The sequence below is a fragment of the Methylobacterium sp. 285MFTsu5.1 genome, from assembly GCF_000383455.1.
Lineage (GTDB): Bacteria > Pseudomonadota > Alphaproteobacteria > Rhizobiales > Beijerinckiaceae > Methylobacterium.
In genome coordinates, this window is record NZ_KB911304.1 from 1 (window position 1) to 40,421 (window position 40,421).

Below are 40,421 nucleotides of genomic sequence, written 5' to 3' on the forward strand. Positions count from 1 at the left end.
CCCTCCGCCGACATGCCCAGGCCCAGCACCCGCGCGCCGCGCGCCACGATCTGCTCCAGCTCGTCGATCTCGTAGAACTCCAGGCGGATCGGGATGCCGAACCGGTCGCGCAGCGGCGTCGTCAGCAGCCCCGCCCGCGTCGTGGCGCCGACCAGCGTGAACTTCGGCAGCTCGATCTTGACCGAGCGCGCCGCCGGGCCCTCGCCGATGATCAGGTCGAGCTGGTAATCCTCCATGGCCGGGTAGAGGATCTCCTCGACCGCCGGGTTGAGCCGGTGGATCTCGTCGATGAACAGGACGTCGCGCTCCTCCAGGTTGGTGAGCTGGGCGGCCAGATCCCCGGCCTTGGCGATCACCGGCCCGGAGGTCGAGCGGAAGTTCACGCCGAGCTCGCGCGCCACGATCTGAGCCAGCGTGGTCTTGCCCAGGCCCGGCGGCCCGACGAACAGCACGTGGTCGAGCGCCTGCCCGGTCTTCCTCGCCGCCTCGATGAACACCTGCATGTTCGCCCGCGCCGCGCGCTGACCGATGAACTCGGACAGGCTCAGGGGGCGGATCGTCTGATCCGGCTCCGCGGCCGCCGCACCGGACCCCTGCGCGACCGTCCTGATCGGCGTCGCCATTCAGGCCGCCCTGGCGCGACCCGACGCCTTCTCGAAGGGCTGCACGAAGGGCTGCACCAGAACCCGCCGGCCCGAGAGGTCGTGCACGCTCACCCGCCACTCGGCCCAGTCGGTGCGGTTGGCCAGCGAGCGCCGCACGTCGGAGGCGACCTTGCGGGCGCGGTCGACGAGGCGCGCCGTCGCGCGGACCTCGGTGCCGCGGGCGTCGAACACGCATTCGAGGCCGTTGGTGCAGTGGAACCGGTACTTGGCCATCCCTCGCTCCTCCTCGGCCGCCCCGCGCGGCGCTCACCCTGTGTTCACTATATGTTCTGTTCTCGGCCGGATCCAGCCCCGGCGAAGCGTCGCAGGCGTCCCCGGAACGGACCCGCGCCAGACCCGCGCCGGACTCACGACTGCGGCCGATGGGACCGGACCGGAACACCGCGCGCCCCGCGGGCTTACCGGGCGAGACGCCTCACCGCCGGACCGGGAACCCACCATGCGCGCCACGCTCCTCGCCCTCCTGCTGGCCGCCGGCCTCGGCGCGCCCGGCCGCGCCGCCGAGGCGCCGGCCGGGTCCGACGCCCTGAAGCCGATGGTGGAGTCGAACGACCTCGTCTTCAACGGCATCACCCGGTCCGCGGACGGCCGGCTGTTCTCGCCGTTCCAGCGGCAGAGCCAGGACAAGGGGATCGAGCTCGGCGAGTGGCGGGACGGCAAGGCGGTCCCGTACCCCGACGCGGCCTGGAACGCCTGGAAGACGGGTGACGACCCGGCCAAGGCCTTCGTGGCGGTCAACGCCATCCGGATCGGGCCGGACGGGGATCTCTGGGTGGTCGACAAGGGCGCGCCCGGCATGGGCGCTGCGCCGCTGCCGGGCGGCCCGAAGCTCGTGCAGATCGACCTCGCCACGAACGCCGTGCGCAGGGTCTACCCGCTGCAGGCGGCGACCACCGAGAAGAGCTTCATCGACGATTTCCGGTTCAACGGCGGCCACATCTACCTGACGGATGCCGGCCAGCCCGGTCTGATCGTCCTCGACCGCGAGACCGGCGGCCTCCGGCGGGTGCTCGACGGACACTGGTCGACGATCGCGCAGCGCCCGCTGACCGGCCAGGGCCGCGTGCTCCGGGACGACAAGGACAAGCTGCTCTTCATCCACGCCGACCAGCTGGAAGTCTCGCCGGACGGCAAGACCTTCTACTACCAAGCGTGCACCGGGCCGCTCTACAGCATCGAGACCCGGTACCTCGACGACGCGGCCGTGAGCGACGACGAGCGCGCCCGGCACGTGAAGCTCCACGCCGCCACGGTGGCGACGGGCGGCACCGCCATCGACGCGGGCGGCACCATCTACGCGAGCGACACGGACGGCCTGCGGATCCTCAAGATCGCGCCGGACGGGACGATGAGCACGCTGGTGCAGGACCCGCGGCTCGTCTGGGTCGACGCGATGTGGATCGACGAGCAGGGCGGCCTGTGGATCCCGGCGGCGCAGATGAACCGCACACCGGCGATGAGCGGCGGCGCGGCCTCGACGGTCAAGTTCCCGACGACGATCTACCGGATGCAGATCGACGCCGAGCCGCTGCGCAACTGAGGATGGATCGGCCCGGTCCCAGGGGCGGCCTCGCGTCGGGCGGGCGGCGGCTGACGCCGAACCCGGAACCCGGGTTACAAGTTGGATCGAGGCGGGTGCCGGGCCCGGGACCCTGTACCGGGATCCGGCACCGAGGCCCGGCACGAGGAGAGGATGGACCGACCATGCGCAGGATGCAGTCGTCGCGGTGGGCCGGCGCCTTCCTGGCTGCCGGCCTGGTCGTCGCGTTCGCCCCGCCGGCGCGGGCCGACGCCGCCCTGGTCCTGCGGGAGACCCGGCTGCACACGCCGCCGGACTCGCACGAGCCGCAGCGGGCGATGGTCAACCTGCGCAACACCGGCCCGGACCTCGCGACGAACGTGACCGTGCTGTGCACCTTCACGGGGGCCGGCGGGACGGTGCTCGACACGCAGCAGGCCTCGGTGCCGGAGGTCGTGAGCCTCGCCGACGTGCAGGCCGAGACGATCTACTACGGCTGGCCCCGCGCGAGCAGCGCCACCTGCCGCCTCGCCGAGCCGTAGCCGGCGGCCCCCGTCGCCCGCCGGGCCGGCCGACGCAGCCTTAGCGGTTTCCGCGCGTTATGGTCCGGTCCCGTGGCGTCCCAGGTCCGTTTCCGGCAGAAGGCGCCCACGCCCCGCCCCTCTGTCGCAGCGCCAGCCCCGTGCCCGTATCCCCCGCCCTCCCGATTTTGGCGATCCGCCCCGACCGCCCCGCGCGGCTGGCGGGGGAGTCCATCGCGACGCACGGGCGCTGAGCGTGGACGAGACGGGGACCGAGGCGCTCCTGCGGCGCGCCCGCGCGCTGGAGGCGGAGGCCGCCGGACTCCGGGCGCGGGCGGCCGCCACCGGCGCTGAGGCGGACGCCCCGACGCTCCCGCAGCCCCCCGCCGACCTGTCCGGGGCCGGCCTCGCCCTCCGGGAGGCCGAGGCGCGCCTGCTGCGGGCGCAGGAGGCGGGCGGGATCGGCCTGTTCACCGTGGGGGTCGCGGACGGGCTCCTGCACCCGACCCCGCAATTCTGCCGGCTCTACGGCCTGCCGGAGCGCGACACCTACCCGGCCGAGCTGGTCGAGGCGCTGATCCTGCCGGAGGACCGGGCCCTCGTCTCGACGGCGGCGAGCCGGCGCCGCGGCGACCCCCCGCGGGACGTCGCCTACCGGATCCGGCGGCCGGATACCGGCGAGATTCGCTGGATCGCCCGGCAGGGGGAGATCGAGCGCGACGCCGCGGGGCGGCCGGTGCGGTTCTCCGGGGTGGCGCGCGACATCACCGAGCAGCGCGAGGCCCGCGACGCCCTGCGCGCCGGCGAGGAGCGCTACCGGACGCTGTTCGAGGCCATCGACGACGGCTTCTGCATCATCGAGTTCTTCGACGGCTCGCACGGCCCGCTGAGCGACTACGTCCACGTCGAGGCCAATCCCGGCTACGAGCGCCACACCGGCATCGCCGGCATCGTCGGGCGGACGCTGCGCGACCTCGTGTCGGCCGAGGACGCGGAGGCCTGGCTCGAGCTCTACGGCGGCGTGCTCCGCACCGGTGTCCCGATCCGGTTCGAGCGCTTCTTCGCCCAGGCCGACCGCTTCATCGACGTCTCGGCCGCCCGGATCGGGCCGGCGAGCCGGCGCCAGGTCTCGGTGCTGTTCCGGGACATCACCGCGCGCCGGCAGGCGGAGGACGCCCTGCGCGCCAGCGAGGCGCTCGCCCGGACCAACATCGAGCGCGTGCAGCTCGCCCTCGCGGCCGGCGCCATCATCGGCACGTGGCACTGGGACCTGCCGAGCGACCGGTTCACGGTCGACGAGGGCTTCGCCCGCAGCTTCGGCCTCGACCCGGCGCTGGGCCGGGACGGCATCCCGCTCGCCCGGATCGTCGCGACCGTGCATCCGGACGACCAGCCCGGGCTGGCCGCGGCCATCAACGCGGCCGTCGCCCGGGGCGGCGCCTACGCGCACCAGTACCGGGTCCGCCGGGCGGACGGGCGCTACTACTGGCTGGAGGCCAACGGCCGCGTCGACCACGCGCCCGACGGCACGCCCCTGAGCTTCCCCGGGGTCCTGATCGACGTGGACGAGCGCCGCGCCGTCGAGGCCGAGCGGGACCGCGTCGCCGCGGCGCTGCGCAGCCTCAACGAGACCCTGGAGCAGCGGGTCGCCGAGCGGACGGCCGAGCTGATGCGCGCCGAGGAGGCCCTCCGCCAGTCGCAGAAGATGGAGGCGGTCGGCCAGCTCACCGGCGGGCTCGCCCACGACTTCAACAACATGCTGGCCGGCATCGTCGGCTCGCTGGAATTGATGCAGACCCGGATGCTGCAGGGCCGGGTCGGCGACCTCGACCGCTACATCGGCGCGGCGCAGGGCGCGGCCAAGCGCGCCGCCGCCCTGACCCACCGCCTGCTGGCCTTCTCCCGCCGCCAGACCCTCGACCCGAAGCCGACGGACGCGAACCGCCTGGTCGAGGGCATGATGGAGCTCGTGCGCCGCACGGTCGGCCCCGCGGTGGCGATCGAGTCGGTCGGGGCCGGCGGCCTGTGGCCGACGCTGGTCGATCCGAGCCAGCTCGAGAACGCGCTGCTCAACCTGTGCATCAACGCCCGGGACGCGATGCCGGCGGGCGGGCGCATCGTCATCGAGACCGCCAACCGCTGGCTCGACCACCGGGCCGCCCAGGAGCGCGAGCTGGAGCCGGGGCAGTACGTGACGCTCTGCGTCTCGGACAACGGCACCGGCATGACCCCCGACGTGGTCGCCAAGGCCTTCGACCCGTTCTTCACCACCAAGCCGATCGGCGAGGGCACCGGCCTCGGCCTGTCGATGATCTACGGCTTCGCCAAGCAGTCCGGCGGGCAGGTCCGGATCTACTCGGAGGTCGGCCAGGGCACGATGGTCTGCCTCTACCTGCCCCGCCATCTCGGCGAGGCGGAGGCCGAGGTGATCCTGCCCGACCTCGCCCACGCGCCCCGCGCCGAGCAGGGCGAGACGGTCCTGGTTGTGGACGACGAGCCGACCGTGCGGATGCTGGTCACCGAGGTGCTGGAGGATCTCGGCTACGCGGCGATCGAGGCGGCGGACGGCGCCTCGGGGCTGAAGGTCCTCCAGTCGGACGTGCGCGTCGACATGCTCATCACCGATGTCGGCCTGCCCGGCGGCATGAACGGCCGCCAGATGGCCGATGCCGGCCGCCAGCACCGGCCCGACCTGAAGGTCCTGTTCATCACCGGCTACGCCGAGAACGCCGCCCTCAACCACGGCCATCTCGGCCCCGGCATGCAGGTGATGACGAAGCCCTTCGCCCTGGAGGCGCTCGCGACCCGCATCCGCGGCATCATCGGCGGCGAGGGCTGAGATCCGGACGGCCCCGGGCGGGCGGTGCCCCCGGGGCACACGGCGTCGCAGGGACGTGCGGAACGGGTTCGCCGGCCCGGGCGTCATTGCCATACCGCGGCGGCGCGCCCATGAGGGCGTCCTCGCGGGCACCATCGCGGGCGTCCTCGGCACGGGGCCCGGCGGGCGGGCGGGCCCGGGAGCGGACCGGCAGGGCCGCGCCGAACGGAGGCGACAGGGAAGCTACCGTGGACACGCAGACCATCCCGGCCGAACTCACGACCTTCTTCGAGAAATCCCACATCGCCCTGGCGCTGGCCGCGGCGGGCGACGACAACGTCCTGCTCCTGGTGAACGAGCGGTTCCACCAGCTCACCGGCTACACGGGCGCGGAGGTCGTCGGGCGCAATTGCCGCCTCCTCCAGCGCGACGCCGACAACCGGGAGGCGCGGGCCAAGATCCACGCCTTCCTGGAGAACGACCGTCAGGACACGGTGCGCACGCCGATCGTGAATTTCCGCAAGGACGGGAAGCCCTTCGTCAACCTGCTGTACATGTCCAAACTGAAGGCGCTCTCGGGCGAGGTGCGCTACCTTTTCGCATCCCAATTCGACGTCAGCCGCTCGCAACCCGAGTTGCTTTCCGCCTACGATGCAGAACTGGGCCGGACCCTGTCCCGGCTGACCCCGACGCTTGCGGAGAGTGGGCTCGTCATCGAGGGCTCGCTGATGACGATCGCCAACACGGTCGCCACGGTCGCGCAGGCCAAGCTCACGCTCGCGGATCTCGATGCACCAGGATTTCCTTAACGCCCCCGGAGGCGAGGCCTCGGAGGTCCTGGACGGCGCCGGCACGGTGACGGCGCCGCCCTTCGCCGGGCCGGTCGTGGGCATCGGCGCCTCGGCGGGCGGGCTCGAGGCCCTGCGGGAGATGCTGGCGCGCGCCCGGCCGCCGACCGGCATGGCCTTCGTCATCGTCCAGCACCTCGACCCCAACCACGAGAGCATGCTGGCGCAGCTCCTCGACCGGCAGACGGAGCTGGAGGTGCTCCAGTGCGAGGGCGGGGAGCGGATCGCGGGCGACAAGGTCTACATCATCCCGCCCGGCCGGGGCCTCGTCATCCAGAACTGCGTCCTCGAACTCACCCACTTCGTCCAGCCGCGGGGCCTGCGCCGGCCGATCGACGACTTCTTCCTGTCGCTCGCGGTCGACCAGCAGGCCAACGCCGCCTGCGTGATCCTGTCGGGCACGGGGGCCGACGGCACGACCGGCCTGCGGGCGATCAAGGAGCACGGCGGCGTCTGCGTGGTGCAGCAGCCCGACACCGCCCGCTACGACGGCATGCCGCTCTCGGCGGTCGGGACCAGCCTCGTCGACTTCGTGCGGCCGCCGGGCGAGATCGTCGACTGCCTCACCACCTTCTTCCGCCGCCGCGGCACCGACGCCGTCGACGCCGAGTCCCGCCTCGTCGCCGACCACATCGACGACCTCTGCCGGGTCATCCGCGCGGCGGTGGGCCACGACTTCGCCGGCTACAAGCGGACCACCCTGGTCCGGCGGGTCGAGCGGCGCATGCACGTCCTCGGGCTCGAGTCCGGCCGGGCCTATCTCGGCCGCGTCCGGGCCGACAAGACCGAGTGCGAGGCGCTGTTCCGCGACCTCCTGATCAACGTCACCCGCTTCTTCCGCGACGCCGAGATGTTCGAGCTCCTCCGGGAGCGCGTGGTGGAGCCCCTGCTGCGCACCCGCGATCCCGAGGAGGACATCCGGGTCTGGATCCCGGGCTGCTCCAGCGGCGAGGAGGCCTACAGCATCGCCATGCTGTTCGCCGACGCCGCCCGCCGCCTCGGCCTGCCGCCGGCGGTCCAGATCTTCGCCACCGACATCGACGAGCGCATGCTCCAGATCGCCCGGGAGGCGACCTACCCGGCCGCCGCGCTCGCCGACATCCCGGCCCATCTGCGGGAGCGCTACGTCGTCCTCCACGCCGAGCGCTTCACCGTCGCGGCCGAGATCCGCGACCTGATCCGCTTCTCCAGCCACAGCCTGGTCAAGGACCCGCCCTTCTCGCGGGTCGACCTCCTGTCCTGCCGCAACCTGCTGATCTACTTCGACGAGCGCCTCCAGCAATCGGTGGTGCCGCTGTTCCACTACGCGGTCCGGCCGGGGGGCTACCTGTTCCTCGGCCCCTCGGAGAGCGTCAGCCGCTTCGAGCACCTGTTCCCGGTCATCGACCAGCACGCCCGCCTGTTCGAGCGGCCGCCGGGCGCGCCGCAATACCCGATCGACCTGCCGGGGAGCGCCCGCCGGGGCGAGGCCCGGCGCGGCGGGCGCGAGGAGCGGCGCGGCGAGCCCTCGATCGCCGACGAGACCGTGGCGGTGCGCCGCGTCATGGAGCGCTACGCCCCGCCCAGCATGGTGCTCAACGAGGACGGCGGCATCATCGCCGCCTACGGGCGCCTGAGCCGCTACTTCGACTTCCCGGTGACCCGGACCGGCGGCACCAGCGCCATCACCCTGGCGCGCCCGGGCCTGCGCGACGTCATCGGCCCGCTGCTCCGCCAGACCCGCGACGCGCGCAAGCGCGTGGTCGTCCGCGACGTGGAGATCCGCTCGGAATACGGCGTCCAGCCGGTGGAGCTGATCTGCGATCCCCTGCCCGACGGCTCGATGCTCCTGGTCCTGCGCGACACCGGCGCCTTCCGGGCGGCGGACAACCTCGACCTGATCGAGATGGATGCCGGCGGCGACCACGTCGAGGCGCTGGAAGAGGAGCTGCTGCGCACCCGCTACAAGCTGCGCTCGGCGGTCGAGGAGCTGGAGACGACGAACGAGGAGCTGAAGAGCTCCAACGAAGAAATGATGTCGATGAACGAGGAGCTCCAGTCGACGAACGAGGAGCTGTCCACGGTCAACGACGAGCTGAAGACCAAGGTCGAGCAGCTCACCATCGCCAATGCCGACCTGCGCAATTTCTTCGAATCCACCGACCTCGCCGTCGTGGTGCTCGACCGCGAGCTGAAGGTGCGCAGCTTCACCACGTCGGCCACCACGATCTTCCCGCTGCAGCCGGGCGATCGCGGCCGCCCCCTCGCCGACGTGTCGAGCCGGCTCGCCGGGCACGAGTACCTGCACGACGCCCAGGAGGTCTGCGCCGGCGGCTCGGTGATCCAGCGGCGCGTCGCCACCCGGGACGGGGAGCGCACGCTCTCGCTGCGGGTGCTGCCCTACCGCCTGCAGAACGGCAGCGTCGACGGCGCCACCCTGGTGCTCACCGACATCACCGAGGCGCTGTCGCTGGAGCGCCAGCTCGCCGCGGAGCGCGAGCGGCTGGAACTGGCCGTGAAGGCCGGGGGCATCGGCGTCTGGGAATACAGCCCGGATGCCGGGACCGTCGTGGTCGACAGCATCGCCGGCACGATGTTCGGCCTCGCTCCCGACACCCCGCACCCCACCGCGTCCCTGGCGGCCAGCGTGCTGCCCGAGGACCGTCCCGGCTTCGAGGCGGCGCTGTCCGAGGCGGCGCACGGGCTAAACGAGTTCGAGGCGCGCATCCGCGTGCGCGCCGCCGACCACGCGCCGCGGCACATCCGCAGTTACGGGCGCCTGACCCGGAGCGGCGACCGGAAGCGGATCGTCGGCGTCTGCATCGACGTGTCGCCCGAATACGCGCTCGCCGAGACCCGCGACCTGATGCTGCGGGAGATGAACCACCGGGTGAAGAACCTGTTCGCGATCATCGGCGGCATGATCTCGGCGGGCGCCCGCACGCACCGGGAGATCGGCGTCTTCGCCACCGACATGCGCGACCGCATCTCGGCCCTCGGGCGGGCGCATTCCCTGGCCGACCCGTCCGACGGCCAGGGCATGAGCGATCTCGCGGGCCTGATCGGCGCGACCCTGCGCCCGTACCGCGACCACGTCCCCACGGTGATCGAGGGCCCCCTCGTGGCGATCAACTGGCGGCACGTGTCGTCGCTGGCGATGATCCTGCACGAGTGGGCGACGAACTCGGTGAAGTACGGCGCGCTCGGGGCCGACGACGGCGCGCTGTCGGTCACCTGGGACCGGCAGGAGGCGGGACTCGTCCTGGACTGGTGCGAGCGGATGGCCCGTGTCCCGGAGCCGAGGCCCGGACGAGGTTTCGGGACGATGCTGGTGGAGATGTCCCTGCGCCAGCTCGAAGCGACCGTGACGCGCAGCCACGACGCCGCCGAGTACCGGATCACGCTGCATCTGCCCGAGGCGGCACTCCTGCGGGGCTGACGCGCGCTCAGGGATATCCGTGCGTCGGCCGTCCTTGCGAGCGCAGCGAAGCAATCAAGTCGGCGCCACGCTTGCCGATGCTGCGCGACCCTGGATTGCTTCGCTGCGCTCGCAAAGACGGCGAGGTCTCCCGATCCTTCACCGCGGGTTCGGGAGGAGTCACGATGCCGGAGGGCGCCGGACGAACCGGCGCCCCGCCCCCCTCAGTCGATGACTTCGACGATGCGGTGGCCGCGATCGACCAGGACGGGCTGGTCGTTCACGATGGTGTAGCGGTAGCCCGGACGCACCCGGTACTCGGTGGGCACGTCGTAGTAGGTGACGCTGTCCTCCGGCAGCACGGTGCCGACCCGGACCGGGCCGCCCCAGCTGTAGGAGCGCGCGCCGCGCTCGCGGACGTAGCTGCGGAACCGCGGGCGGTCGTCGACGCCCAGGATGCCGCCGACCGTGCCGGTCGCCGCGCCGACCGCGCCGCCGACGATGCCGCCGACCGGACCGGCCGCGTCGGCGCCGACCGCCGCACCCTCGGCCGCGCCCCGCAGGGTGCCCTGCGCCTGGGCGGCCGCCGGGAGGGCGAGGAGGCCGGCCGTCGCCAGCGACAGAAGAAGCTTGTTGGTCATGCTGAGATCTCCAGGGTCGTCAGGGCGCGGCTGTCCGCCGAGGATCAGTTGCAGCCTTCCTTGTGGACGGTCTTGGAGTTGCCCATGCCGTCCTCCTTGTGGACGGTCTTCGAACCGCAATCGACGCTGCCGGTGGTGACCTCGCGCTTCTCGACGACGGTGTCGCGGTGGTCGACGACGGCGGGCCCGTCGCGGCGGATGACGGTGGTCTCCTCGGCGCTCGCCGCGCCGCACAGGGCCGCGAACAGGGCGCCCGAGAGAATGATGGTCCGCATGGTTGGCCTCCTGACTTCAATCGAAGCCAGCAACGGCAGCGGCGGAGAAAGGGTTCCACGCGCATTGATCGGTAGATCACGCGGATATTCGCGATGCGGCACGGTATTGGTTGTGTACAATCGACCGCCCCGGTCCCGCTTAGCTGTTCGGGACGGGAGCGACGCCTCAGCCGGCCAGGGGCGGCACCCGGGAGCACCACGCGTGCGCCCGCTCGTACTGGTGGGCGACGCGCAGGATCTCGGCCTCGGCGAAGGGCCGGGCGGCGATCTGGAGGCTGATCGGCAGGCCGCGCCGGTCGAAGCCGCAGGGCAGCGCGATGGCGGGCAGGCCCGCGAGGTTGAACGGGTAGGTCAGGCGCCAGGAGGCCGCCAGCACGCTCTCCGCGCGCCCGCCGAGCGTCACCGCCGACTCGTCCGTCCGCCACGCGGTCAGCGGCGAGGCCGGGCCGACGATCACGTCGGCCTCGGCCAGGACGGCGGCCATCTCGTCCATGATCAGGGCCCGCACCTGCTCGGCCCGCAGGTAGTCCGGCCCGGTCACGAGCCGGCCCATCTCCACGAGGTCGCGGACGTCGGCGGCGAAGCCCGCCACGTGGCCCCGGGCGAGGCTGCGGTCGTGGTAGGCGGTCGAGGAGGCGAGCTCGATGGCGTAGATGGCGCCGAGGCCGTGGCGCAGGGACGGCACCGCGACGTCGCGCACCGCGCAGCCCCGGTCTTCGAGGAAGCGGAGCGCCGCCTCGACGGCGGCGGCGACGTCGTCGTCGATTGCGTCGAAGAAGTGGTTGCGGATCACCGCGACCCGCAGGCCCCGGATCGGCCGGTCGAGCCCGGCCGTGTAGTCGGGGACCGGCGCCGCGCTGGCCGCGGGATCGCCGGCATCCGGGCCGGCGAGCGCCTGCAGCATCAGGGCGGCATCGGCCACCGTCAGGGTCAGCGGCCCGGCATGGTCGAGGGACCAGGAATGCGGCACGATCCCCGACCGGCCGACCCGGCCGTAGGTCGGCTTGAGCCCGACGATCCCGCACAGGGCGGCCGGGATCCGGATCGAGCCGCCCGTGTCCGAGCCGAGCGCGGCCGGGCAGAGGCGGCCCGCGACCGCCGCGCCCGAGCCGCCGCTGGAGCCGCCGGGCACCCGGTCGGGGTCCCAGGGGTTGCGGGTCGGCGGCGTGACCATGCCCCAGGCGAATTCGTGCATCCGCGTCTTGCCGAGGATCACCGCGCCGGCCGCCCGCAGCCGCGCCACGGCGTGGCTGTCGGCCGCCGGGAAGGTCAGGGCCTCCACAGCCGTGCCGGCCCGGGTCGGCATGTCGGCGGTGGTGTAGTTGTCCTTGACGGCGATCGGGATGCCGTGGAGCGGGCCGCGCGGCCCCGTCCGGGCGATCTCGGCATCGGCCGCGCGCGCGGCGTCGAGGGCCGCGGGCGAGAGGTGGACGACGCTGTTCAGGGCGCCGTCGAGGCGCGCGATCCGGTCGAGGCTGGCGCCGACGAGCTCGGCGCTCGACAGCTCCCGCGCCGCGATCCGCCGCGCGAGCTCGGTGATCGGGGCTTGCCAGAGGGCGTCAGTCGCGGCGGTCGTCATGGGGCACCCGGCGGTAGGGGAGCGTCGGATCGAACACGACCGGCGGGTGGATGTCCGCGAGGTCGAGGTCGCGCAGCCGCGCGATCTCGGCGAGCACCGGCGCGAACTGCGCCAGCAGGTGGGCGACCCGCTGGGGCTCCTGGCGCAGGCCGACGACGTCGCGCAGCAGGTCGGGGGCTGCATCCCCGGCGGCGCCCGGCCGCTCGGCGGGAGGCCTGAGCAGCATCGCCACGACGTCGTCCGGCAGGGCGCCGGCCGGGCCGTCCTTCCGGGGCATGCCGGCCACGAACGGCACGAGCTGACGGCGGGCGACCAGGAGAACCCGGCGCAGCTCGGCGACGGGCTCGGCGTGCTCGTCGACCCGCAGGTCGAGGTGCGGGTAATCCTCGCCGGCGACGATCTTGAGCGCCGCCGACTGCTTGCCGCGCCGGTCGCCGCCGGCCGCGTCGCCGGCCTCCAGGCTGCGCATCAGCCGCTCGTCGAGATCCTGGGCGGCGCTCCCCTCGAAGGCCGCCGCCATGGCGTCGACCACGCCCGGCCCGGCGAGCATGTTGCCCTGGACCGCGTAGCCGGGCCCGGTGCGGTGGCCGGCCGCCGGCGTGCATCCGGCGCCGGTCCAGGCGGCGGCCCGCCCCTGCCCGTCGACGAGGCCGAGCTGGCGCAGGTCCGGACGGTCGTCGGTGGCGAGGGCCGCCGCCAGCGCGGCGTCGGGATCCTGCCCGCCGGCCAGCCCGTCGAGGATGCGGGCGGCGAGGTAGGGGTTCACCCAGGACTGGGTGGTGACGGCCCCGATCCCGGCCCTGAGGAACGGGCACAGGCCGCCCACCGCCGGGACGGCGCTCGCCACCGCGACGCCGAGCTGGCCGGTCCGCGGGCAGCGGGCGGCGATCGAGAAGGTGTTGAGTTCTCTCATGCGCTTACGGCTTCCTCCTCCCTGCTCCCGATCCACCGCCGTCTTTGCGAGCGCAGCGAAGCAATCCAGCAGCGCCCCGTCCGGGAGCGTGGCGCGACCCTGGGTCGCTTCGCTGCGCTCGCGATGACGGTGGCGGATCCGGGTCGACCTCACACCGCCAGATGGTCGATGACGCGTGCCCGCGCGTCCGGCGCCTGCGCCGGACCGCTGTCGACGATCTCGCCGAGCTTGAGGACGGCGTAGCGATCGGCGAGCGCCAGCGCGAAGGCGACGTGCTGCTCCACCACCAGCATGGACACGCCCGCGGCCCGCTCGGCCTGGAGCACGCCGCGCAGGCGCTCGACCATGGAGGGCTGCACGCCCTCGGAGATCTCGTCGATCAGCAGGAGGCGCGGGCGCAGCATCAGGGCGCGCCCGAGGATCAGCATCTTCTGCTCGCCGCCCGAGAGGGTGCCGGCCCGCTGGGCCAGCCGGTCCTTCAGGAACGGGAAATGGCCGAACAGCCGCTCCAGCGCCTCCGGCAGCATCCGGTCGGAGGGCACCGCGAGGCGCAGGTTGTCGCGGATCGACAGGTCCTGGAACAGGGGCTGCTCCTGCGGCGCGTAGCCGACGCCGAGCGCGTTGAGCTTGGCCGGCGTGAGGCCGGCGAGCGCCTGGCCCCCGACCGTGATGGCGCCGCCGCGCAGGGCCACCATGCCCAGGACGGTCTTGAGCAGCGTGGTCTTGCCCATGCCGTTCTTGCCCAGCAGCGCCACGATCTCCCCCGGCCCGACCGAGAGGGACACGTCCCGCACGATGGCGACGGCGCCGTAGCCGCTCGACACCCCGTCGAGGGCGAGGGCGGCCCCCGCCGGCGCGATCTGCCGTGCTGCCCGCCGTGCTGCCTCACCCATGGGCGCCTCCCGAGTAGATGGTCCGGACCAGTTCGGAGCCCACGACGTCCTCGACCGTGCCGTCCAGGACCAGCCGGCCCTGGTGCAGCACCACGATCCGCGACGAGATCTCGCGCACGAAATCGAGGTCGTGCTCGACCAGCACGGCGGCGATCCGGCCCTCGGCGGTGAGCGCCTTGAGGACGGTCCCGATGGTGGTGCGCTCGGCCTTGGTCAGGCCCGCGGTGGGCTCGTCGAGCAGGATCAGCCGCGGCTCCAGCGCCACCACCATGGCGAGCTCCAGCGCCTGCTTCTGGCCGTGGGACAGGAGGCGCGACGGCTGCGTCAGCTGGCGGTCGAGGCCGGTCATGCGCAGGACGTCGAGGGCGGGCTGCGGCAGGCCCAGCGTCTCGGCCCGCCCGACCGGGCTCAGGCCGTCGTGGGACGCCCGGGCGAGGCGGAGGCAGTCGGCCACCGACAGGCTCTCGAACACGCTCGCCACCTGGAACTTGCGCCCGACGCCGAGGCCGACGATCCGGTTCGGCGTCAGCCCGGTGATCGGCGTGCCGCCGACGGCGATCGCGCCCTTGAACGGCTCGGTGCCGTCGCTGAGGCAGCGCATCAGCGTGGTCTTGCCGGCGCCGTTGGGCCCGACGAGGCTGACGAGCTCGCCCGCCCGGATCTCGAGGTCGATGCCCTCCAGCACCGTCAGGGCGCCGTAGGCCTTAGCGAGGTTCTCGACCTTGAGGATCGGGGTCCCGGTCGCCTCGGTGCCGGTCACCTCCGGCCCGGCCGCCTCGGTCCCGGCCGCCCGCGCGACGAGGCGCGGCGGCGCCGGCTGCCGCCGGCCCACCGGCAGCGCCCGCCAGAGGCGGCCGACGAGGTCGGCGAGGCCGCCCGGCAGCAGGATGATGATGACCACGAAGGCCGAGCCCAGGAGGAGCTGCCAGAGGAACGGCAGGTCGCCCGAGAGATTCGCCGCGAGGTAGTCGATCGCGACGGTGCCGAGCACCGGGCCGAGCAGCGTGCCGCGGCCGCCGAGCGCCACCCAGATGACCAGCTCGGTGCCGAACAGGAAGCCGGCATTCTCGGGCGCGACCACGCCCGAGGCGTTGGCGAACAGGAAGCCCGCGAGCCCCGCCACCGCGGCGAGGGACGCGGTGAGCCGGATCTGCAGGCGCCGCGGGTTGAGGCCGAGATAGGCGCAGCGCGCCTCGTTGTCCCGGAGCGCCACGAGGGCACGGCCGGCATCGGCCCGGACCAGGATCCAGGCCGCCAGCGTGACGGCGATCAGGAACAGGGCCGCGAGGCGGAAATAGCCCTCGGTCTCGAAGGGCAGCACGTCGAAGCCGACGAGGCCGCTGCTGGAGCCGGTCCATTCCCCGCCCGCGTAGATGAGCTGCACGACGACGATCGGGACGACGAGCGAGATCACCGAGGCGTAGAGCGGGGTCGAGCGGTGGTAGAAGGACAGCCAGCCGACCGCGAGGCCGAGCAGGGCCGGCGCGACGAGCGCCGCCGCGATGGCCGCGGCGATCCCGAGCGGCGTCGCCCCGTAGGCGGCGAGGATCATCGCGGTGGCGTAGGCGCCGATGCCGAAGAACGCCGCCTGGCCGAAGGTCAGGATCCCCGCGAAGCCCCAGAGCAGGTCCACCGTGACGGCCAGCACCGCGTAGATCATCGAGCGGGTCAGGACGTTGACCGCGAAGGTGTCGAGGACGAGCGGCGCGATCCAGAGGGCCAGCGCCGCCAGGCCCGCGACCACGAAGGGCGCGGCGCGGGACAGGCGGCGTCCGCGGGGCGCCGCGGCGGCACGCTCGGCGACGGGCAGGGTCTCAAGCACGGGAGAAACCTTTCGGGCTGATCCGCAGCACGAGGGCGGCGAGCACCGCGACGGCGATGCTGCCCAGGATCGGGCTCACGAAGGTGCTGATCAGGACCTGCGCGGCCCCGAAGACCAGGCAGGCCGCCGCGAGCGCCAGGTACGAGGCGTCGGCGACCATCACCAGCATGAAGGCGCCGATCAGCCAGGAGACGCCCATGTTCGGATCGACGCTGGTGAGCGGCGTGAGCAGGACGCCGGCGAGGCCCGCGAAGCCGGCGCCGAGCATGAACACGACGAGGCGCACCCGGCCCGTGTCGATGCCGAGGCTGCGCGCCAGGGTCTCGTTCATGATCACCGCCCGGGCCGAGAGGCCGAGCCGGGTCCGCTCGATGGTGAGCGCGAACAGCGTGCCGATCGCCAGCGCGATGCCGAGCGCCACGAGGCGGTAGGCCGAGTAGTCGACGCCGAGGAACGCGACGGTGCCGGCGTAGAGGTTCGGGGTGAGCTGGACGTCCCGGCCGAAGGCCAGGGTGATGAGCTGCCCGACCACGATGCCGAGCCCCCAGGTGGCGAGAATCGCGTCCAGCGGCCGCCGGTAGAGCGGGCGGATGATGAAGTGCTCGGCGAGCCCGCCGAGCGCCGCGCCGACGACGAAGGCGAGCGGCAGGGCGAGCCACGGATTGAGCCCGAGCCTGGCGGTCACCACCGCGCAGTAGGCGCCGACCGTCAGCCACGCCCCGTGGGCGAAGTTGATGATCTTGAGCACGCCGAAGATCGCCAGGAGGCCGATCGCGACGATGAACAGGATCGCCGCCGTGGTCAGGATGTCGAGGGTGAGCAGCATCGGGGATTCCGGGTGCGCGTGTCGTCGCGGGCTGAGGGAGGGATTTGGCGGGTGACGACGGTCCCCTCCCCCTCTGCGGGCTTGCCGAGTCACGTATCGACCACGGCACCGCGGCTTCCGGACCGGGCGCGGGTCCCCTCTCCCGTGCGGGAGAGGGACAGGGTGAGGGGTGTGACCTCTCCGGAGAAGTCTCGTCCGAGACAGCGCGACGACGGCGCACTCGATCCTGGAGCGTCTAATCCCTCACCCCAACCCTCTCCCGCACGGGAGCGGGGGCACGTGGCGCTCCGTCATCGACGTCGGCGCGAGACGGGTGGATATCGTCGCCCGCCCGGGCGAGGCCTCGTGCCCCGCCCCTCACTGCAGCTTCGGGCACTGCTCGCCGGGATCGACGTCCTTGAAGGTGCCGGCGACCTTCACGGTGCCGTCCTTCTGGATCTGGCCGAGATACATGGTCAGCGGCGCGTGGTGCTGCTTGCTCATGGTGATCGTGCCCCGCGGCCCGGTGAAGCTCACGGTCGGGAGCGCCTCCAGCACCTTGGCGGTCTCGGTCCCGCCCGCCTTCTCGACGGCGGCCTTGTAGAGGTAGATCGCCTCGTATTCCGGCACCGAGAGGTCGTTCGGCGTGCGCAGCTCCGCGCCGAACTTCTTCTGCATCGCCGCCAGGAACGCCTTGTTCTCCGGGCTGTCGATCCCGGTGACGTAGGAGGCCGAGAGGTAGACGCCCTCAGCGTCCGCGCCCATGCTCTTGGCGGTGCCCTCGTCCAGCGCGAGGTTGGCGAAGGGCAGCGACACGCCCGCGCCGCGCAGCTGCTTGGTCAGCGTCACGTTCGGCGCGCCGCCCGCCGTCGAGGTGATCAGCGCGTCGGGCTTGGCCTCCTTCAGCTTGGAGATGATCGCCGTCCAGTCGCTGCCGTCCATCGGCAGGTACTCCTCGCCGACCACCTTGCCGCCGGTCTTCTCGACGTAGCTCTTGGCGAAGCCCAGCATGCCGCGGCCGAAGGCGTAGTCGCTGCCGATCAGGAAGTAGGTCTTGGCGCCCTTCGCCTTGAAGGCGTCCACCACCGGCGGCACCTGCTGCTCCGGCACCCAGGCGTCCACGAACATGTTCTTGTTGCAGGAATGGCCCTCGTAGAACGAGGTGTAGATGTACGGCACCTTCCCCTTGGTGACGGCGGGCAGGCCGGCGTTGCGGGCCGCGCTCGTCTCCATCGAGATCAGGACGTCGACCTTCTTCTGGTAGATCAGGCTGTCGAAGGCCTTCTGGGCGCCGGCCGCCCCCGAGGCGTCGTCGGCCACCTCTAGGACGAGCTTGCGGCCGAGGACGCCGCCCTTGGCGTTGATCTCCTCCACGGCGAGCTCGGCCGACTGCACCACCGAGGGGGCGACGACGCTGTTGGCGCCCGACAGGCCGATCGGGATGCCGATGACGATCGGCTTGCCGTCGGCGGCCTGCGCGGCCGTGGCGGCCTGCGCGGCGGCGAGGGCGAGCGCGGCGGCGCCGACGAGGGACCATTTCACCATGAACGAACTCCTTGGATGACGACGGTGCGAAGCGGGCTCAGCCGTAGATGTCGGCGCGGCGGTCGCGCAGGAGCGAGTTGAACGCGTTGAGGTCCTTGCGCCCGGCCGCGTCGAGGTCGACCAGCGCCGAGACGGTCTCGGTCCGGTCGCGGCTCGCCGGGCCGGCGAGCGGCCAGCCCTTGGGGCCGATGATCAGGCTCTGCCCCTCGAAGGGCTGGCCGCGCTCGACGCCGACCCGGTCGGCGCAGGCGATGAAGATGCCGTTCGAGTGCGCGGCGGCCCGGTGCAGGGTGTTGGCCATGGCGGCCTCACCGTCGGGCTGGTCGGGCATCGGCACCCAGTTGGTCGGGATGCAGACGATCTCGGCGCCGGCGAGCGCCAGCTGCCGGAAGGTCTCGGGGAACCAGCCGTCGTAGCAGATGGCGACGCCGACCTTCCCGAGCGCGGTGTCGAAGACCGGGAAGCCGAGATCGCCCCTGGCGAAGAACACGTTCTCCTGATCCCAGAGATGCGCCTTACGGTAGGTGCCGATGTAGCCCTCCGGCCCGACGATCACGGCGGCGTTGTAGAGGGTCTCGCCGGCGGACTCGGCGATGCCCGCCACGATGTGCACGCCGAGCTCCGCGGCGAGCGCCGCCCAGGCGCGGGTGGTCGGGCCGTCCGGCACCGGCTCGGCCAGCGCGGCGGCCTCCGCGGCGGATTCGAACACGTAGCCGGTGCTCGCGAGTTCCGGCAGCACGATCAGCCGGCCGCCCTCGGCGGCGGCCGCGCGGACGAGGTCCGACGCGCGCGCCATGTTCGCGTCGACCGCGCCGAATTCCGGCTCGAACTGGATGCACGACACCCGTATCGGCGGGCGCGCGGGATCGTTCGCCTGGACCATGAGAGCTCCGAAACGCAAAAAGCCCCTGGGCGCGGAGACAGATCATCCGCGAACCAGAGGCTTCAAAGCCGTGATGTCGTGCAGCACTGCTGCTGCGGGGCAACCTTGCCCGGTTAGACTACGATACGCACCCCGAAACAGACCGCAAGACCATAAATGCGGCAGGCTGCTGCGATCAAGTCTTTTCCGCCAACGCGATGCGCAGGCCGAGTCCGCTCATCGCCTCGTGGGCGGAGACCACGCTCTCGGCCACGCTCGCCATCGGCACACGGGCGGCGGTGGCCCGGTCCCGGAGCATCTTGTAGGCGGCGTCCTCGTCGATCCGGTTCAGGTCCACGAGCAGCCGGACCGCCTTCTCGACGGTGCGGCGGCCCTTCATGGTCTCCTCCAGCCGGTTGATCTTGCTGGTGAGCCGGCCCTCGTAACCGCGCCGGTAGCGGGCCAGGGCGAACTGGGTGAGCACGCCCCGCGGGTGGAGCGGCTTGTTGAGCACGCCGTGGGCGTTGACGTCCGCGATCGCCTTCAGCGAGGTCGGGCTCTCGTAGGCCACGATGGCGATGACCGCCGGCTCGATCGCCTCGATCGACGGCAGCAGGTGCATCACCTGGGCGTCGTCGAGCTGGATGAACAGCGTGTCGATGTCGGCCGGCAGGGCGGCGGGCGGCGGCCACGCCAGGGAGACCGCGCAGCCGAGGCGGCGGAGCTGCTCCAGCAAAGCGGCGGCCTCCTCGTCCCGGGGATGGATGACGAGGGCGCGGGCGCGCCGCAGGTCGTCCAGGATCTTGCGGGCGGGGGCGGTCACGCGGCGAGCCCCTCCTCCAGCCAGTTCGTCTCGAACCGGGACCACGCGAGGTACGGGTCGGGCCGCACCGGCCGCCGCGCCCGCCAGACGACGTCGAACTGCCCGTCCGCGCGGGCGACCCCGATGCCGGGGGTGAGCCAGATGTGGCGCGTCTCGCCGTCGAAGGCGAGTTCGCCCTCCGGCGCCGCGAGGCGCTGCCGCAGGGCCGCCGCGCCGAGGCGCTCGGCGTCGAGGGTGCCGGCCTCCGCGAGCGCCCGGGCGAAGAGGTGGACCTGCGCGTAGGCGGTCTCCGACCACATGCTGGTGGGGCGCTCAGGCCCGAACCGGGCCTGGAAGGCGGCGACGAAGCGCCGGTTCTCCTCGCCGGGCAGCGCGCCGAAATACGGCGCCGCGAGGACGTGGCCGGTGCAGTGCTCGGGGCCGATCGCGCGGATCTGGCCCTCCGCCAGGGTGAGGCTGGCGATCGGGCAGCGGGCGCGGTCGATGCCGGACGCGGCGTAGGCGCGGTAGAGCCGCTCGGCGCCGCGCCCCACCACCGTGGAGAAGACCGCGTCCGGAGCGGCGTCGCGGATCGCCGCGATCATGGCGGCGTGGGCCGCGTCGTCCGCGTCGAGGGCCGCGTACAGCTCGCCCACGATGGTCCCGCCCTTCGCCTCGATCAGGTCGCGCATGACCCGGTTCGATTCCCGCGGGTAGATGTAGTCGGAGCCGATCAGGAAGATCCGCGGCCCGTGCTCCTGCATCAGGTAGTCGGCCAGGGCGAAGACGTTCTGGTTGAGGGTCGCGCCGGTGTAGATGATGTTCTCCGAGTACTCGAAGCCCTCGTAGATCGACGGGTACCAGAGCAGGCCGTTGTGCCGCTCCACGGTGGACATGACCGACTTCCGGCTCGCCGAGAGCGAGCAGCCGAACACCACCTCGACCCCGTCCTCGGCGAGCATCCGCCGGGCCAGGGTGCGGTAGGCGTCGTTGTCGCCGGCGGGGTCGTAGCAGACGGGCTCGATCGGGCGCCCGAGCACGCCGCCCGCCCGGTTGATCTCCTCGATCGCCAGGGCGGTGCCGAGGAAGTGCTCGGTCTCGGTGATGCCGCTCACCCCGCTGCGGGAGAACAGGACGCCGACCCGCCACGTCGCTTCATCCTTGGCCGCCATGGTCCCCCCGGGCTCGCCGCAGGCACCCGGAGGGCTGCGCGCCCCGCTGTCCTAGCCGAGGGAGGACCCGCCGCGAAAGCCGTTCCCCGCGCCGTCGTCCGGGGGCGGCCCTAGCGCCGCTGCGCCCGGGCCAGGCGCGAGACCAGGATCCCGAGCCCGATCGCCGCGCCGGTCAGCGCGAGCTTCGCCGCCAGCCCGGACCGGTTGTGGGCCAGCTCGGCCCGGGCGCCCATCTCGGCCGGGACGTTGGGGACGCGGCCCCGCGCGAGGTCGTCGACCACGCCCTCGACCACGTTCACCCGGTCGGCGGCCATCAGCATCAGCCAGTGCGCCCACTGGGACTCGCTGTAGCGGAACGCCTGCCGGCGGATGACGCCGCTCACGCCGCGCGGCGGGGTCGACGTGCCGACGACCGCCGGCCGGGCGTTGTACTCGATCGAGGTGAGGACCTCGACGCGCGCCCGCTGCTGCGGCGGCCGCGTCCAGTTCATGCCCCGGCTGTCGTCGCGCGCGATGTCGCGCATCGGGTAGGTCGGATCGTTCTGCGGATCCGCGTCGACGCCCCAGCCCGGGACCGTCGACGGATCGATCGGACGGTTTCTCATCGCCCCCTCCTCACGCGCGTGCCGTCGGGGGGACCAGGACCGGCTTGATGCAGCCGTCGAGCTTGGCCGAGAAGAGGTGGTAGGCATCCGCGGCCTCCTCGAGGGGCACCTTGTGGGTGATCAGTTCCTTGGGGTTCAGGCGGCCCGCCTCGATATGGGCGATCAGCTTCGGCAGCAGGCGCTTCACCGAGGCTTGGTTGGCCCGGATGGTGATGCCCTTGTTCAGGACGTTGCCGATCGGGATCAGGTTGCCGGTCGGCCCGTAGACCCCGACGATCGAGACGATCCCGCCCTTCTTGACCGCGTTGATCGCCCAGTGGAGCGCCACCGCCGAGCCGCCCTCGAGCTTCAGCTTGGTCCCCATCAGGGTATGCAGGGCGCTCCCCGCCGCGTCGCCGCCGACCGCGTCGATGCAGACGTCGGCCCCGAGCGAATCGGTGGTCTTCTTCAGGAAGACCACGGGATCCCCGATCGAGCGGAAATTGTAGACCTCGGCGGGACAGTACCGCCGCGCGAAGTCGAGCCGGTACTCGACGTGGTCGATGACGATCACGCGGCCGGCCCCGAACAGCCACGCGCAGCGCGCCGCCATGATGCCGACCGGTCCGGCGCCGAAGACCACGACGGTGTCGCCGCGCTGGATCCCGCCCATCTCGGCCGCCTGATAGCCGGTCGGCACGACGTCGGTGAGCAGCACCGCGTCGTCGAGGTCCATCGTCTCGGGGATCTTGCACGGGCCGACATCGGCGTAGGGCACCCGGACGTACTCGGCCTGGCCGCCGTCGTAGCCGCCGGCGGTGTGCGAGTATCCGTAGATGCCGCCGACCGCGGTCGCCTGCGCGTTCGCCTCGTGGCAGTTCCCGAACAGCCCCTGCTTGCAGAAGTGACAGCGGCCGCAGGCGATGTTGAACGGGACCAGCACGTGGTCGCCGACGGCGAGATTGCGCACGCCGGAGCCGACCTCCTCAACAACGCCCGTGAATTCGTGGCCGAACGTCGTGCCGACGCGCGTATCCGGCACCATTCCATGGTACAGGTGAAGATCAGATCCGCAGACGCAGGTTCGCGTAACTCGGATGACCGCATCCTCAACATGCTCGCACACGGGGATCGGCTTGCGATCGACGCGCACGCGGTACGGCCCGCGGTAGTTCATCGCCAGCATGCTGGGGCTCCCTCGTCCACGACCGGGGAACCGCAGGCGGATGCCCAAGTTCCCGGCGGCCGCGGCGGGGCGCGAGGTGGCGCGCGGTGGGCGGCCGCCCTCACCCGGCGGCCGGCCCTGCCTTCCGCGCCGGGCGGCTCACGAACCGGGAGCCGGCGAGCAGGAAGCGCCAGGGCGTCTCGGCGCCGCGGGTGATGCCGATGCGCCGGTCGCTGACCACGTCGACGCCCCCGGAATCGCCCGCGGCGCGCGGCTCGAACCGGAACGGCGCCCGCGCGAGGGGTGCCCCGTCGAGCGCGTCGGTGACGCCGAGGGCCTGGCAGAGGCGGCCGGGGCCGGCGCAGAGGAGGCGCGGATCCTCCAGGCCGCGGCGCGCCCGCATGGCGGGAAGCCCCTCGGTCGGCGCGAGGGCCCGGAGCAGCACGGCGCTGCCGGGCTCGCAGACGAGGTTCAGGCACCAGTGCATCCCGTAGGACCGGTACACGTAGGCGTGGGCCGGCGGGCCGAACATGCTGGCGTTGCGCCGGGTCGGGCCGCGGAAGCTGTGGGAGGCCGGATCGGTGCTGTCGTAGGCCTCGGTCTCGACGATGATCCCGCCGGCCGCGCCGACGAACAGGCGGGCGCCGATCAGGTCGGAGGCCACCGCGGCGGCGCTGCGGGCGAAGAAGGTGTCCAGCATCGGGGCTCCGGCGCGGGCGACCCCGCGCGATCCGCGTCGCCGGGATCCGGCGAAACGCGGGCGATTAGAAATAAATCGGACGCAACGGAAGTCTTGCTGGTACGAGGGGCCCGTGAATGGCGGGCCCAGAACCGATCCCTTCGGACCTCCAGCATGGTGCGCACAGCCTCGATCGCGACGCTCCGGTCCGCCGAGTCGGGCGCGCAACCCCGGTCGGCCCCGCGCGCCGCGCGGCTCCGCCTGAACCTGCGGCGCCTCCGGCTGGCCAGCGGCCTGATCCTGTTCGGCTACGTGCTGACCCACCTGCTGAACCACGCCCTGGGCAACGTCTCCCTCGACGCCATGGAGGACGGCCTCGACCTCGTCACGGCCGTCTGGCTCAACCCCGTCGGCCTGACGCTGCTCTACGGCGCCCTGGTGGTCCACCTGCTGCTCGGGCTCCAGGCCCTCTACGCGGCCCGCTTCTTCCACTGGCGGCCGTCCGAGACCCTGCAGCTGGTCTCGGGCCTGCTGATCCCGCCGCTGCTCATCAGCCACATCGTCGGGACCCGGGTCTCCTTCGTCACCGAGGGGCTCGACAAGGGCTACGCGCAGGAACTCTACGCCTTCTGGATCGCCTCGCCGATCCTCGGCCTGATGCAGGTCACGGTCCTGGTCGTCGCCTGGATCCACGGCTGCATGGGCCTGTATTTCTGGCTGCGGCTGAAGCCCGGCTTCGACCGCATGGCGCCCTGGCTGCTGGCGCTCGCGGTGCTGGTGCCGGTCCTGTCGCTGCTGGGCTTCGCGCAGGGCGGCCGGATGGTCATGACCCTGGCGCAGGATCCGGCGTGGCGCGCGGCGGCGCTCCAGCCGCTCCATGTCGGGCTGCCCGACCAAGTGGCGCGGCTCGCCGCCGTCCGGGACGGGCTGCTCGGGACCTACGCGGGCCTCGTGGCGGCGGTGATCGCGGCCCGCGGCGCGCGGACGCTCGCCGAGATCAAGCGCGGCACGATCCGGCTCAGCTACCCGGACGGACGGGTGGTGCGGGTACCCCGCGGCACGAGCGTGCTGGAGGCGAGCCGGCGCAACCGGATCCCCCACGCCAGCGTCTGCGGCGGCCGCGGCCGGTGCTCGACCTGCCGGATCCGGGTGACGGACGGCAGCGACGGGGCGCCGGCGCCCGGCCGCACCGAGCGGGCGGTGCTGGAGCGCATCGCGGCCGGCCCGGGGGTGCGCCTCGCCTGCCAGTTCCGGCCGGAGACCGACATGGCCGTGGTGCCGTTGCTGCCGCCGCAGCCGCGGATGCGCCAGGCCGACCTGCTCGACCGTGCGCAGTCGGGCGAGGAGCGCTTCATCGTGGCGATGTTCGTCGACCTGCGCGGCTCGACGCGGCTCGCCGAGGAGCGCCTGCCCTACGACACGGTGTTCATCATCAACCGCTTCCTCGGCGCGGTCGGCGACGCCGTGCGCGAGGCCGGCGGCTCGACCAACCAGTTCCTCGGCGACGGCCTGCTGGCCCTGTTCGGCCTGGAGACGGAGGCCGAGGCGGCCGCCCGGGAGGCCCTGAAGGCGATCGACCTCATCGCCGAGTCGGTCGACACCCTGAACGGGCTCCTGGCGGCCGACTTGGAGCACACCCTCCGGTACGGGATCGGCGTGCATGCCGGCCCGGCGATCGTCGGCGAGATGGGCGACGCCACTGACGCCCGGTTCACGGCGCTCGGCGACACCGTCAACGTCGCGGCCCGGCTCCAGGGCCTGACCAAGGTCCTCGGCTGCGTGGCGGTGGTGTCGGAGGCGGTCTACGCGGCGGCCCGCGTGGCGCCGGCGGAGATCCGGGACGTGGCGGTGGACGGCCGGTCCGAGGCCGTCCGGGTCAGCACCCTCGGAAACGCCTGACGCGAACGTCGTTGCGAGCGGAGCGAAGCAATCCAGAGTGGTACCGCGGTTCTCGGCGTCGCGCATCCCCGGGTCGCTTCGCTGCGCGCGCGATGACGGGTGATCCGAGCGGACGGCGCGCCTCAGGCCCGCTGCCGGTGCGCCGCCCCGAGGCGCGGCGCCAGGGCCAGCATCAGCGGCACCACGGCGAGCGCCGTCCCGGCCGCCGCCACGGCCGCCCAGTGCGGGCCGGCCGCGTCGCCGAGCCGCCCGTAGAGCAGCGGTGCCGCCAGCGCGCTGCCGCCGAGCGTCCAGGTGTAGAACACCGCGAAGGCCCGCTCGACCCGGCCGCCGGGCGCCAGCTCCGGGACGGTCCCGTAGAGGACCGACGAGGTGCCGTTCAGCATCACGCCGAGCAGCGGCAGCAGGATCAGCCCGGGAGCCAGCGGCAGCACGATCACCGCCAGGATCGCCAGTGCCGTCCCGGTCTCGGTGAGGATCACGGTCCGGGTCACGCCGAGGCATTCCCCGAGGCGCCCGCAGACCGCCTTGCCGAGCGCGCCGCCGACGAAGACCAGCGACAGGGCGAGGCCGACCGTGGTCAGCGCCGCGCCCTTCTCCTGCAGCAGGAACGGCAGGTAGAGCAGGAAGGCCGGCCGCGCGGCGTTGTCGAGCATGCCGATGGCGACGAGCAGCCGGAAGCCCGTGCCGCTCCCCGACCCGGTCGCGGACGGATGGGGCGCCGGCCGCGCAGCGGCGCCGCCGCTGCGTGACGCCGGATCACGCGGCAGCAGGCGCGCGACCGCGAGCGCGACCACGATCCCGGCGCCGGCGATCACCCAGAGCGCGTGCCGCCAGCCCGTCAGGGTCAGCAGCAGGCCGACCAGAGGCGGGACCGCCGCCTTCCCGAGATCGCCGGTGAAATTGTAGGTGCCGAGCGGGCCGCGGGCGCCGGGCCCGTAGGCCCGGGCGATCACCGCGGACGCCAGGGGATGCTGGGTGCTGCTGCCGGCGCCGCCGAGCAGGAGCCCGATCCCGAGCCCGACGAGGCCGCCCGAGGCGCCGGCGATCGCGTAGCCGGCCGCGCTGAGCACGGTGCCGAGCACCAGCACGGTGCGGGCACCCCAGGCCTGCGCGAGGCGGCTCGCCGGCATCTGCAGCGCCGCCAGGGCGCCGTTGTAGAGGGAGCGCAGGAACGCCAGGGCGACGTAGTCGAGGCCGAACTCCGCCTGCCAGACCGGCAGCAGCACGTAGATCAGGTCCGTGTAGCCGTCGTGCAGGGCGTGGTTCACGCCGGTGGCCACCAGCGTGCGCCGGGCGTCCGGCAGGGACGCGGCCCGGGAGGACGCGGTTTCGGAAGACGCAGTTTCGGAAGACGCGGTCAGATCGGACGCGACGGACATCCAGCCATCCTTCGTGGTGCGGCATCAGGATGGGGCCCTGGCCCGGAGCTGACAAACGACTTATGCTGACGCTTGCGTGAGGAAACCTGACCCGTGCACCGTCGCCTGCCGCCCCTCAACGCCGTGAAGGCCTTCGAGGCGGCCGCGCGGCACGGGAGCTTCACCCGCGCGGCGGACGAGCTGCGGGTCACCCACGGGGCGGTCAGCCGGCACGTCCAGACACTGGAAGGCTGGCTCGGGCTGCCGCTGTTCGAGCGCCACAACCGGCGGGTGGTCCTCACCGAGGCCGGCACGGCCTACGCCACCGAGATCGGCGCCGCCCTCGACCGCATCGCCCTGGCCACCGCCCGGCAGGCCGAGCGCGGACGGCCGCGCCTGCTGCACGTGAACGCGCTGGCGACCTTCACACTCCGCTGGCTGATCCCGCGCCTGTCGGGCTTCCAGCGGGCCAACCCGTCGATCGAGGTGCGGCTGACCACCTCGAACGTGCCCCTCGCCAGCCTGGCGGAGCCGTTCGACGTGGCGATCCGGGGCGGGCCGGACAGCCGGCCGGGCCACCGCGCCGAGCCGTTCCTGTCCGAGCGGCGCATCCCGGTCTGCAGCCCGGACCTGCTGCGGCGGCTGCCGCTCCGGGTGCCGGAGGATCTCCGGCAGCACACGCTGCTGCACGCCGCGACGCTGCCGCGGGTCTGGCCCGACTGGCTGCGGGCGGCGGGCGTCCCGGACCTGGCGCCGCGGGCCACGGTGACGCTGGAGCACTTCTACCTGACCCTCCAGGCCGCCCTCGACGGGCTCGGCATCGCCATGGGGCCCGAGCGGCTGATCGCCGACGACGTCGCGGCCGGCCGCCTGACCCTGCCCTTCCCGGGCCCCGCCCTGCCCGCGCGGAGCTACTACACCTACATCCCCGAGCCGCGGGCGGAGGATCCGGCGGTCCGGGCCTTCTGCGGCTGGCTCGCCGAGGCGGCGCGGCATCCGTAACGCTCCGTCATCGCGAGCGCAGCGAAGCGACCCAGGGCGGCGCGCCTTCCGTCCGGAGGGCACCGACTGGATTGCTTCGCTGCGCCCGCAAAGACGGCGGAGGCGCGCATCAGGGATGGCGTGCCGCCTCCGCCCGGCGCATGGATCGGATCCGGAACGCCCCCGACCGCGTCGGGGTTGGCGTCAGACGCTTCTGCCGAAGGTGACCGCATGGCGCGCAAGCGTCTCCGCCCGACGATCGAGAGCCTGATCGAGTCCCTGGGGCGGCTCGGCGTCGCCCCGGAGGCGGTCGACCTCGACCGGCTGCTCGCCCAGCTCGACCTGCCCGATTACGGCGCCGAGGTCGACGACGACCGCGTCGCCCGGGCGCTCCGGGAGATGCGGGCCGCCCGGGCCTTCGCGGAGACCGGAATCCCGGCGATCCGGAAGGCGATCCCCAATCTCCGGGCCGTGGTCACCAAGGACCACCGCATCACCTGGCTGATCCGGACCGAGATCCCGCTCCTCGACAACGGCCGCCTGGACCTGCGGCTCGACATGGCCCCCGAGCCGGAGGAGGCCGAGATCCTCGCCCGCATGGCCGCCCGGAACGACCCGACGCACCGCCTGGAGGCCCTGCGCGACGCCGTGGCGCGCACGGCCCTCCAGGCGACCCGCGCCCTGCACAAGCCGGTCGACCGGCTGCGGGCGCAGCTCCTCGTCGACCTGCGCGAGGTCGGGGCGGACGCCGCCGCCTACATCGCCCACATGGACCGCTCGCTCCGGTCGCGGGTCTTCACCTACGGCCCGAAGCTGGCCCGCGGCCTCAACGACACGCTCACCCCCGTCCGCCGCCACGCCAAGGCGGTGGCGCGCGAGGGCTCGCGCCTGCGGCGGCTGCGCGATCAGGTCGGCTTCGGCGCCTATATCGAGCGGTTCACCGCCGCCCGGCGCCTCGACCGGAAGATCGTGTTCCACATGGGGCCGACCAATTCCGGCAAGACCTACGCGGCGCTCCAGCACCTGACGGCGGCCGAGACCGGCGCCTACCTCGCCCCGCTCCGGCTCCTGGCGCTGGAGAACTACGAGACCCTGCGCGAGCGCGGCCTGCGCGCGGGCATGATCACCGGCGAGGAGGTGCTGGGCGAGGCCGACCCGACCCACACCGCCCGCACCATCGAGACCGCCGACCTCACCCGGCCGATCGACGTGGCGGTGATCGACGAGATCCAGATGCTGTCGGACCCCGACCGCGGCTGGGCCTGGACCAACGCGCTGTTCGGCGTCGCCGCCAGGACCGTGATCGTCTGCGGCTCGGACGACGCCCTGTCGTATGTCCGGCGCGCCGCCGAGGCCGCCGACGAGTCCCTGGAGGTGATAACCTTCACCCGCAAGTCGCCGCTCCTGCTGCTGGAGGAGCCGGTGCCGCTGGAGAAGGTCGAGGCCGGGGATGCGGTCGTGGCCTTCTCCCGCCGGGCCGTGCACGAGAATCGCGAGGTCCTTGTCGCCCGCGGCCACCGGGTCGCGACCATCTACGGCGCCCTGTCGCCGGAGGTCCGCCGGGCCGAGGCCGCGCGCTTCCGCTCCGGCGAGGCCAACGTGCTGGTGACCACCGACGCGATCGGCATGGGGCTCAACCTCGGCCCGCTGAAGCGGATCGTGTTCTCGGCGGTGCGCAAGTGGGACGGGACCGCCGAGCGGGCGCTGACCCATTCCGAGATCCGGCAGATCGCCGGCCGGGCCGGCCGCTACGGCCACCAGGATGTCGGCTACGTGGCGGCGACCGACCCGTACGCCGCCGAGCCGATCCGCACCGCCCTCTCGGGCGCCCCGACGGCGCCGGCCGCCGACACGCGCTTCTTCGTCCGCCCGGATCTCGGGGCGATCCGCTCGGTGGCCGAGGAGATGCGCACGCACAGCCTGCACGAGGTGCTGACCCACTTCGCCCGGGCGACTTTCTACGCGGGCTCGCCGTTCCAGCCCTCGGCCCTGGAGGAGGTGCTGGAGGTGGCCCGGATCGTCGACCGGGCGCGGCTGCCGATCGAGGAGAAGTTCGCCTTCTCGGTCTGCCCGATCGACCGGCGCGACGAGATCGCCATGGGGCTGCTGGAGCGCTGGTGCCAGGCGCGCGCCGCCGGCCTCACGGTCCCGGCTCTGCGCGGCAACCTCTCGGGCGCGCTCGACTACCAGGAGCGGACCGTGAAGCTCGCCAGCGCCTATCTGTGGCTGTCGCGGCGCTTCCCCGAGACCTTCGACGACGTGGACGCCATCCGCCACATGCGCGGCCGGGCCAACGACGCCATCGAGCAGCACCTGCGCGAGACCGCGACCCGCAAGGCCGAGCGGCGCAGCCGGCGACCTGTCGGGGCGCGGTGAGACGCGGCATCGGGCCATGAAAAAAGCCCGCTGCGCGTTCGGCGCAGCGGGCTCTGTCAGATGACGTTGGTTGCGGGTCCCCGCAACACCCGATCTCGGCGCAATCCGGCGATTCGTTCTGAGCACAGATCGTTGATTACGAGGGAATGCAACGCTCTATTCTCGCGACTGATCGAAAGAGTTATACCGAAATTACCGGAGTAGCCTCTCAACCCGAGACAGGCTCAACTTCCTTTTGGACGTGCTTCGGTTCAGTGGCTCTTCGTCATTTCGTGTGGGTCAAGGAGCCAGAAGCACGCGACGGCGTAGAAGGTCGAAGCCGGCCCGGCCGTACATCAGTCGCTTGATCAGCTTCAGTTTCGTAATCTGGCCCTCGGATTGAGCGTAGCTCCACGGCATCGTCAACGCTGCCCTTACCGCGGCAGCATCAACGACGAGCCCGCTGGCGAACGTCTGCGCGGCTCGGATGCCGCTCGCCTTCGCCTCGACGATCCAAGCCCCGAACGCCGCCAGGCGTCGATCGCCATGTGCGGACGATCCGTTCCTTTTCCTCCCGGCCTCGCGTACGAACACGACGAAGCGCTGGATGAGCCTGTGTAGGGTGGCCGCGTCGGGATCCTGCACGATGCGCACGAGAAGAGCGCTATCGGCCGGGCTCAGCCGGTCCGGCGCCACCGTCATGATCCAGGCGAGGACCTTCGATCCCGACAGTTGCTCGCGCCGCGCCGGCAGCTCGGCCGAGCCGGGGCCGTCATGCCGGGGATGGCGTCACGCCAGCGTCGGGGTGTGGTGATCGCGACCTTCGTCCGTCGACTCTGCAGCCATTTGTGGACCTGCCGCGAGCCGCCCGCGTAACCGTGTTCGCGCAGCTCTCGCAGGAGCTGCAATCCGTTCTCGCAGCCCTCGGCACGGCGGCGCTTGAGATAGGCCAGCCAGGGGTCGAGCTGACTCGATCCGATCCGCCGTTCGCCATGTTCCGGGGGCCTATCCATGGAGGCGTAGCGCCGCACCGTTGCCGGTGCCAGAGGGATCGCGCGCGATCGCCATGATCGACTCGCCGGCCGCGCGGCGGCGCTGGACCTGTGCATGACGCACGGCTCTCCAACGTTGTGCCTCCTGCGCGGCAGCTTGATCTGTGCGGCTGCGTGGAAGGCGTGGTCGCGGGCGTAATCAGGAGCGGGAGCCGCCGAGCCGGAGGGGACGGGAATGGCACGCAAGCGGGCATGAGCGCCGACCAACCAGCGCTCCAGCATCTGGCGCGCGTTCAGAAGGAAATGCCAGCGATCTGCGACTTGCTGTGCACGCGGGACGACAGCCTGGGCCGCACGCGGGTCGCCTGTCGAGCGATCTCGTGCGACGATCTCCAGATCGGTGTGTAACGCCAGCCAAGCCTCGAAGGTCGCCGAGTTGCGGTCGGGCAGAAGATAGATGGCACGATGATGGTCGAGGTCGACGACGAGCGTGCCCTAGGCGCGCCCACGACGCCAGGCCCAGTCGTCGACACCGATTGCCCGCGCTCGTGCAACGCGCGGCAGGGGCGCGGCGTGCATGAGGCGCAGCAGCGTCGAGGCGCTCGTCGGCATGGAGAGATTTGCCAGCAGGCGCGCACCGGCTCGAGCGTTGATGGCCAAGCCGACGCGCTGCCGGGCCTTGGCGACGCGTCGGGTTCGTCGGGCGTGCGAAGCCAAGAGAGAAGAGGCAGGAGAGCAGAATGCCCGGGGACAGGAGGGGTTGAGGCAGCGCAGACGCCGGACGGTGAGGTCGAGCCGAACGGCTCGTCCAAGGGAGGGTAGATCGGCGGGGTGCCGCTGATAGGAGCCGTGACGGGCGGTGCTCAGCGTGCCGCAGACGGGTCATCGTCCTGCGCAGCGGCAGCCGCGAACGTGCATGACAACGCCCGCCTCATGCCGGTCTTCGATGGAGAGTACCCGGCAGCCGGGAACCTCGTGCAGCCGCGTCATCGCCAAGCTCCGTCCTTCTCACACGAACGGAGAACGCACGGGGAAGCCACACGAAATGACGAAGAGCCTTTTACGGGGCAAGTCCAAACTGCGACTGGATCAACGCGCTGGAGTGAGAGAACCGTGAACTCCGACAAGCCAATGAGATCCTGAGGAAGACATCGGGCTATTTTGCCCCGGTGGAGTTCGACCGCTGGGACGGCGTAGCGTAACCGAAAGGGCCTCCGACAAACCCGGTGCGGCTCAGGGGGCTGTGAGAGCAGTGCGGACTGAGAGAAGCCAAGCGGATTTGGGCGCAGCAGTACCAGTTAAATAGATTAGACCAAGTTCGAACGTAGATCACAGAATACACTAGTTAGGCATTTCTATGGCCCATTGACATACACCAGTCAAGATCATCGCTGATTTTTAATCTATTCGGCAATAATTTATCTTGAAACAGAGCTAAACCTCTGAACTATATTCAGAATAGCCTGTGATACAAAAGATATAAAATGAATTAATAATCTCGATTTTCCTTTTATACAAATCCAAAAAAGGAATTAACGAAAGGTTTTTTCTGCGCTCACCTTCTTGCGACTCAACCTAACACGTGATTTAACCTAAAAGAGCCAGTACGAGCTACATAGCCAATGCCCATACTGTATTTATAGAAGATTTTTACTGATATAGAAAATCATACACTTTAACTTGTATGCAAGAATAAAGTTTTATGCCATCAAAAACCCGAACTGACAAGAATAAATATAGCCTGGTAAGCTCTTACAAAACATCTTATGAAATCCTCAAGAAGCACAACGCGAGATGTGAATGAGCGAACATTTTGTAAGCAGCTGTGCTTAGCTCTCTAATACTGAAGGAACGACACGATGATTGAAAAAGAAGGATCTATTGCTCCGAAAGAACGTATAAATATTCGATATGTCCCTGCGACGATGGGGCAAATATCTGAGGCGGAGTTGCCGCTCAAGCTCGTCGTACTCGGAAATTTTCTCGGGAAAGCGGACACGACGCCCGTCGAAGAGCGAAGAATGATTAGTGTCGATAAAAATACCCTATCGACAGTCATGAACGAATCTGGAATTCAAAAGACGATTACTGTTCGCAACGTTCTCGATGAGCATAATGGCGGCACAGCCCTAAGCGTCAATTTGAAATTTGAGTCGTTTAAAGATTTCGAGCCGGACTCCCTGGTTCAGCAAGTGCCAGAGCTTATGAAAATGATGCAGTTGCGCGAGGCGCTGATTGCGCTGAAGGGACCACTGGGAAATATGCCGGCCTTTCGTAAGCGTATGCAGCAGATCCTCGAAAATGAGGAGAGCCGCAACCGGCTGATCGCCGAACTGGAAGCGCTTCATCAGGAGGATTCGAACGCATCCTGAAATACCGTCCGAGCGCAAGTCCGTATCTAATCGGTATGGAAACAGTATAATAATGTTTCGATATAGACACGGATGGACTAAATCTAACCGACTGTCATCGAGCAAATTTTACAGAATTGTGGCTTGATCTCCATCTCCCCAATACGATCTCAAGAGGACATTATGGATACTCTGGTTTCAGCACCGTCATCCCAGAGGATTCCGAATGAGTCTGAATCCCTACTTGAGCAGATTATGGAGGAGACTCGGATCCATCCAGGGGAGGAGGGGTACGATGTTGCGCGCATGGGCGTGCAGGCATTTATCGCTGACCTTTTGAAATCGGATGAACATAGCCAGAAGATCAACAAAATCCTTGTTGATCGGATGATCGTTGAAATCGATAAAAAAATCAGCGCGCAAGTCGACGAAATCCTACACCACCCGGAATTCCGGGAGTTAGAGGCGACTTGGCGTAGTCTTAAAATTCTCGTTGACCGCACCGATTTTCGAGAAAATATAAAGATTGAATTATTGTCGGCTTCGAAGCAAGAACTGCTTGACGATTTTGAGAACGCGCCAGAAGTAGTGCAGTCAGGCCTGTACAAACAAGTCTACTCCTCGGAGTACGGCCAATTCGGTGGCGAACCGGTTGGCGCGATGATTGCGAATTTCGATTTCGGCCCGTCCGTTCCGGACCTTAAACTCCTTCAGTACGCGGCATCCGTAGGGGCCATGGCGCATGCTCCGTTCATTGCGGCAGCGGCTCCGCAGATGTTCGCGATTGATAGCTACCTTGAACTTCCCAATGTTCGCGATCTGACCTCAGTCTTCGAGGGTCCTCGCTATCGTAAATGGAACGCATTGCGAGAGAGTGAAGATAGTCGCTATATCGGCCTTACAGGACCACGATTTCTTCTGCGTCAGCCTTACCATCCGATAGATAATCCCGTACATAGCTTCGTATACAGCGAAGATGTCACTTCACATCATGAGAACTATTTATGGGGTAATACCGCTTTCCTTTTAGCATCACGCATAACTGACAGTTTCGCGAAATATCGTTGGTACCCCAATATTATTGGTCCGAGATCCGGTGGCGCGGTCCGCGATCTGCCTATTCACGTCTACGAGTCGCTGGGGCAGATCGAGGCCAAAATTCCGACTGAGGTGTTGATTACCGACCGCCGAGAATACGAGTTGGCCGAACTCGGTTTCATTGCGCTGACCATGCGCAAAGGCTCGGACAACGCGGCATTTTTCTCAGCTAACACGATTCAGAAGCCGAAACGGTTTCCCGGGACCAAAGAAGGCAAAGCGGCTGAGACCAATTATAAGCTCGGCACACAGCTTCCTTATCTCTTCATTGTTAACCGGCTCGCTCATTACATCAAAGTTCTGCAGCGCGAGCAGATCGGCTCATGGAAAGAGCGAGCGGATCTTGAGCGTGAGCTCAATATCTGGTTGCGTCAGTATATTGCCGATCAGGAGAACCCACCTTCCGAGGTTCGGTCAGTCCGTCCCCTAAGGGATGCTAGCGTCCAGGTCAGCGATGTTGAGGGTGATCCGGGTTGGTACCAGGTGACGCTGAAAGTTCGGCCGCATTTCAAATACATGGGTGCAAATTTTGAGTTGTCGCTCGTTGGCAAGCTCGACAAGTCTGATGCCACGACGAATACTTGATATAAAGCCGTATTATATACGGGTTTAACCCGTCTTCCCTAGCGCATAGGGCCACCGGTTGACTATGACCTCGCGCAAATCTGTGATGGCATCGGCGTCGCGCCTGCGCATCTTGAACGGAAGCCTCTTTGATCGCCTCGTGGCGGACGAAGAGGATATCGGGCACCTCTTCGGGATGGATGTCGATGGGGCGCAGATCGCTTCGATCAAAAGCAATCTCGGCCGCGTGCTCAACCTTCGCGCGGGCGGCGCAGCCGCCAACCCCGGGTTGGGCATCATCGATATGAACGACGGGGCGGTCCGCTCCAACGACATGATCCGGCAGATCGCCGAGTCGATCCGCGGTTGCATCGTGATGGGTGAGCCGCGGATCGCTGATGTACGGGTCGGCTACATCGCCGCAACCGACGAGCCCTTAAGCCTGCGCTTCCGCATCACAGCGCGCATCGGCAAAGCTGAAGCCGAATCCTCCGCTGAATTCGATCTGTGCTTGAACAACGATCGTCGCTTTATTTTGAGTTGAGTGTAAGGGCGATGGCAGGTCTATTCCATGATGAGCTCAGTTATTTGCGAGAGTCCGGAAAAGAATTCTCGCGTCTGAACCCGAAGCTTTCTAAGTATCTTTCTGAGAGCAGTACGGATCCGGACGTGGAGCGACTGCTGGAGGGGTTTGCGTTCCTGACCTCACGCGTCAGGGAAAAGATCGAAGACGATCTGCCTGAACTCACCCATTCGCTCGTGCAGTTGCTGTGGCCCAATTTCCTCCGGCCCTTCCCTCCGACCTGCCTCATGCAATTCCGGCCGATCCGCGGCACAATCACCGAAGCCCATATCATTCCGCGGGGGATGGCGATGCGCGCCCGGCCGATTGAGGGTGGATCGTGCGACTTTCGCACGACGGCGGACTGTCTTGTTTACCCGGTCGAACTGACCGACGCGGCGCATACCCGCACGCAAGATCGATCTCAGCTTACCTTGAGCTTTGCGATGCTGAGCGGACGCACGGTAGGCAGCGTCAACTTCGCAGATTTGCGCCTTTGGTTCACGGGTGACGCGATCGTCGCGCAGACCCTGTATCTCTGGTGCCTACGCTATCTCCTGGCTTTGCACTTCACGACGCCGGACGGGCGGCGGGTGAGGCTGCCGAATACCGGCGTAAGGGCCGGTGGCTTCGCCTTCGACGAGACGTTGCTACCTAGCGCATCGACGGCATTCGATGCCTATCGGCTGCTCCAGGAGTTCTTCGTCTTTCCCGACAAATTCCACTGTGTCGATCTCAACGGGCTCGCGGCGGCGGCGGCGGGCAGCGAGGCTGAGGAATTCGGGCTGGACCTGGAGTTCGAGCGACCACTGCCCACCCATGTGAAATTACGCGCCGACAACGTACGTTTGTTCTGTTCGCCCGCCGTCAACCTGTTCGAGACCGATGCGGAGCCAATCGCTGTCGATCATCGCAAAGTGCAATACCGGGTCAGGCCGTCCGGAAATGACCACGTAGCCTGTGAAATCTTTTCCATCGACAATGTCGTCGGCTTTCGCGGTTCCGAGAAGGATAGACGTTTCCAGATCGAGCGCGCGTACCCTGCCTTCGAATCGTTCCATCACGAAGTCGAAATGGCCTCGCGGCGAGAGCAGGTCTATTATCGTCAACGCCTAACGCCGGCGGCAAACGAGACCGGGTTCGAGCACGCAATCACCTTCGTGCTGCATGACGGCGAGCAGGCGGTGCCTGCCGAAGAGGCGATGAGCATCCGGCTGACCTGCTTCAACCGAACGAGGGCGGTCGAACTGGCCATCGGCGACATCGACCTCGCGACCGATTCGAGTCCATCCTTTATCGAATTCTCAAACATAACCCGGCCGACAGCACCAGTTTATCCGCCGATTGATGGCGCATTGAACTGGAACCTTATCTCCAATCTGTCGCTCAATTATATGTCGCTCTTGGACAAGAACGCTCTCGGTGTGATCCTGCAGATCTACGACTACCGATCGCTGACCGATCGGCAGGCAGAGCGGGCAGCGCGTCTGCGTCTCGGCGGCATCCGTAACCTGAGGACCCGGCCAGTGGACATGTTGTTCAAAGGGCGCCCGATTCGCGGAATCCGCTCAATCCTCACCCTCGATGAGACATGCTTCCAGTCAGAGGGGGAGATGTATCTCTTCGGTAGCATCCTCAAGGAATTCATCGCTATCAGCACGACCACCAATTCGTTTCACGAATTGGAATTGCGCGGCGAGAACAACGGCGAGATTTATAGATGGCCAGCGACAATCGGCCGTCAGCCGTTGATCTGATCCGCGCCGAGGCCGAGGCGCAGGCTCCAACCTACGCCTTCTATCGCCTTGTGCAGATGATCCAAGACGCCCTCGACGACGGACGCGAGGTCGGCACGCATCTCCTGCCAGCCAAGGAAAGGATTATCTTTGAAGTCGATAACGGCTTGGGTTTTCCACTCTCGGACGTGGCCGGCGTGCGGCTACTCGACCCGGCCTGCAACGGTGCGCGGGCGGATTCGCCGCCGTGCTTTGTAATCACTGTCACTTTCCTCGGGCTGCACGGTTCGGGATCGCCGCTGCCGTCCTATTATGTCGAGCAGATCGCCGGCTACGATCCGAAGGGGTCGGTGCTGACAGATTTCTTCAACTTCTTTCACAATCGTCTAGTCGGACTTCTGCATCGCGGCTGGCGCAAATATCGGTATCACATACGATACCGTCCCGGCGGGGAGGATGACTTTTCTCGAAGAATCTACTCTCTCTTCGGCCTCTACGATGCGCGATTGAGATCCGACTCTGGAATTTATTGGCCACGGCTGTTGTGCTTTGCTGGAGTCTTGGCGAGTCGGAACCGCTCGCCCGCCGTGCTTTCCACCATCATTCGGCACACGTTCCGGCTCGAAAGAGTCTCGATCGAGGAATGGGTGCGACGCCGGGTGCCGATCCCCGAGCACCAGAAATGGGGCCTCGGCGGCGCCAATTCCCGCCTGGGCGAGGGAACCATCTCGGGCGATCGCGCCCCCGACTATCAGGGTAAGATCCGGGTGGTCATTCACGATCTCGACGACCGGCGCTTCCGGGATTTCCTGCCTCGCGGACAGGAGCATCGGCGGCTCCGCAACCTCGTGGAATTCATGCTCCGCGATCAGTTCGCTTACGATTTCAAGCTGTGCCTGCGTCTCCGTGCCACCCAGCCGATCACATTGACGCGCGACGATCCCGGCCGGCTCGGCTGGTCGAGCTTTCTGGGCGACGGACGGCGTGACGAGGAACGGGTCGTCGTGATCACGGCGAGGGCATGAGGATGACGACCTTCCTCACTCTTGTCGTGGATAATACGGCGCTGCTCGAAGGCGGCACCCGGTCATCCATGGTCTTCCCTGCGGAAGGGGGGCTGATCGGATCCGCGGCGGATTGTACCTGGACGCTGATTGACCGGCAGCAGACCGTCGATGGACATCACGCCCGGGTCTTCCAGGCGGATGGTCAATTCTGCGTCGAGGCGCTGAGCACGCGCGGTGTCCGGGTGAACCATTCGGTCCGAGCACTCGGCCCAGGCGAGCCCTTCCGGATCTCCGATGCGGACAGGCTCTCGATCGGCCGGTTCGACATGACCGCCTTCCTCATTCAGCGGGTCGACGAGGCGAGCAGGGCTGCCAAGTCCGAGGATTGGGCACGGAAGTTCATTTCCGTCGAGTCGATCGTGGATCCCCGCCGGGAGGAGGAGGAGCACCGCAACCTCCTGGATGAGACCCTCGTGGCTCAGCATGGGCTCGATCCATTCAGCGCGCGATTGAAGCAGAACGAGGAAGACAAGGATCCTCTCTCTTTCCTCTCGGATCGGACGGTCCGTCAGGGCGATCCTGTCACCTCCGACCCAGTTGCAGCTCTGAACCGGGAAAGTCCTCTGGAAGGGCGCACCAACGCGGCCGGACTCGAGATGTACGTCCTCGGCCGCCCTATCGAGGGGCAACGGCCAGAAAGCCCTGACGATCTGCTGCCGACCTCGGCCTATTTCGCACCGCAACGGGTGAAGGATATTTCTATGAAAGCTGCCGAGCACGGTCGGCTGGATTTCCCACTGGCCGGGATCCGCGATGAATTAGACAGCTATCTCGGCGAGCTCGAGAATAACATGCGGGATCGCAAGGCCCACGCTGCGCGCGGTCCAGACGAGGTAGCTGCCCGCGACGCTTGGCTCGGCGAGGTCCCGCTCGCGGAGGAGCGTGAGGTCGCGCGGGACGATCTGGTCGATCATGTGGTCCTGCGCCCCCTCTGCTCGGCCCTCGGCCTTCCGGTCACATCCCTCACAGGTCCCGAAGCCGACCGCTTGGCCGCTGATATAGGCGAGGCCTTGCGGGCGGCGATCGACGGGCTGCGGAGGTTGAGCCAGGACCGGAGCGCGGCGGGTGTGCTGGCCAGTGACACCCATCTCCACGCCATCGAGGACAACCCGCTCCGCTTGGCCGGGGATGCGGACGAGGCCGTGCGTGACCTGTTTCTGGTTCACAGCCCGGTACACCTCTCAGCGAAGACGGCGATCGGCGAGAGCATCGCCAGCATCGAACACCATCAAGCTGCCGCCGCGATCGCGACCGAGGCGGCATTGAAAGCTATTTTTGCAGCCCTGTCTCCGGTGACTCTGGCCCGACGCTTTCTCAAATACAAAGGTCACGCTCCGCGAACCGGCGATCTCGATGCGTGGCATTGGGGGATGTACCAACATTACTATCGGGAAATCGCGTCCGACCGGCAGGGCGGCCTCGCGCGACTGTTCTGGGAAGTCTTCCGGCAGGTCCACGATCGCGAGATGCGTACGCTCTCGGCAGGAGAATGAACCATGAGACGGGTGATGCCGCCTCGCGCTCTCCTGCTTGCCGTCGTCGTCGACTGCCTCGCCGCCTGCACGCCGCTGCAGACGATTCAGGGCGCGTCCAAGATGGGACAGATCATGATGAACCCCGACATGATCCGCCCCCAGTGAAGTGGTCCGCCCTGAGGTATGGCTTTCGGGCCAGGACGAGGACGGACAGATGGGAACGAAGGGGCACAAGCCGGAGGATGTCGTCGCCAAGCTGCGGCAGGTGGATGTGCTGGTCTCGCAGGGCCAGAGCGTCGGGGACGCGATCCGCACGATTGGCGTGACGGAGGTGACGTACTACCGCTGGCGCAAGGAGTACGGCGGCCTGAAGAGCGACCAGGTCCGGCGCATGAAGGACCTGGAGACCGAAAACCAGCGGCTCCGGAAGGCGATCGCAGATCTCACGCTCGACAAGCTGATTCTGCAGGAGGCT

General features: G+C 69.2%; 33 protein-coding genes and 1 pseudogene. 16 read left to right on the top strand and 18 right to left on the bottom strand.

Annotated elements, in window-relative coordinates:
* A partial coding sequence (ruvB, locus tag H288_RS0128815; RefSeq protein WP_020096047.1) for a Holliday junction branch migration DNA helicase RuvB occupies positions 1–623 on the bottom strand: 623 nt, incomplete at its 3' end.
* Positions 624–878, bottom strand: coding sequence for a hypothetical protein (locus H288_RS0128820; RefSeq protein ID WP_020096048.1), 255 nt, complete (start codon positions 876–878; stop codon positions 624–626). It lies immediately after the preceding gene.
* A gap of 226 nt (positions 879–1,104) precedes the next feature.
* Here H288_RS0128820 and H288_RS0128825 point away from each other — a divergent pair, with 226 nt between their 5' ends.
* The 5 genes from H288_RS0128825 (at position 1,105) to H288_RS0128845 (ending at position 9,789) form a co-directional block, all read left to right on the top strand.
* Positions 1,105–2,205, top strand: a complete 1,101-nt coding sequence (locus H288_RS0128825; protein ID WP_020096049.1) for an L-dopachrome tautomerase-related protein — start codon at positions 1,105–1,107, stop codon at positions 2,203–2,205.
* Positions 2,206–2,369: 164 nt separating this feature from the next.
* Entirely contained in the window at positions 2,370–2,726 is a 357-nt protein-coding gene (locus H288_RS0128830; protein WP_026605381.1) for a hypothetical protein, read from the top strand.
* 235 nt (positions 2,727–2,961) lie between these two features.
* Positions 2,962–5,544, top strand: a complete 2,583-nt coding sequence (locus H288_RS0128835) for a PAS domain-containing protein (RefSeq protein ID WP_020096051.1) — start codon at positions 2,962–2,964, stop codon at positions 5,542–5,544.
* A 227-nt stretch (positions 5,545–5,771) separates the two neighbouring features.
* Positions 5,772–6,332, top strand: coding sequence for a PAS domain-containing protein (locus tag H288_RS0128840; RefSeq protein WP_020096052.1), 561 nt, complete (start codon positions 5,772–5,774; stop codon positions 6,330–6,332).
* Positions 6,313–9,789: a CheR family methyltransferase gene (locus tag H288_RS0128845; RefSeq protein ID WP_020096053.1), complete on the top strand. Its 3,477-nt coding sequence runs from the start codon at positions 6,313–6,315 to the stop codon at positions 9,787–9,789. The genes H288_RS0128840 and H288_RS0128845 overlap by 20 nt, the downstream gene beginning before the upstream one ends.
* Before the next feature lie 203 nt (positions 9,790–9,992).
* Here the strand turns inward: H288_RS0128845 and H288_RS0128850 are convergent, their stop codons facing one another.
* From H288_RS0128850 to H288_RS0128915, 14 genes are all read right to left on the bottom strand, one after another.
* Positions 9,993–10,409 carry a DUF1236 domain-containing protein gene (locus H288_RS0128850; RefSeq protein WP_020096054.1) on the bottom strand — a complete coding sequence of 139 codons (417 nt, stop codon included), beginning with the start codon at positions 10,407–10,409 and terminating at the stop codon, positions 9,993–9,995.
* Positions 10,410–10,453: 44 nt separating this feature from the next.
* Positions 10,454–10,684 carry a hypothetical protein gene (locus tag H288_RS0128855; RefSeq protein ID WP_020096055.1) on the bottom strand — a complete coding sequence of 77 codons (231 nt, stop codon included), beginning with the start codon at positions 10,682–10,684 and terminating at the stop codon, positions 10,454–10,456.
* A gap of 166 nt (positions 10,685–10,850) precedes the next feature.
* A complete protein-coding gene (locus H288_RS0128860; RefSeq protein ID WP_020096056.1) occupies positions 10,851–12,263 on the bottom strand; it encodes an amidase in 1,413 nt (470 codons plus the stop codon).
* Positions 12,244–13,176, bottom strand: a complete 933-nt coding sequence (locus H288_RS0128865; RefSeq protein WP_020096057.1) for a DUF1028 domain-containing protein — start codon at positions 13,174–13,176, stop codon at positions 12,244–12,246. Before H288_RS0128865 ends, H288_RS0128860 begins: the two co-directional genes overlap by 20 nt.
* 149 nt (positions 13,177–13,325) lie before the next feature.
* Positions 13,326–14,069 (bottom strand): ABC transporter ATP-binding protein, encoded by a 744-nt coding sequence (locus H288_RS0128870; RefSeq protein ID WP_020096058.1) that lies wholly within the window; start codon positions 14,067–14,069, stop codon positions 13,326–13,328.
* Positions 14,062–15,891: an ATP-binding cassette domain-containing protein gene (locus H288_RS0128875; protein ID WP_020096059.1), complete on the bottom strand. Its 1,830-nt coding sequence runs from the start codon at positions 15,889–15,891 to the stop codon at positions 14,062–14,064. The genes H288_RS0128870 and H288_RS0128875 overlap by 8 nt, the downstream gene beginning before the upstream one ends.
* Positions 15,884–16,717, bottom strand: coding sequence for a branched-chain amino acid ABC transporter permease (locus H288_RS0128880; protein ID WP_020096060.1), 834 nt, complete (start codon positions 16,715–16,717; stop codon positions 15,884–15,886). Before H288_RS0128880 ends, H288_RS0128875 begins: the two co-directional genes overlap by 8 nt.
* A 357-nt stretch (positions 16,718–17,074) precedes the next feature.
* A complete protein-coding gene (locus H288_RS0128885; protein ID WP_020096061.1) occupies positions 17,075–18,241 on the bottom strand; it encodes a substrate-binding protein in 1,167 nt (388 codons plus the stop codon).
* Between the two features lie 37 nt (positions 18,242–18,278).
* A complete protein-coding gene (locus tag H288_RS0128890; RefSeq protein WP_020096062.1) occupies positions 18,279–19,124 on the bottom strand; it encodes a nitrilase family protein in 846 nt (281 codons plus the stop codon).
* Between the two features lie 175 nt (positions 19,125–19,299).
* The gene (locus H288_RS0128895; RefSeq protein ID WP_020096063.1) at positions 19,300–19,926 is read right to left on the bottom strand and encodes an ANTAR domain-containing protein; all 627 of its coding nucleotides are present in this window, start codon (positions 19,924–19,926) and stop codon (positions 19,300–19,302) included.
* Positions 19,923–21,077 carry a transporter substrate-binding domain-containing protein gene (locus H288_RS0128900; protein WP_020096064.1) on the bottom strand — a complete coding sequence of 385 codons (1,155 nt, stop codon included), beginning with the start codon at positions 21,075–21,077 and terminating at the stop codon, positions 19,923–19,925. Before H288_RS0128900 ends, H288_RS0128895 begins: the two co-directional genes overlap by 4 nt.
* A 110-nt stretch (positions 21,078–21,187) precedes the next feature.
* On the bottom strand, positions 21,188–21,682 hold the full coding sequence (locus H288_RS0128905; RefSeq protein WP_020096065.1) for a hypothetical protein: 495 nt from the start codon (positions 21,680–21,682) through the stop codon (positions 21,188–21,190).
* A 10-nt stretch (positions 21,683–21,692) separates the two neighbouring features.
* Entirely contained in the window at positions 21,693–22,847 is a 1,155-nt protein-coding gene (locus tag H288_RS0128910) for a zinc-dependent alcohol dehydrogenase (protein WP_026605383.1), read from the bottom strand.
* A 100-nt stretch (positions 22,848–22,947) separates the two neighbouring features.
* Entirely contained in the window at positions 22,948–23,526 is a 579-nt protein-coding gene (locus H288_RS0128915) for a DNA-3-methyladenine glycosylase (RefSeq protein WP_020096067.1), read from the bottom strand.
* A gap of 153 nt (positions 23,527–23,679) precedes the next feature.
* Between H288_RS0128915 and H288_RS0128920 the strand changes: the two genes are divergently transcribed.
* Positions 23,680–25,404 (top strand): adenylate/guanylate cyclase domain-containing protein, encoded by a 1,725-nt coding sequence (locus H288_RS0128920; RefSeq protein ID WP_020096068.1) that lies wholly within the window; start codon positions 23,680–23,682, stop codon positions 25,402–25,404.
* A gap of 122 nt (positions 25,405–25,526) precedes the next feature.
* Here the strand turns inward: H288_RS0128920 and H288_RS0128925 are convergent, their stop codons facing one another.
* Positions 25,527–26,786, bottom strand: coding sequence for an MFS transporter (locus H288_RS0128925; protein ID WP_020096069.1), 1,260 nt, complete (start codon positions 26,784–26,786; stop codon positions 25,527–25,529).
* 93 nt (positions 26,787–26,879) lie between these two features.
* On the opposite strand from H288_RS0128925, the gene gcvA reads away from it, so the two are divergent.
* A complete protein-coding gene (gene gcvA, locus H288_RS0128930; protein ID WP_020096070.1) occupies positions 26,880–27,767 on the top strand; it encodes a transcriptional regulator GcvA in 888 nt (295 codons plus the stop codon).
* A 210-nt stretch (positions 27,768–27,977) separates the two neighbouring features.
* Positions 27,978–30,122 carry a helicase-related protein gene (locus tag H288_RS0128935; RefSeq protein ID WP_020096071.1) on the top strand — a complete coding sequence of 715 codons (2,145 nt, stop codon included), beginning with the start codon at positions 27,978–27,980 and terminating at the stop codon, positions 30,120–30,122.
* Between the two features lie 279 nt (positions 30,123–30,401).
* Here H288_RS0128935 and H288_RS33615 read toward each other — a convergent pair.
* Positions 30,402–32,089, bottom strand: a pseudogene (locus H288_RS33615) (ISL3 family transposase).
* Between the two features lie 863 nt (positions 32,090–32,952).
* Here H288_RS33615 and tssB point away from each other — a divergent pair.
* The 8 genes from tssB to H288_RS0128985 form a co-directional block, all read left to right on the top strand.
* Positions 32,953–33,465, top strand: a complete 513-nt coding sequence (gene tssB, locus H288_RS34375) for a type VI secretion system contractile sheath small subunit (protein ID WP_081636568.1) — start codon at positions 32,953–32,955, stop codon at positions 33,463–33,465.
* Positions 33,466–33,627: 162 nt separating this feature from the next.
* Positions 33,628–35,127 (top strand): type VI secretion system contractile sheath large subunit, encoded by a 1,500-nt coding sequence (tssC, locus tag H288_RS34380; RefSeq protein WP_081636569.1) that lies wholly within the window; start codon positions 33,628–33,630, stop codon positions 35,125–35,127.
* A 64-nt stretch (positions 35,128–35,191) separates the two neighbouring features.
* Positions 35,192–35,650: a type VI secretion system baseplate subunit TssE gene (gene tssE / locus H288_RS33025; RefSeq protein ID WP_081636570.1), complete on the top strand. Its 459-nt coding sequence runs from the start codon at positions 35,192–35,194 to the stop codon at positions 35,648–35,650.
* Between the two features lie 11 nt (positions 35,651–35,661).
* A complete protein-coding gene (tssF, locus tag H288_RS0128960; protein WP_043713336.1) occupies positions 35,662–37,425 on the top strand; it encodes a type VI secretion system baseplate subunit TssF in 1,764 nt (587 codons plus the stop codon).
* Entirely contained in the window at positions 37,389–38,429 is a 1,041-nt protein-coding gene (gene tssG / locus H288_RS0128970) for a type VI secretion system baseplate subunit TssG (protein WP_051123795.1), read from the top strand. The genes tssF and tssG overlap by 37 nt, the downstream gene beginning before the upstream one ends.
* 2 nt (positions 38,430–38,431) lie before the next feature.
* On the top strand, positions 38,432–39,964 hold the full coding sequence (tagH, locus tag H288_RS33620; protein ID WP_158684263.1) for a type VI secretion system-associated FHA domain protein TagH: 1,533 nt from the start codon (positions 38,432–38,434) through the stop codon (positions 39,962–39,964).
* A gap of 3 nt (positions 39,965–39,967) precedes the next feature.
* On the top strand, positions 39,968–40,111 hold the full coding sequence (locus H288_RS35325; protein WP_020096080.1) for a hypothetical protein: 144 nt from the start codon (positions 39,968–39,970) through the stop codon (positions 40,109–40,111).
* 49 nt (positions 40,112–40,160) lie between these two features.
* Positions 40,161–40,421: IS3 family transposase (locus H288_RS0128985; protein ID WP_020096081.1), on the top strand; the 261-nt coding region annotated here is incomplete at its 3' end.

Excerpts from the sequence above, each read along its gene's own strand:
- H288_RS0128820 (WP_020096048.1), bottom strand. The coding sequence starts at position 878 with ATGGCCAAGTACCGGTTCCACTGCACCAACGGCCTCGAATGCGTGTTC.
- H288_RS0128825 (WP_020096049.1), top strand. The coding sequence starts at position 1,105 with ATGCGCGCCACGCTCCTCGCCCTCCTGCTGGCCGCCGGCCTCGGCGCG.
- H288_RS0128830 (WP_026605381.1), top strand. The coding sequence starts at position 2,370 with ATGCGCAGGATGCAGTCGTCGCGGTGGGCCGGCGCCTTCCTGGCTGCC.
- H288_RS0128845 (WP_020096053.1), top strand. The coding sequence starts at position 6,313 with ATGCACCAGGATTTCCTTAACGCCCCCGGAGGCGAGGCCTCGGAGGTC.
- H288_RS0128850 (WP_020096054.1), bottom strand. The coding sequence starts at position 10,409 with ATGACCAACAAGCTTCTTCTGTCGCTGGCGACGGCCGGCCTCCTCGCC.
- H288_RS0128855 (WP_020096055.1), bottom strand. The coding sequence starts at position 10,684 with ATGCGGACCATCATTCTCTCGGGCGCCCTGTTCGCGGCCCTGTGCGGC.
- H288_RS0128860 (WP_020096056.1), bottom strand. The coding sequence starts at position 12,263 with ATGACGACCGCCGCGACTGACGCCCTCTGGCAAGCCCCGATCACCGAG.
- H288_RS0128865 (WP_020096057.1), bottom strand. The coding sequence starts at position 13,176 with ATGAGAGAACTCAACACCTTCTCGATCGCCGCCCGCTGCCCGCGGACC.
- H288_RS0128870 (WP_020096058.1), bottom strand. The coding sequence starts at position 14,069 with ATGGGTGAGGCAGCACGGCGGGCAGCACGGCAGATCGCGCCGGCGGGG.
- H288_RS0128880 (WP_020096060.1), bottom strand. The coding sequence starts at position 16,717 with ATGCTGCTCACCCTCGACATCCTGACCACGGCGGCGATCCTGTTCATC.
- H288_RS0128885 (WP_020096061.1), bottom strand. The coding sequence starts at position 18,241 with ATGGTGAAATGGTCCCTCGTCGGCGCCGCCGCGCTCGCCCTCGCCGCC.
- H288_RS0128890 (WP_020096062.1), bottom strand. The coding sequence starts at position 19,124 with ATGGTCCAGGCGAACGATCCCGCGCGCCCGCCGATACGGGTGTCGTGC.
- H288_RS0128900 (WP_020096064.1), bottom strand. The coding sequence starts at position 21,077 with ATGGCGGCCAAGGATGAAGCGACGTGGCGGGTCGGCGTCCTGTTCTCC.
- H288_RS0128905 (WP_020096065.1), bottom strand. The coding sequence starts at position 21,682 with ATGAGAAACCGTCCGATCGATCCGTCGACGGTCCCGGGCTGGGGCGTC.
- H288_RS0128910 (WP_026605383.1), bottom strand. The coding sequence starts at position 22,847 with ATGCTGGCGATGAACTACCGCGGGCCGTACCGCGTGCGCGTCGATCGC.
- H288_RS0128915 (WP_020096067.1), bottom strand. The coding sequence starts at position 23,526 with ATGCTGGACACCTTCTTCGCCCGCAGCGCCGCCGCGGTGGCCTCCGAC.
- H288_RS0128920 (WP_020096068.1), top strand. The coding sequence starts at position 23,680 with ATGGTGCGCACAGCCTCGATCGCGACGCTCCGGTCCGCCGAGTCGGGC.
- H288_RS0128925 (WP_020096069.1), bottom strand. The coding sequence starts at position 26,786 with ATGTCCGTCGCGTCCGATCTGACCGCGTCTTCCGAAACTGCGTCTTCC.
- H288_RS0128935 (WP_020096071.1), top strand. The coding sequence starts at position 27,978 with ATGGCGCGCAAGCGTCTCCGCCCGACGATCGAGAGCCTGATCGAGTCC.
- tssB (WP_081636568.1), top strand. The coding sequence starts at position 32,953 with ATGATTGAAAAAGAAGGATCTATTGCTCCGAAAGAACGTATAAATATT.
- tssC (WP_081636569.1), top strand. The coding sequence starts at position 33,628 with ATGGATACTCTGGTTTCAGCACCGTCATCCCAGAGGATTCCGAATGAG.
- tssE (WP_081636570.1), top strand. The coding sequence starts at position 35,192 with ATGACCTCGCGCAAATCTGTGATGGCATCGGCGTCGCGCCTGCGCATC.
- tssF (WP_043713336.1), top strand. The coding sequence starts at position 35,662 with ATGGCAGGTCTATTCCATGATGAGCTCAGTTATTTGCGAGAGTCCGGA.
- tssG (WP_051123795.1), top strand. The coding sequence starts at position 37,389 with ATGGCCAGCGACAATCGGCCGTCAGCCGTTGATCTGATCCGCGCCGAG.
- tagH (WP_158684263.1), top strand. The coding sequence starts at position 38,432 with ATGACGACCTTCCTCACTCTTGTCGTGGATAATACGGCGCTGCTCGAA.
- H288_RS35325 (WP_020096080.1), top strand. The coding sequence starts at position 39,968 with ATGAGACGGGTGATGCCGCCTCGCGCTCTCCTGCTTGCCGTCGTCGTC.